Genomic DNA, 57,671 nt, shown 5'->3' with positions numbered 1-57,671 from the left:
CGTTGCCGTTCCAGCTCGACGATCAGCCCGGTGAGGAAGCACGCCTCAAATACCGCTACCTCGACTTGCGTCGTGAGGGCCCCGGCCATGCCATTCGACTGCGTTCGCACGTCAACGCCGCCGCCCGATCGGTTCTGGCGCACCACGAGTTCGTCGAGGTCGAGACCCCGACGCTGACGCGTTCCACCCCCGAAGGCGCACGGGACTTCCTCGTTCCCGCTCGTCTGCAGCCGGGTAGCTTCTACGCACTGCCGCAGAGCCCACAGCTGTTCAAGCAGCTGCTGATGGTCGGCGGTATCGAGCGGTACTACCAGATCGCTCGCTGCTATCGAGACGAAGACTTCCGTGCCGATCGTCAGCCCGAGTTCACCCAGCTCGACGTCGAGATGAGCTTCGTCACCCAGGACGACGTCATCCTGTTGGCCGAGGAAATTCTGGCGTCGCTGTGGAAGCTCGTCGGGCACCACTTCACGGCACCCATCCCGCGGATCACCTATGCCGAGGCCATGCGCCGGTACGGCTCCGACAAGCCCGATCTTCGATTCGACATCGAACTGGTCGAGTGCACGGACTTCTTCTCCGACACCACGTTCCGCGTCTTTCAGGCTCCGTACGTCGGTGCGGTCGTCATGCCCGGCGGTGCGTCGCAGCCCCGTAAGCAACTCGACCGTTGGCAGGAATTCGCCAAGCAGCGTGGCCACAAGGGCCTGGCCTACGTCCTGGTCGGTGAGGACGGCACCCTCGGCGGCCCGGTCGCGAAGAACCTGACCGACGCCGAACGGGACGGCCTCGCTGCGCACGTCGGCGCGAAGAACGGCGACGCGATCTTCTTCTCCGCCGGTCCGGTCAAGGCCTCCCGCGGACTGCTCGGTGCCGTGCGCGGCGAGATCGCACGCAAGCTGGATCTGATCGACCCCAAGGCGTGGGCGTTCGTGTGGGTCGTCGACGCGCCGCTGTTCGAGCCCACGTCCGACGCCACCGCCAGTGGCGACGTCGCCGTCGGGTCCGGGGCGTGGACGGCCGTGCACCATGCGTTCACGTCGCCGAAGCCGGAGTCGATGGACACATTCGACACCGATCCGGGATCTGCTCTGGCCTACGCCTACGACATCGTCTGCAACGGAAACGAGATCGGCGGCGGCAGTATTCGTATCCACCGCAAGGACATTCAGGAACGAGTGTTCGCGATCATGGGGATCGGCAAGGAAGAAGCCCAGGAGAAGTTCGGCTTCCTTCTCGATGCCTTCAGCTACGGCGCGCCGCCGCACGGCGGAATCGCGTTCGGTTGGGATCGCATCACCGCGCTGCTCGCCGGAGTCGATTCCATCCGTGAGGTCATCGCATTCCCCAAGTCCGGTGGCGGCATCGACCCGTTGACCGACGCGCCCGCACCGATCACCGCGCAGCAGCGCAAGGAATCGGGCGTCGACTTCAAGCCGGAGAAGAAGGAAGAAGCGCCGACAGAGGCCTAGCCTCCACCCGAGGTCCGCAAGAACGAATGTCCCCGTAACGCAGTGCGTTACGGGGACATTCGCGTCTGTCGTGGTGCGAGATCAGCGCGCGGGAGTCAGGGGCCCGCCGGTGAGTACGCGGTAGGCGTAGTTGGTGGCGATCACCGAGACCGGAAGGGTGACGAGCAGACCGAGGCCGCACAGCACAATGCCGATGAAGTTGATGGCGGCGAGGGCCAGCAACAGCAGCAGGACCGGGCCGAAGTTCTTGACCGTCAGGTCGATAGACGACTTGATCGACTCGATCGCCGACTGGTTTCGATCGATCAGGAAAGTCAGTGCGAAGTTCGCGAGGAAACCGATCACGATCAGCAGGACGGTGCCAAGGAACGGAACGAAGCTCAGCACGACGCTGGCCACCGTCCAGATCAAAGCCAGTACCGCAATCTGCGGAACGTTCGTGAGTTGGAAGAACCTGCCGAACGTCGGCTTCTGTGGCCCACCCGTTTCGTCCAACGCTCCCCGTACGTATGCCGCATTCACGAAGTAGGACACGAATGTCGCGATCGTGGTCACCACCAGGAATGCGCCCGACGTCGCCGCGACGGCAGTACTTTCACCTCGGTCGGCAGCAGCGACCGCGGCCGTCAGGGTCGACGCGAACGTGACGATGAACACGGCGACGCTGACCGCCCACACGATGGCCGTGATACCGAGCCACGGTCCGGTGTTGGCCTTGAACTTGTCGAAGCCGTAGCTCAGTGCAGCACCGACGTCGAGTCGACCGGGGTTGGGTCCGAGAGGTGTCTGTCCGTAGTTCTGATTTCCGTAGTTCCCGTAGTTCCCGGGCGGCGGTGGGTAATTGCCGGGCGGGGGTGGATAGCCACCGGGCGCACCCTGAGGTGGGTAGTTTCCGGGCGGCGGTGGGTAGTTTCCGGGAGGGGGAGGATAGCCGCCCTGAGGCGGGTAGTTGCCTTGGGGCGGGTAGTTGCCGGGCGGGGGAGGGTAGCTGCCCTGAGGCGGGTAGTTGCCGGGCGGTGGGTACCCGCTTCCCGGTGTCTGCGGCGTGTTCGGGTCCGGCTTGTCCGGGTTGGGTCCGCGACCGTATTGCGGTCCGTCGGGCGGGTTTTCACTCACGATTCACCCTTCATGTCTGGCGTGGTACGTCGACGATTCGTCCGCATTTTCGAAGCTGAGCGAACCGTAGACCGCTGAGTTGTGTCAAGGCGTTCGACACGTGGACGGTCGTGCGGGCCCGAATACCGTCGGGCATCGTCGATGGTTCGAATTCTTGCCGAGCGCACCGGGCCGGGGCCCACTAGGGTTGTTGTTTCTACCCATACCGGGACTATCACGAGGGGCTCGCCGTGGGCATCAAGGTTGCACTCGAACATCGCACCAGTTACCGATTCGACCGCACGGTCAAGATCTTTCCGCACGAGATCAGGCTGCGACCGGCACCGCATTCGCGCACTCCCATCGAGGCGTATTCGCTGAAGATCGAGCCGGCCGAGCATTTCGTCAACTGGCAGCAGGACGTCTTCGGCAACTTTCTCGCCCGCGTGGTGTTCCCCGAGCGAACCGACCATCTGTCCATCACGGTCGGACTCGTTGCGGACATGGCGTCGATCAATCCGTTGGATTTTTTCGTCGAGGAATGGGCGGAGCACTTCGGCTTCGCATACGAGGAACACGATCTGCCCGATCTCGAGCCCTATCTTCGCCCGGTGGACGAGGACAAGGCCGGTTCCGGGCCCGGACCGGTCGTGTCCGCGTGGGTGGAGAAGCTGCAGGCCGCCGTCGTCGAGCGCGGAGAATCGTTGCGCACCATCGACTTTCTCGTCATGGCCAATCAGGCCGTGATGGCGGACGTCGGCTACTCAGTGCGGATGGAGCCCGGAGTGCAGACCCCGGACCTGACGTTGACGTCCGCCGTGGGATCGTGCCGTGACTCCGCGTGGTTGCTGGTGTCGGTCCTTCGTCAGATGGGCCTGGCCGCGCGTTTCGTCTCGGGTTACCTCGTCCAATTGTCCTCGGACGTGAAATCGCTGGACGGTCCGTCCGGGCCGGTCGAGGACTTCACCGACCTGCACGCCTGGACCGAGGTGTATCTCCCCGGTGCCGGTTGGGTCGGAATGGACCCTACCTCGGGCCTGTTCGCCGGCGAGGGGCACATTCCACTGTCGGCCACGCCGCATCCGTCGACCGCGGCCGCAATTTCCGGCGCGACGAGCAAATGCACAGCCGAACTGGACTTCTCGAACACTGTGGTGCGTGTTCACGAGGATCCGCGTACAACGTTGCCATACACGGCCGAGCAGTGGGACGCGATCGAGGCCACGGCCGAGAAGATCGACCGGCGCATGCTCGATCAGGACATTCGATTGACCGTCGGTGGTGAGCCGACGTTCGTCGCCATCGAGAATCAGGAAGCGCCCGAGTGGAACACCACCGCAGACGGTCCGCACAAGCGCAAGCTGGCCAGCGTTCTCGCAGAACGACTTCGAACCATCTACGCGCCCGACGGCATGGTCCAGCGCAGCCAGGGCAAATGGTATCCCGGTGAGCCTCTCCCACGATGGCAGGTGGGTTTGTTCTGGCGCACCGACGGCCAGGCACTGTGGCACGACTCGGACCTCATAGCCGATCCGTGGTCGGCGCACGATCTGCGTCCTGATCCAGTCGACAATTCCGTATCGCAGAAGCTGATCGACCGACTGGTCGACGGATTGGGTCTGCCCGCCTCGCAAGCGCGTCCGGCCTACGAGGACCCGCTCGTCAAGCTGTTGGATCTGGTGCGTCAGCCCTACGGGGATCCTCCGGCCGACGCCGACGATCTCGAACCGGGGACAGATTCCGCAGCTGCGAGAAGGCTTCTCCTCGAACGGCTCGACGCCAGTACCGACGAACCGGCGGCATTCGTGCTGCCGATCTCGCGGACCGAGGACGGCACTGGCTGGCAGAGCGCAGACTGGAAGCTGCGACGTGGGCGAATCGTGTTGTTGGAGGGGGATTCTCCCGCCGGGCTCCGTCTGCCGCTACGAGCGATCTCGTGGGACGGGGGTCCGGTCGAGAACCCGGCCGATCCCACCGCACCGAAACCCGATCTGCCGACCCCGCAGCTGACGCAGCAACCACCCCGGGCCGTCGACCCGGCCGAGTCGCGCTACGCGCAGGCGGTGCGGGAGACGTCCGGAGTGGGTGGAACTGCGGTGACCGCACTGGTCGCCGAGGTACGCGACGGCGTACTGCACGTGTTCATGCCGCCGATGGATCGATTGGACGACTTCGTCGATCTGGTCTCTCGGGTGGAGCGCGCCGCATCCGCGATCGAGACACCGGTCGTCCTCGAGGGTTACGGCCCGCCTTCGGATCCCCGTATCCAAACCCTCACGGTCACTCCGGATCCCGGGGTCATCGAGGTGAACGTTCAGCCGACGTCGTCGTGGGCGGAGCAGAACGAGCTGATGGAGCGCTTGTATCTCGAGGCGCGTAAATCACGGTTGAGTACCGAGGGTTTCGACAACGACGGCACCACTCGCGGCACCGGCGGTGGCAACCACATCACTCTGGGTGGCGTCACACCGTCCGATTCGCCGGTGCTGCGCCGACCGGACCTGCTGGTGTCTCTGTTGACACACTGGCAACGTCACCCGTCGCTGTCGTACCTGTTCTCGGGTCGATTCATCGGTACCACCTCGCAGGCCCCCCGAGCCGACGAAGGTCGTGAGGAGTCGCTCTACGAGCTCGAGGTTGCGTTCAGCGAGATCAAGCGTCTGACCGGTGCCGACCGTTCGGCATCGCCGTGGGTCGTCGATCGGGCGCTGCGGCACCTGCTCACCGACATCACCGGGAACACGCACCGTGCCGAGTTCTGCATCGACAAGCTGTACAGCCCCGACTCCACCCGCGGCAGGCTCGGTCTGCTCGAACTTCGCGGATTCGAGATGCCGCCTCATCATCAGATGGCGATGGTGCAGTCCTTGCTCGTGCGCTCGATGGTCTCGCGATTCTGGGATACCCCGCTCGAAGCACCACTGATTCGACACGGTGCCAACCTGCACGGTCGATACATGTTGCCGCACTTCGTGATCGGTGATATCGGCCGGGTCGCCGAGGACCTCCGCGAGCACGGCATCGAATTCGATACCAGCTGGCTGGACCCGTTCACCGAGTTTCGTTTTCCGCGCATCGGTACCACCGTCGTCGGCGATGCCGAGATCGAACTGCGCGGTGCGATCGAGCCGTGGAACACGCTCGGGGAGGAGTCGACGTCCTCCGGCACGGCGCGTTACGTGGATTCCTCGGTCGAGCGCATCCAGGTTCGCGTTGCCGGTGCCGATGTGGGCCGCTACCTGTTGACGTGCAACGGGGTGCCGGTACCGATGTTGCGTACCGAGCGACAGGATGTTCAGGTCGCCGGAGTGCGCTATCGCGCCTGGCAGCCGCCGAGCGCGCTGCATCCCACGATCGAGGTGCAGAGTCCCTTGCGATTCGATCTGGTGGAGATGCAGACCGGGCGCGCAGTCGGTGGGTGTTCGTATCACGTGGTGCACCCCGGCGGCCGGTCCTACGACGGTCCACCGGTCAACTCGGTGGAGGCGGAAGCGCGACGCAACGGCCGGTTCGAGGAGGGCGGGTTCACGTCGGGCAAGGTGGACATAGCAAGATTGCTCGAGATGCACGCTCGCCAAGCGATCGACGTGACTGCGCCCGGCATGCTGGACCTGCGCCGGACCGGGGTTCACACGTCCTGAGGCGGGCAAGAGAAGAACGAGTCGACCGGTAGCGATTGCGGTCCGACGCGGAACGGGTGGATTCGGCAACGACCACGCCTCATCCGGCGACGGAGTGTGATCGACCGACGGAAGGAACAACGGCTCGATGGTGCCCGTGGATACCGCTCACAGTGAGGCGGGCCGCAACGAGACGGCGGCCGGTGCGCCCGACCCCGTGTCTCCCGACCTGGTGTCACCGTGGCTCGAATACCACGGTCGACGTGAGGCCGTGACGGGTCGCAGAGATCTGTTCGACGAGATGCTCGCTGCCGACGACAAGGTGCGTCCGCACTGGGCGGAGTTGGTCGACGGTATGCGCGACGCCGGCCCGGGTGCCATGCAGACGTTGCAGTCCCGGGTCAGCCGGCTGGTCGACGATCACGGAATCACGTACAACCCGATTCCGACGGGCGGCAACGAGCCCGGGCCCAGTTCCGTGCGGTGGGGATTGGACAGCGTCCCGTACGTCGTTGCAGCGGACGAATGGGATCGGCTCGAAGCGGGGCTGGTTCAACGTTCGCAACTGCTCGACGCCATCCTGACCGACATCTACGGTGCGCAGGAGACAGTCCGGCGCGGTCTGATTCCGCCCGAGCTGATCTTCGGCAACCCCGGCTATCTTCGACCGGCGCACGCCATCACCGTCCCGGGTCCGCATCAGTTGTTCATGCACGCAGCCGACATCGCGCGCGGGTCCGACGGCCGGTTCTCGGTCGTTGCGGATCGCACTCAGGCACCGTCCGGGGTGGGGTATGCGCTGGCCGATCGGCGAGTGATGTCGCGGGCGATGCCGGAGCTGTTCCAGGCGAGCAATCCGAGGCCGCTGTCGACGTTCGCTCGGGCGATGCGCTTGGCGCTGCGTGACGCTGCACCCGCGTCCGCCGAGGATCCTGTCGTGGTGGTGTTGACGCCGGGGTCGCATTCCGAGACGGCGTTCGATCAGGCTTATCTGGCAACGGTTCTGGGCTTCCCGCTCGTCGAGAACGCCGATCTGGTGGTGCGGGACGGCTGTTTGTGGATGCGTTCGCTCGGCACACTGCGACGGGTGGACGTGGTGTTACGACGCGTCGACGCCGAGTTCGTCGACCCGCTCGATCTGCGTCCGGATTCGCATCTGGGTGTGGTCGGTCTGGTCGAGGTCCTGCGGCGCGGTGCGGTGAGCGTGGTCAACACTCTCGGTAGCGGAGTCCTCGAGAATCCCGCACTGACACCGTTGCTGCCGGCTCTGAGCCGGGCTCTGCTGGATGAGGATCTGACTCTCGATTCGGTCCCCACCTATTGGGGCGGTGATCCGATCGCACTCTCGCACATGCGAACTCGCTTCCGATCGCTGGTATTGAGATCCACCGTGTCCCGACGCGCGGTCGTGGGTCACGATCTCACCGAGCAGGCGGCCCGGGCGCTGTGGGACGAGGTCGAGGCAGCTCCGTGGAAATGGACCGGTCAGGAAGTGCCGGAGTTCTCGCTGGCTCCGGTGGGTTCGTCGTGGGGCAGCGGGTCGGGGGAGCAGTTGGCGGTTGCTCCGGCCCAGGTCGGAATGCGCTTGTTCACCGTCGCGCAGCGGGTCGGCTACACCCCGATGCGAGGCGGTCTGGGTCAGGTCATGATCACGGCGCCGGTCACCGAACCACTGATCACCGTCGCGTCCAAGGACGTGTGGGTCAAGTCGGTGGAGAGGGTCACTCCGGCCGATTCGGCTCCGCACACCCCGCCTGCCACAGTGGAGGAGTTGCCGCAGTACGCCGCGTCCAACGTCGAGGTGGTCAGTTCCCCGCGTGTGCTGGGTGATCTCTTCTGGTTCGGGCGGTACAGCGAACGCGCGGAGGACATGACGCGTCTGCTCATCGCCGCCCGGGAGCGGGATCAGGACTATCGCTCGATGCCGTGGCTCGACGGCAGCGACAGCCTGCCGATTCTGCTGGAAGCGGTCACGAAGGTATCGCGCACGGGACCGGGATTCTTCGACGAGACGATCCGCGCCGATGCGATGGCCGAAATGCGCTCGCTGATGCTCTCGGTGGAGCGCCTCGGTTCACTGGCGCAGTCGGTCGACCGGATGCAACAGGCAGCTCGTGCGGTGCGCGATCAACTCTCGAACGACACTTGGGCAGTGCTCGCTCGCATCGACACCGCGCTCAAGGAGTTGGGCGAGTCGGCCGTCAACAACGGTGCCCAGTTGGCTGCATCGCAATCGAGCGTGCTGCGTGGTCTGCTCGCGCTGTCCGGACTGGCGTCGGAGTCGATGGTTCGGGACGCCGGTTGGTACCTGATGGACGCGGGCAAGCGAATCGAGCGGGGATTGCAACTGACAGCGTTGCTGTCAGCGACTCTGAGTCACGCCCTGACGCCGTCCACCGAACAGGCGGTCATCGATTCGGTGCTGTCTGCGGCAGAGTCCTCGGTGATCTATCGCCGACGCAACAGTGGTCGTGCACGGCCGGCTGCAGTTGCGCAGCTGCTGCTGTTCGACGCCGGCAACCCTCGCGCACTGGTGTACCAACTCGACCGCCTTCGTGACGATCTCGGGGCGCTACCGGATGCGTCCGGTAGCTCGCGGCCCGAACAACTCGTCGAGCAGATGCGGGTTCGGTTGCGGCGCGTCGACCCGGGTGATCTGGAGTCGGTCGACGCCACCGGGCGGCGGGTGGAACTTATCGAGCTCGTGGACGGTATTCACGATTCGCTCGAAGAACTGTCCCGAGTTGTTCTCGCGACGCACATGTCGCTGCCGGGCGGTACCCAGCCGCTGTGGGGCAGCGTCGGTGCGCGGATCGGAAGCGGGGCACGATGACGAGTCGTCGGTACCGAATCAAGCACATCACCCAGTACACCTACTCCGATCGCGTCACGTCGTCCTACGGGCGAGGATTTCTCGCGCCGCGGGACATGGATGGGCAGCACTGCGTCGAGAAGTCGGTCACGGTGGAGCCGCCACCCACCGATCAATCGTTCGGCGTCGATGTCTACGGCAACGAAGACGTGTACTTCCACGTGACCAACGATCACGAGAAGCTGGTCGTCACGGCGGATTCGCTCGTCGAGGTGTACCCGCGGCCGGTGGACGAGACCACGTCGTGGCCTGCGACTGCCCCGTGGGAATCGGCCCGGATGGCCATGTTCGACCCCACCAGGACCGATGCAGCGGACTCGGCACGTTCATCGGCGGTGGAGTTCGCCCTCGATCTGCCGACGCCGGAGATCACGGACGAGGTGAGAGCGTACGCCGCGCCCAGTTTCACGCCGGGGCGTCCGCTCGCGGACGTCATCGTCGATCTGATGCACCGGATCTTCACCGACTTTCGGTATCTGTCCGGGTCCACGACGGTATCGACCACCGTGGTCGACGTCCTCGCCGCACGTTCGGGGGTCTGTCAGGACTTCGCTCGGTTGGCCATCGCCTGTCTGCGGTCGCAGGGGTTGGCGGCACGGTACGTGTCGGGCTATCTCGCCACGGAACCGCCACCGGGCAAGGAACGCATGATCGGTGTCGATGCGACCCATGCGTGGGCCGCGGTGTGGATGCCCGACGACCGCTGGCTGGCCTTCGATCCGACCAATGATCAGCTGGTCGACGAGCGGTACGCGACGGTCGCCTGGGGCCGCGACTATGCCGACGTTCCGCCGTTGCGCGGGGTCATCTACACCGAGGCCGAGAAGAGCACGATCGCGGTGTCGGTCGACGTTGCACCGATGTAATTCGCGCTGCATACTTTGGTGGCTTCGGGGTAACCGGCCAGCTGGTCGGGTCTACGAACAGGATCTCGAAAGCCGCAAAACGGACAATCGTGTCTCTTTCGTAGCCGGCGACACGGCACAGTACGACGTAGCGAACAGGTAGCTTGGACAACGATGACCGCAACACTTGCAGACCCTGTATCCGAGGTAGTGGCAGCAGCCCAGCGACTACTGACCAAGCGCACCGGGGCACCGGTGACGCTGATCGATCCCGTCGACCTCGGGGGTAGTGGCCAAGCCATCGTGTTGCGAGTGAAGGTGTCCGAGAATCCTTTTCAGCTTCCGCGAACCCTTGTCGTCAAGCAGGTGCGCGATCTTCCCGGAGAATCGGAGCTGCATTCCGAGCTCACCGATGTCGCCGGGTCGAGTGCATTTCTGCGCGAGGCCGCCTCGTACCAGTTCGCGAATGCGCTGGCCACCGACAGCAGGCCGGGGCCGGAGCTGCACGCCTACGATCTCGATGCTCGGCTGTTGATTCTGAGCGACCTCGGTGACGCCAGTGCGATCCCCACGCTGCTGCGCAGTTCCGATGCATCGATGGTCACCAACTCGTTGATGGCCATGGCTCAGGCGCTCGGGCGCATGCATGCGGCAACCGTGGGCCGTGAGGACGATTTCGCAGCATTGCTTCGGCGGGTCGGCCAGCCCGACTCGGCTGACGGAATTTCCGCGCAGATACCCGACGCCCTCGCCGCGGTACCCGGCATGTTGACCGGATTGCTCGGAGTAGGGGCACCACCGGACGTCCTTCTCGAACGGGTCTCGCGCAGCGGACGGCTGTTCGCTCACGGGGCGTTCCGTGCCTTCAGCCCGTCGGATCTGTGTCCCGACAACATCATCGTCAACGACGAAGGCGTTCGATTCCTCGACTACGAGTGGGGCGGTTTTCGAGACGCCACTCTCGACATCACGTACGCGTTGGCGTCGTTCCCGGGGTGTCTGTGCAGTTTCGAGCTCTCGCACGATCGCGAGCAGGCCATGATCGACGCGTGGCGTTCGGAGGTCGTCGGCATCTGGCCTGCACTGGCGGACGACCACGTGCTGGCGACCAAGCTGCTCGACGCGAGGTTGATCTGGGTGTGGCTGACCACGTACTGGTTCCTACCCGACGATCACACTCGAATTGCCGCGGCGCGCGCACATCAGCTGTCGGTACCGCGGTCGCAGGCGCTGATTTCGCGTTGGTCGGTGCTCCAGGACAGCGCAGTGCGTTCGGGAGAGCCCGATATCGCCGACTACGCCGAGTCGGTCGTGTCCGCTCTGCGGGCGAAGCGGGACCGCTGAGCGCGAACGCGTTCGCCTTTCGTACCGTCGAATCGGTAGCGTTCGACCGGTGAGCGGCGGTTTCGGAAGTGACATCTCGGACGACGAGTCGGACGGCGACGGATTGTTCGATCCGCCCGCGGCACCGGATCCGATGATCGACGAGCCCCGTCCTACTTCCACGTACACGCGACCCGACGCACCGCTCGCGGTACGCATGCGACCGACGACGCTCGACGAGGTCGTCGGACAGTCTCATCTGCTGGCACCCGGCGCACCGTTGCGTCGTCTCGTCGAGGGATCCGGAGCGTCCTCGGTGATGCTGTACGGCCCGCCCGGAACAGGAAAAACCACGCTGGCGTCGTTGATCTCGGGGGCGACCGGTCGCAAGTTCGAGGCGTTGTCCGCCCTGTCGGCCGGGGTCAAGGAAGTGCGCAACGTCATCGAACTCGCGCGCCGCCGGCTGTTGTCCGGTGAGCAGACCGTGTTGTTCATCGACGAGGTCCACCGTTTCTCCAAGACGCAGCAGGACGCACTGCTCGCCGCCGTCGAGAACCGAATCGTGTTGCTCGTGGCCGCCACGACGGAGAATCCGTCCTTTTCGGTGGTGTCACCACTGCTGTCGAGATCCCTGGTGCTGCAATTGCAGCCGCTGGGATCCGAGGACATCGAACTGTTGCTGACCCGTGCGGCCAACGATCCCCGAGGCCTGGACGGTGCGGTGACCATCGCCGAGGACGCAATGGATCACCTGGTGCGGCTCGCGGCCGGTGACGCCCGCCGAGCGTTGACGGCCCTCGAGGCGGCAGCGGGTGCCGCAACCGACGGAACGCTGGACCTCGCGACGGTCGAGGCCAGTGTCGACAAGGCCGCGGTGCGCTACGACCGTGACGGCGACCAACACTACGACGTCATCAGCGCGTTCATCAAGTCGATCAGGGGATCCGACGTCGATGCCGCACTTCATTACCTCGCACGCATGATCACCGCGGGGGAGGACGCCCGTTTCATCGCGCGGCGGCTCGTCGTCCATGCGAGCGAGGACATCGGGATGGCCGATCCCACCGCACTGCAGACGGCCACCGCCGCGGCGAGTGCCGTGCAGATGATCGGGATGCCGGAGGCGCGACTGGCGCTGGCGCAGGCAACCATTCACCTGGCGACAGCGCCCAAGTCCGGTGCCGTGATCGGCGCACTCGGAGCGGCCATGGCCGACGTCGCCGCAGGCAAGTCCGGATCGGTGCCGCCGCATCTACGCGACGGCCACTACAAGGGTGCCCAGGGGTTGGGTAACGCCGTCGGATACAAATACCCGCACAGCAGTCCGGGTGGCGTGCTGGGGCAGCAGTATCCGCCCGACGAACTGGTCGGCGTGAACTACTACGAACCCACCGAACACGGTGCCGAGCGCGAAATCGCGACCAGGGTGGGGAAACTGCGGCGCATCATCCGAGGCCGATAGGCCCTCGGATCGACACAGGGTCTCGGACGCTAACCTGTATCAGTGCAGACCCATGAGATCCGCAGGCGTTTCCTCGACCATTTCGTGAAGGCGGGACACACCGAAGTACCCAGTGCGTCGTTGATCCTCGACGATCCGAACCTGCTGTTCGTCAACGCCGGCATGGTTCCCTTCGTGCCGTTCTTCCTCGGGCAGCAGACACCGCCGTACAAGACGGCGACGAGCGTCCAGAAGTGCGTGCGCACCCTCGACATCGAGAACGTCGGTATCACCACTCGGCACAACACGTTCTTCCAGATGGCCGGAAACTTCTCGTTCGGCGATTACTTCAAGCGCGACGCGATCAAGCATGCCTGGACCCTGCTGACCGACAGCGTCGAAGACGGCGGGTACGGGTTCGATCCCGAGCGGATCTGGGCCACGGCCTACCTCGACGACGACGAGGCGATCGAGCTGTGGAAGGAGATCGCCGGTCTGCCCGACGAACGCATCCAACGTCGTGGAATGGCCGACAACTACTGGTCCATGGGAATCCCCGGACCCTGTGGGCCCTGCTCGGAGATCTACTACGACCGAGGCCCCGAGTTCGGTGCCGAAGGCGGCCCCGAAGCCGACGAGGACCGGTACATCGAAATCTGGAACCTCGTGTTCATGCAGAACGAACGCGGCCAAGGCATCAGCAAGGACGACTTCGAGATCCTCGGCCCACTGCCGAAGAAGAACATCGACACCGGCATGGGCGTCGAGCGCGTCGCATTCCTGCTCCAAGGCGTCGACAACGTGTACGAGACCGATCTCGTGCGGCCGGTCATCGCCAAGGCAGAGGAGCTGTCGGGTCGGACCTACGGCAGTAACCACGACGACGACGTCCGCTTCCGCGTCATCGCCGACCACGCGCGCACCGCTGCATTGCTGATCTCCGATGGAGTCAATCCCGGCAACGACGGCCGCGGCTACGTGCTTCGGCGCCTGCTGCGTCGCATCGTCCGATCCGCGCGACTCCTCGGCGCACCCGACGAGACGATGGCGCAGTTCATCACCGTCGTCCGCGACACCATGGCCGAGTCGTACCCCAACCTGGTCACGGACTTCGATCGCATCCTCACCGTCGCAGTGGGGGAGGAGACCGCCTTCCTCAAGACCCTGACGTCGGGCTCGCGGCTGTTCGAGGGTGCCGCGGAGGCCGTCAAGGCGTCGGGCGCGAAAAAGATCGGCGGTGCCGAAGCCTTCGCGCTGCACGACACCTACGGGTTCCCGATCGACCTGACGCTCGAAATGGCCGCCGAGGCCGGACTGTCCGTGGACGAAGACGGATTCCGCTCGTTGATGGCCGAGCAACGCACTCGCGCCAAAGAGGACGCCCGCGCGCGCAAGCATGCACACGCCGACCTCACCGTCTACAAGGATTTCGTCGACGGTTCGCCGACCGAGTTCACCGGGTTCGACGAACTCGGTTCCGAGGCAACGGTTCTCGCGTTGATCTCCAACGGCGTTCGGGTTCCGACCGCGGTCGCCGGCGAGAGCGTGGAGATCATCCTCGACCGCAGCCCGCTGTACGCGGAATCCGGAGGTCAGATCGCCGACATCGGCACCATCACCGCACCCGGCCTGACCGTCAAGGTCAACGATGTGCAGAAGATCGCCAAGAAGGTATGGACCCACAAGTCCGTGGTCGATACCGGCCAGATCACCGAGGGCGACACGGTGCACGTCGACGTCGACCACGCCTGGCGCAAGGGCGCCACCCAAGGGCACTCGGGCACGCACATGGTCCACGCTGCACTGCGCCAGGTGCTCGGACCCAATGCGACGCAGGCAGGTTCGCTGAACAAGCCGGGGTACCTGCGATTCGACTTCTCCTGGCAGGGCTCGTTGTCCGAGGCGCAGCGCGACGACATCGAGAATGTCGCCAACGATGCGGTCGGCTCGGACTACGAGGTCAACACCCTCGTCACCGACCTCGACAGCGCCAAGAAGATGGGGGCAATGGCGCTGTTCGGCGAGAACTACGGCGACGAGGTCCGCGTGGTCGAGATCGGCGGGCCGTTCTCGATGGAACTGTGCGGTGGCACTCACGTCCAACACTCGTCGCAGATCGGTCCGGTCACCATCCTCGGCGAATCCTCGGTCGGCTCGGGAGTACGCCGCGTCGAAGCCTTCGTCGGCCTCGACTCGTACCGCTACCTGGCGAAGGAACGCGCGCTGTTGGCCGGCGTCGCGTCGTCGTTGAAGGTCCCGTCCGAGGAGGTGCCGGCGCGCATCGAGAACCTGGTGGAGCGTCTTCGGGTCGCCGAGAAGGAACTGGAGTCGGTCAAGGCCGCGGCCGTACTGGCCTCGGCGGGAGAGTACGTCGGTAAGGCCGAACGGTTCGGTGACGTGCGAGCAGTCGTCGCGCAGGCACCCGACGGCGTCGGCGGCAACGACCTGCGCACGCTGGCCACCGACATCCGCGGCCGACTCGGGACGGATCCGGCCGTGGTCGTGCTGTTCGGCACGGTCGGTGGCAAGGTCCCGTTCGTGGTCTCGGTGAACAAGGCCGCCCAGGAGACCGGAATCGCGGCCGGCGAGCTGGTCGCGTCGTTCGGCCCGAGCATCGGTGGCCGAGGTGGTGGCAAGCCCGAACTCGCCCAGGGATCGGGCTCGGATGTCGCGGGCATCGCCGCAGGGATCGACGCCGCTCGGGCGCGATTGACCGAACTCACCACCCACTGACGATCGTGCCGACTCAGGGGCGAGGCCCCGATCGACCCGGCGTCGACGATCCGGGCCGCGGCCGACGCATCGGCGTAGACGTCGGGAGCGTTCGCATCGGCATCGCGTCGTCCGACCCCGACGGCGTCCTCGCGACGCCCGTCGAAACGGTGCCGCGGTCCAAGGTCAAGGGACCCGATGCGCCGGACGTCGTCCGGGTGGCGGAGATCATTGCCGAGTACGAGGCCGTCGAGGTCGTCATCGGACTGCCTCGGACGTTGCGCGGTGAACGTGGAAGTGCAGTCGACGCGGCGGAGAGATTCGGCCGTTCTCTGCATAGGCGGTTGGGCGATGTGCCGATTCGCATGGCCGACGAGAGACTGACTACGGTGAGCGCGTCGCGTGCCTTACGGGAGAGTGGTGTGCGCGCGAAGGATCAGCGATCGGTCATCGACCAGGCCGCCGCGGTAGCGATACTGCAGGGTTGGCTCGACGAACGACGGGCCGCGGCGCACCGAGCAACGACGAATTCAGGATCGACGGAGGTCGACGAGTGAGCAACCATGGGTCCGATGATCGGGGTCGACGGCGGGTGGCCCCGGACGAGGCCCACACCGATCCGATCGGGTATCGCGTGGACGAGGGCAGTGAGTTCCACCGGAGTATGAATCGGTCCCGGCCGCCGCAACGCAGTGAACCGCATACGCAGGGCACCCGTCGTGCGGACCGCGAGGCCGGCGGCGGCCCGGTAGTCGACCCGGATGCCGGAGCGATGCCGCAGGCCGTGGGTCGGAGCCGCGCCGCCGGTCGCAGGGAACGCGCTGCGTCCAGCCGGAAGCGTCGTGGCCGAGTCGTCGCCCTGGTTCTCGGGCTGCTGTTGGTCGTCGCCGTGGCAGGAGGGGGGTACTTCGCAGTGAACAAGTTCGGGAATCGAACGACACCGAACGAGGACTTCGCGGCCGGTTCGTCCGGTGACGGAGTCGTGATTCAGGTCCATCCCAACGACACCGCCCAGCAAATCGGTACCGAGGCTGCGGACAAGGGCGTGGTGGCGAGTTCCGGAGCGTTCCTCGAAGCTGCGCTGCAGAACAATGCGATCACGTCGGTCCAGCCGGGCTTCTACCTGCTCACCAGCGGTGTTCCGGCTTCCCGCGCGGTCGAGGAGCTGGTGGATCCTGCCTCGCGGGTGGGAAACATGGTCATCTCGGAGGGGCGTCAACTGCACGACGCGAGAGACGTGAACACCGGTTCGGTCAAGAAGGGGATCTACACCCTGATCTCCGAGGCCAGCTGCGTGGATCGGACCGGCAGCGGCAGTCCGACGTGCATCAGCTACGACGATCTCAATGCAGCAGGAGCGGTCGACGATCCGGCGGCCCTGGGAGTGCCGCAGTGGGCAACCGACCGCGTGGAGGGCGTGCCGGACCGAGACCGGCAGCTCGAAGGTCTGATCTCCGCCGGAACGTGGGACTTCGATCCCAGCGCCGCTCCTGCGGACATCCTGAAGCAATTGGTGTCCGAGAGCGCCACCCGGTACGAGGACACCGGAATCCTCACCGCGGGCAGCAACTCCGGACTGACCCCGTACGACACACTCGTCGCGGCCTCGCTGGTGGAGCGTGAATCCCTGCCGCAGGACTTCAGCAAAGTGGCGCGGGTGATCCTCAACCGTCTCGCGGTGCCGCAGAAGCTCGAATTCGACTCGACGGTGAACTACTCGCTCGACACCACCGAGGTGGCCACCACCGACGCCGATCGCGCCACGGTGACGCCCTGGAACACCTATGCCAGCGAAGGGCTGCCCGCCACTCCGATCTCGTCCCCGAGCATCGGTGCGGTACAGGCCGTCGAGATGCCGGCCGACGGAGACTGGCTGTACTTCGTGACCATCAACCAGGCTGGGGAGACGCTGTTCACCCGCAGCTACGACGAGCACCTGGCCAACATCGGCAAGGTGGAAGCCGGATTCCTCGACAGCGGCCGCTGACATGCGTGCCGCCGTACTCGGCAGCCCGATCGAGCACTCGAAGTCACCGGTGCTCCATCGGGCGGCCTACCGCGCCCTCGGCCTCGACGAGTGGACCTACGACCGAATCGAGTGCACGGCCGAGCAACTTCCCGAACTGGTCGACGGTTTCGGGCCGGATTGGGTCGGCGTGTCGGTGACGATGCCCGGCAAAGTCGCCGCCCTGAGGTACGCGTCGGAACGTACCGAACGCGCCGTCCTGGCCGGGTCGGCCAACACTCTGCTGCGGACGACGTCGGGATGGCGGGCGGACTGCACGGACGTGGACGGCGTCGTCGGCGCACTGCGAGATGGTGGAATCGACGATCTGACCGGTGCCGCCGTGACGGTGGTGGGTGCAGGAGGTACGTCGAGACCCGCGATCGTGGCACTGGCAACACTGGGTGCCGCGTCGGTCACGGTGGTTGCTCGATCGGCCGATCGTGCGACGGCCACTCTCGAGTGCGCGGTGGCCGCCGGGCTCCGCGCCGACTTCGCACAGTTGAGCGATCCCGGGCTCGCCGACGTCGCAGCGGCGTCGGCCGTGCTGGTCAGCACCGTGCCCGCAGCCGGAGTTGCCCCCTTCGCGGCCGCTCTCGGCCGGGCACCCGTCGTACTCGATGCGATCTACGACCCCTGGCCGACCGCACTCGCCGCTGCGGTCGACGACGCCGGCGGAACCGTCATCAGCGGACTGTCGATGCTGCTCAACCAGGCCTACGGGCAGGTAGAGCAATTCACCGGTATGCCGGCACCACGATCGGCCATGCGAGAGGCGCTCGGCGTCGTTCGGTAGCCGCGTCTGTGGTCGACCGGCGAGCAACCTCGATCTGCGCCCGTCGGGTCATCGGCTGTGCACAAGACATCGGCTGTACACAGGGCGGCGGTTGTCCACAGGTCTTTTCGTGACCTGGACTGTGCGCGCAACTCGGTTCGTCTCGGTGCGACGCTTCGAGCCATGTGGAGTCTGGGTGTTGCCGTCACGGTCGGTGCGGTCGCCGGTGTGGTGCTGCGCGTCGTGTTGCGTCGATGGGAGCCGCGTCTTCTACCGGCGCTGTGTGTCCTCGGATCCGGGTGGGCGTGGTGGCGGTTCGGGGAGAGCCCGGATGCCGCGTCGTGGGGGCTGATCACCTGGTGCGTACTGACGTGGTGGTTCGCAGCGCTGATCGCCGTCGACCTGCGGTGTCGCCAGCTGCCGAACGTGTTGACCGTTCCCGGTGCGGTCGTGGTTCCGGCAGTGCTGGTGGCGACGGGTTCGGCTCAGGCTCTGCTGGGCGGCGGGCTGCTGTTCGGCATCTACCTCGTGGTTCATCTCGGTGCGCCGAGGGCGTTCGGCGCGGGTGACGTCAAGCTCGCCTGGTCGGTGGGTTCGATCGCTTGCCTGGGCGGTACAGCCGGGTGGACCGTCGCGGCGTTGGCGGCGCCGGTGGCCACAGCCGTGGTGGGGTCGATCGCGGCGGTCTGCGGATACCCCGGTGCGCGCATCGCGCACGGGCCGTCGATGTGCGCGGCCACCCTGCTGGCAGTTGCGGCGGCCACGACGTGAAAAGATGTTCGAGTGCTGCGCTGGATAACTGCCGGAGAATCCCACGGACCCGCTCTCGTCGCCATCCTCGAAGGAATGGTCGCGGGAGTCGAGGTGACCTCGGACGACATTGCTCGCCAACTCGCTCGCCGCCGCCTCGGTTACGGCCGCGGTGCTCGCATGAAGTTCGAAGCGGACAAGGTGACCCTCACGGGCGGCGTTCGTCACGGCCGGACCATGGGCGGGCCGGTGGCGATCGAGGTCGGTAATACCGAATGGCCGAAGTGGGAACAGGTGATGTCGGCCGACCCCGTCGACGAGGCCGTCCTCGCCGATCTGGCCCGCAACTCTCCACTGACTCGACCACGACCCGGGCATGCCGACTTCTCCGGGATGCTCAAGTACGGTTTCGACGACGCACGTCCGGTGCTCGAGCGTGCCAGTGCGCGTGAGACCGCGGCGCGGGTGGCGATCGGAACGGTCGCGCGGCTGTTCCTGAAGCAGGCGTTCGGCATCGACGTCGTCTCGCACGTGATCTCCATCGGTGCCTCGGATCCCTACGTCGGCCCGCCGCCCGCGGGCGCGGACATCGATGCCATCGACGAGTCTCCGGTGCGGGCCTTCGACAAGGCCGCCGAGGAGTCCATGATCGCCGAGATCGAAGCCGCCAAGAAAGACGGCGACACCCTCGGCGGCATCGTCGAGGTCGTCGTGCACGGACTGCCGGTCGGCCTCGGCTCGTTCGTCTCGGGTGAACGCAAGCTCGACGCCAGACTGGCGGCTGCGCTGATGGGCATCCAGGCGATCAAGGGTGTCGAGGTGGGCGACGGTTTCGAGACCGCGCGCCGACGCGGCAGTGTCGCACACGACGAGATCAAGCCGGGGCCAGACGGAGTTCTCCGCTCGACGAACCGTGCGGGCGGGATCGAAGGCGGAATGACCAACGGTGAGGCTCTGCGGGTGCGTGCCGCGATGAAGCCCATCTCCACGGTTCCCCGCGCCCTGTCGACGGTGGACATGTCGACCGGCGACGAAGCGGTCGACATCCACCAGCGCTCGGACGTATGCGCTGTTCCGGCCGCCGGGGTCGTGGCAGAGACGATGGTTGCCCTCGTGCTCGCGCAGGCAGCGTTGGAGAAGTTCGGTGGGGATTCGCTGGCGGAGACGACGAGCAACGTCGACCACTACGTGAAGGGCACCGCCGCCCGACCTCCGCGATGAGCCCGTACGCGGTCCTCGTCGGACCGCCGGGTGCAGGAAAATCGACCATCGGACGGCGACTGGCCCAGGCGTTGAATCTGGATCTGTTCGATACCGACGTGGCCATCGAACGAAAAACCGGGCGAACCATTGCGGATATCTTCTCGCACGACGGTGAGCCTGCATTTCGCGAGATCGAAGAGCGGATCGTCGCCGATGCCCTGGCCTCGCACGACGGCATTCTTTCCCTCGGCGGCGGAGCCGTGTTGTCGGCTGCAACCCGGAAGCTGCTTGCTGCGCACACTGTGGTCTATCTGGAAATCAGTGTGTCGGAGGGGCTTCGGCGAACGGGAGCCAACACGTCTCGGCCACTGCTCGCGGGCCCGGACCCGCGCGCCAAGTACCAGGAATTGATGCGTCACCGCCGCCCCCTCTATCGCTCGGTTGCCACCGTGCGAGTGCGGACGGACAGTCGTAGTCCGGCCCGAGTCGTGAATCAGTTGGTGGCCAAGCTCACTGCTCTCGCACCGGTGCCCGTTCGCGAAGTGAACGACGAAACCCCCAGTAGATGAAGGTGATTCGATGACAGAGCCCGTACGCGTCCAGGTCGAGAGTGCCAACCCGTACCCGGTGATCATCGGCCGAGGCCTGTTGACGGACCTCGTCGACGAGCTCGCCGGAACCGCGACGGTCGCGATCTTCCATCAGCCACCCCTGGCCGAGACGGCCGAAGCAGTGCGAGCAGCATTGGCGGACAAGGGGATCGATGCACACCGCATCGAAATTCCGGACGCCGAGGACGGCAAGGACCTCGCGGTCGCCGGATTCTGCTGGGAGGTGCTGGGACGCATCGGCCTGACCAGAAGTGACGCCATCGTCTCGCTCGGCGGCGGCGCGGCCACCGATCTCGCCGGTTTCGTTGCGGCGACGTGGATGCGCGGCGTTCGAATCGTCCACGTTCCGACGACTCTGCTGGCCATGGTCGATGCCGCCGTCGGTGGAAAGACCGGAATCAACACCGATGCCGGCAAGAACCTGGTCGGCTCGTTCCACGAACCGGCCGCGGTGCTGGTCGACCTCGCGACACTCGAGACAGTGCCGAAGAACGAGATCGTGTCGGGCCTGGCCGAGGTGATCAAGACCGGCTTCATCGCCGACCCGGTGATTCTGGACATCATCGAATCAGACCCCGCTGCGGCGCTCGATCCGACCGGCGACGTACTGCCGGAGCTCATCAGACGGTCCGTGGAAGTCAAGGCCAGGGTCGTGGCCGCCGATCTGCGGGAATCGAATCTACGGGAGATCCTGAACTACGGGCACACCCTCGCCCACGCCATCGAGCGACGCGAGCAGTATCGCTGGCGGCACGGAGCCGCGGTGTCGGTCGGGCTCGTGTTCGCCGCCGAGCTCGGTCGTCTGGCGGGCCGCCTCGACGACGCGACCGCGGACCGCCATCGGGCGATTCTCGAATCGATCGGTCTGCCGGTGACCTACGACGAGCACGCATTCGCGGATCTGCTCAAGGGAATGCAGACGGACAAGAAGAACCGCGCAGGCCTGCTTCGATTCGTCGTCCTCGACGGATTGGCCAAGCCCGGTCGACTCGAGGGCCCGGACCCGGCTCTGCTCGTCGCGGCTTTCTCGGCTGTGGGGCGCGAGGCTCCGGCGGCCGGTGGTTCCGCCATCATGTTGTAGATCCAGGTGTTGTACGCCTGCGACACGCTTTGAACACACAACGGGCGGTGGTCGATGCATCGGTGCATCGACCACCGCCCGTTGGACGTGTGCCGCGTGGATCAGGAGCCGTCGGCGCTCCCGTGACGGTTGCCGCGCTTGTCCATCCGGGGCTTGCCGTCGGCGTCGACAGCCGAGAACACCTCGGTGTCGGCCTCGCCGTGCTCGGGTGCCCATTGCGGTTCGGCCTGCGACCGTGTGCCCGCCTGGTCCGCCCGCTCGGCCGAGCCCGCGTTCACCAGCTGGCGCTCGTGTGCTCGCTCGGCGTCGGAGGTGGCCAACTTCTTCTTCGCCTCGCGGTTGACGATCTGCCTGCCGACGAACATCGCGATGCTCGCGACGACGAACACCGTCAGGATCGTGAACGCTGCGCCCGAGGTCAGCTCGAAGATCAGTCCGTTCTGGCCCAGGCTGAAGTCGACGAAGAAATCGATGATCCAACTGATCAATCCGGCAAGCAGGCCGCCGACCACAGCAGCCTTCAGCCAGACCATCGTCAGGTCCTCGCCCTTGTCCGGGTCGGGGTTCCTGCGTCGGTCGCGGATCCCGTCGATGCCGGCCCAGACGGCGATGACGAGCACGACGAGGGCATACGCCACCCATCGCAGCGCCGAACCGCTCAGAGGCCACATCGACACCGCTGCCCCCAGCAGCAGTCGAGCGACGACGTTGATCAAAGCCATACCTATGCCACGCACTGCCCACCCAGTCATGCGGCACAGCATATCCGCACGTGGCCGATTGTGTGTCGGGGCCCACAGGTTCGCCGTGGGGGCGGCGCAGTCGAGGCTCCCGATCCGTTGACGGCCGACCAGTAATGTCGGGAACATGTCTGCTGATTTCGGCGCCCGCCGCGGTGCCTTGCGAGAGCTGTTGACCCAGGACGGCCTCGACTCGATTCTGATCACCGACCTGCTCAATGTGCGCTACCTGACCGGCTTCACCGGCTCGAATGCCGCGCTGCTCGTGTCGACCGGAGGTGACGAGCGAACAGTGATCTGCACCGACGGCCGCTACGTCACCCAGGTCGCCGAGCAGGTTCCCGATTTGCGCGCAGAGATCGACCGCGCGTCGGCGCTGCACCTGCTCGGTGCCGGTATTTCCGGTCGCGGCACCCGTGTCGGCTTCGAGAGTCATGTGGTCACGGTCGACGCCCATCGTGCGTGGGCTCAGCTCGACGGCGGCCTCGAACTGGTGCGTGCGCCGGGAGTCGTGGAATCGCTGCGCATGGTCAAGGACGAGTACGAGGTGGGTGTGCTTCGAGACGCGTGCCGCGCCGCCGACGACGCGCTCGCCGAGCTTCTGAGCGGCGGCGGGATTCGCGCGGGCCGGACCGAGCGTGAGGTGGCTCGCGAGCTCGAATCGCTGATGCTCGATCACGGTGCCGACGCCGTCTCGTTCGAGACCATCGTCGCCGCCGGAGTGAACTCCGCGGTGCCGCATCACCGCCCGACTGACGCCGTCCTGGCCGAGGGAGACTTCGTGAAGCTGGACTTCGGTGCGCTGGTGGCCGGGTACCACTCGGACATGACGCGGACCTTCGTCATCGGTGCGCCGGCGCAGTGGCAGCGCGAACTGTACGAACTGGTGCAGCGGTCGCAGGCCGCAGGCCGAGAGGCGCTGGCACCCGGTATCGAGACCGCTTCGGTCGACGCCGCATCGCGGTCGGTCATCGAGGAGGCAGGGTACGGCGAGTACTTCCTGCACGGGCTCGGTCACGGAGTCGGCCTCGAAATTCACGAAGCGCCGGGAATCGCGAAGTCGAGCACCGGTACACTGCTGAGCGGTGCAGCGGTCACCGTCGAACCGGGTGTCTACTTCTCCGGCCGCGGCGGCGTTCGGATCGAGGACACACTCGTCGTTCGCGACGAGGGTCCGGAACTGCTCACCCTGACAAGCAAGGAACTCACGTCCGTCTAGCGCGCGGGCGGGAGCGAATCCCGCACGTGACCGACGGCGCGTCACGCGCACAAACGATTGAGGAGACGCGAAGCAAGTGGCTTCCACCAGCGATTTCAAGAACGGACTGGTTCTCAACCTGGAGAACCAGCTGTGGTCGATCATCGAATTTCAGCACGTCAAGCCCGGTAAGGGGCCTGCGTTCGTGCGAACCAAGCTCAAGAACGTGCTGTCGGGCAAGGTCGTCGACAAGACGTTCAACGCCGGTGTGAAGGTCGAGACCGCAACGGTCGACCGACGCGACATGACGTACCTCTACCACGACGGTAGCGACTACGTGTTCATGGATGCCGACACCTACGACCAGCTCTCCATCGGTGAGGCGACCGTCGGCGACGGCGCGCGATTCCTGCTCGAGAACCTTCGCGTCCAGGTCGCGATGCACGAGGGCGTCCCGCTGTACGTCGAGCTTCCCGTCACCGTCGAGCTCGAGGTCAAGCACACCGACCCCGGCCTGCAGGGAGACCGCTCGACCGGTGGCACCAAGCCGGCCACGCTCGAGACCGGAGCCGAGATCTCGGTGCCGTTGTTCATCAACACCGGCGACAAGCTCAAGGTCGATTCCCGTGACGGCAACTACCTCGGGCGTGTGAACTCCTAACGTGTCATCGAAGAAGTCGACATCCTCCGGTTCGCAGAACGGCGTCCCCGGCGCGAAGAAGCTGGGTGCGCGCCACAAGGCCCGCAAGCGTGCCGTGGATTTCCTGTTCGAGGCAGAAGCGCGCAACGTCGACCCGGTGAATCTGACCAGCGAACGGATCGAACTCGCGCGCGGCGACGACACGATCGCACCGGTCAGTGAGTACACCTCCACGCTGGTCGAGGGGGTGGCAGAGAACCTGGACCGACTGGACGGCGTGATCGCCGATCATCTCAAGGATTGGACGATCGGTCGCCTGCCCGCAGTCGATCGGGCGATCTTGCGGGTCGCGGTGTGGGAGCTCTTCCACGCCACCGACGTCCCACCGGTCGTTGCTGTCGACGAGGCCGTCGAGCTGGCCAAGCAGCTGTCCACCGACGATTCGCCGGGCTTCGTCAACGGTGTACTCGGCCAGATCGTGCTCGTGGCACCGCAGGTTCGCGCCGCTGCGGCTGCTGTGTCGTCGCGTCCCCAGGCCGCAGGCCCGGACGATGCGACGGTCGACTCCGATCTGTGACACACCCGTCCACGGCAGTGTGACCGAACGCTCTGCGAGCCTGGTGGGTTCGGTTCGCAGAGCGTTGCTAGGCTTTACGCAGTTCTAGTGCCAGACATCCTTTAACGATCCGTCCAGAGAGGCGGAGAAGGAGGTCGTAGTTTGCCTGCGCCCGAAAGTTCATCCGCCGATTCTGCCGTCCGTGAGCTGCTGTCCGCAGCCGATGTAGGTCGGACCATCTCTCGCATGGCTCACCAGATCATCGAGAAGACCGCGCTCGACGCTCCCGACTCGCCGCGTGTCGTGCTACTGGGCATTCCCACTCGCGGTACCACCCTGGCCGAGCGTCTCGCCGAACGTATCGAGGCGTTCTCCGGCGTGCGGCCCCCGCTCGGCTCGCTCGACATCACCCTGTACCGCGACGATCTGCGCAACAAACCGCACCGTCCACTCGAACGCACCTCGGTGCCGACCGGCGGAGTCGACGATGCTTTGGTCGTTCTGGTCGACGACGTGCTGTTCTCCGGCCGTACCGTCCGCTCGGCGCTCGACGCGCTGCGCGATCTCGGACGCCCTCGCGCCGTCCAACTCGCGGTCCTGATCGATCGCGGCCACCGCGAACTTCCCCTCCGGGCGGATTACGTGGGCAAGAACGTGCCCACGGCCCGCTCCGAGGACGTCTCGGTGCTGCTCTCCGAGCACGACGGGCGGGATGGCGTCAGCTTGTCCGAGGGAGGATCGACGCGATGAAACACCTGCTGTCGGTCGCCGACCTCACTGCGGAATCCGCCACCGAACTGCTCGACGAGGCCGAGCGTTTCGAGCAGGCACTGCTCGGTCGCGAGGTCAAGAAGCTGCCGACGTTGCGCGGCCGGACGATCATGACCGTCTTCTTCGAGAACTCCACCCGAACTCGGGTGTCGTTCGAGGTCGCGGGCAAATGGATGAGCGCCGATGTGATCAACGTCAGTGCCAGTAGTTCGTCGGTATCCAAGGGGGAGTCCCTCCGCGACACTGCGATGACCCTGCGCGCGGCCGGTGCCGACGCACTCATCGTCCGCCACCCGGCGTCGGGTGCCGCGCACCAGATCGCTCGGTGGACCGCCGACCAAGGCGCTGGTCTCGATGGTCGTTCCGCCGGTGGCGGTCCTGCGGTCATCAATGCGGGCGACGGTACCCACGAACACCCCACACAGGCGTTACTCGACGCCCTGACGGTTCGGCAACGCCTCGGCGATATCGCCGGTCGCCGGATCGCGATCGTCGGCGATGTTCTGCACAGCCGGGTAGCGCGATCGAATGCGATTCTCCTGTCCACCCTCGGAGCCGACGTCGTGCTGGTAGCGCCGCCGACTCTGCTGCCGGTCGGTGTCGAGGGCTGGCCGGTTCGGGTCTCGCACGACATCGATGCCGAGCTACCCGGGTTGGACGCGGTGTTGATGCTTCGGGTGCAGGCCGAGCGGATGAACGGCGGGTTCTTTCCGTCGGCGCGGGAGTACTCGATCACGTACGGGCTTTCGCAGCGCCGACTCGACTTGCTGCCCGAGCACGCCGTGGTGCTGCATCCGGGGCCGATGCTGCGCGGTATGGAGATCGCGTCCTCGGTGGCCGACTCGCCCAAAACTGCAGTTTTGCAACAGGTTACGAATGGAGTTCACGTGCGGATGGCAGTCCTGTTCCGATTGCTGGTCGGTTCGGACGGGGGAGCATCATGACCGCTCCAGCACCGTCTGTACTGCTGCGTGGAGTCCTGCTGTACGGCGAGGGCCCCGAAACGAACGTCCTGATCACGGGCGAGGAGATCGTCGAGATCGGGCCCGACGTCGACGCCGACGGTGCCGACGTGGTCGAGGCGCGCGGCCAGGTTCTGCTGCCCGGCTTCGTCGACATGCACACCCATCTGCGGGAGCCCGGTCGGGAAGACACCGAGACCATCGAATCCGGCTCCGCCGCAGCCGCTCTGGGCGGGTACACCGCCGTGTTCGCCATGGCCAACACCTCGCCGGTCGCGGATTCGGTCGTCGTGACCGACCATGTGTGGCGCCGCGGACAGGAAGTCGGACTCGTCGATGTCCACCCCGTCGGAGCCGTCACCGTGGGGCTGAAAGGCAAGCAGTTGGCCGAAATGGCCACGATGGCAGCCGGGGTCGGTCGGGTCAAGATGTTCTCCGACGACGGCCACTGCGTCGACGACCCACTGATCATGCGTCGCGCACTGGAGTACTCGAGTTCGCTCGGAGTGTTGATCGCCCAGCATGCGGAAGAGCCACGATTGACCGTCGGTTCGGTCGCTCACGAGGGTCCGAACGCCGCCCGGCTCGGTCTCACCGGATGGCCCCGTGCCGCCGAGGAATCGATCGTTGCGCGTGATGCCCTGCTCGCTCGGGATGCGAATGCGCGCGTACACATCTGCCATGCTTCCACTGCCGGCACCGTCGAGCTGCTGGAATGGGCTCGGGGGCAGGGTATTTCGATCACCGCCGAGGTGACGCCCCATCACCTGCTCCTCGACGACTCGCGTCTGGAGACGTACGACGCCGTCAACAAGGTGAACCCGCCGTTGCGCGAGAAGTCCGACGTGGACGCGTTGCGCAAGGGACTGGCCGACGGTGTGATCGATTGCGTGGCAACCGATCACGCACCGCATGCCGAGCAGGACAAATGCTGTGAGTTCTCCATCGCCCGGCCCGGGATGCTCGGACTGGAGACCGCGCTGTCGATCGTCGTCGACACGATGGTGAACCCGGGTCTGCTGGACTGGCGCGGTGTGGCGAGGGTCATGAGCGAACGTCCGGCCGAGATCGTCGGCCTGGCCGATCAGGGCCGTCCGATCGAGGTGGGCGAGATCGCCAACCTGACGCTGGTCGATCCGAAGGCCGACTGGACGGTGTCGGGCAAGAAGCTCGCCAGCGTCGCACACAACACACCGTTCGAGGACATGAGCTTCTCGTCCAAGGTGACCACGACCGTCTTCCGTGGACGTATCACCGTCCGCGACGGAGTCGTGGCGAACAGGGCAGGGGAGTAGAGCCGTGGACAGAGTTCTCATCGTCATCGGCTTCATCCTGTTCTGGGCGCTGATGATCGCGCTGATCTTCTGGGGTTGGCGCGGGCGTCAGAAGCGTCAGGAAGGACGCATCGGCGAGTTCCCGGCCGTGCCGGACGACCTGGGTGCCAACCGAATCCAGCCGGCCACCGGGCTCTACGTCGGCAGCACCATTGCGCCGAGTTGGCAGGACCGGATCGCCGTGGGCGACATCGGCCACCGCGCCACCGGCGAGCTGTCACGACACGAGAAGGGAATCCTCCTCGATCGGGACGGCGAGTCACCCATCTGGATTCCGAACGAATCGATCCGGGCGATCCGTACCGAGCGCGGACTCGCAGGCAAGGTCATGACCAAGGACGGTCTCCTGGTGATCCGATGGGAGTTGCCGACGGGGACCGAGATAGACACCGGCTTCAGGGCCGACGACAAGCAGATCTACCCGGTGTGGACAGAGGGTTTCACCGGAGAAACCAAGGAGGAAACCGCGTGAGCAGCGCAGTTCTTGTTCTGGAGGACGGCCGGACGTTCCGCGGCACCACGTTCGGGGCCCAGGGGCGCACGCTCGGCGAAGCCGTCTTCTGCACCGGTATGACCGGATACCAGGAGACGCTGACCGATCCGAGCTACCACCGCCAGATCGTGGTGGCCACGGCTCCGCAGATCGGCAACACCGGCTGGAACCAGGAGGACGGCGAGGCGGCCAGTGCCCAGGATCCCAACAAGATCTGGGTCGCCGGTTACGTCGTTCGAGATCCAGCGCGCCGGACGTCGAGCTGGCGCTCGACCGGAACGCTGCAAGACCAGCTCGAGGCGCAGAACGTCGTCGGCATCGCCGGAATCGACACGCGTGCCCTGGTTCGGCACCTGCGTACGCGCGGTTCGATGCGGGCGGGAGTGTTCTCGGGCGACGCCCTCGGCACCTCTGAAGAGATGCTCGAGCAGGTGACCGGTCAGCAGTCCATGCTCGGCGCGGATCTCGCCGGCGAGGTGACCACCGGTGCCGGGTACACCATCGAACCGACCGGCGACGCTCGATTCACCGTCGTGGCAGTCGATCTCGGCATCAAGACCAACACTCCGCGAATGTTCGCCGAGCGCGGTATCCGCGTGCACGTGGTGCCGTCGAACACCAGCATCGAGCAGGTTCTCGAACTGAACCCGGACGGTGTGTTCCTGTCCAACGGCCCGGGAGACCCGGCCACGGCAGACACGAGTGTCGCGCTGACAAGGCAGGTACTCGAACGAGAGCTGCCGCTGTTCGGCATCTGCTTCGGCAACCAGATCTTCGGGCGGGCACTGGGTCGCGGCACGTACAAGATGAAGTTCGGCCACCGCGGCATGAACATCCCGGTCATCGAGCACACCACCGGTCGCATCGCGATTACCGCGCAGAATCACGGGTTCGCACTCGAAGGTGAAGCCGGCGAGGAATTCGACACCGACTTCGGTCGAGCACGAATCAGCCACACCTGCGCCAACGACGGCACCGTCGAGGGCGTCGAGCTGATCGGCGGCAGCGCCTTCTCGGTGCAGTACCACCCCGAGGCCGCGGCCGGCCCGCACGACGCCGCCTACCTCTTCGACCGTTTCACCAGCGTCCTTCAGGAGAAGAAGTAATGCCACGCCGCACAGACCTGAACCACGTCCTGGTCATCGGATCCGGCCCGATCGTCATCGGCCAGGCCTGCGAGTTCGACTACTCCGGTACCCAGGCGTGTCGAGTGCTTCGTGAGGAAGGCCTGCGGGTCAGCCTCGTCAACTCGAACCCGGCCACGATCATGACCGACCCGGAGTTCGCCGACGCGACGTACGTCGAGCCGATCACCGCGGAGTTCATCGAGAAGATCTTCGCTCGCGAGGCCGAGCAGGGCCACCCCATCCAGGCCGTGCTCGCGACCCTGGGCGGACAGACGGCTCTCAATGCAGCTGTCGCTCTGCACGATCAGGGCATTCTCACCAAGTACGGCGTCGAACTGATCGGTGCCGACTTCGACGCGATCCAGCGCGGCGAGGATCGACAGAAGTTCAAGGACATCGTCGCCAAGGTCGGTGGAGAATCCGCCAAGTCGGCCGTCTGCTACACGATGGACGAGGTACGCGAGACCGTCGCCGAGCTCGGTTTCCCGGTCGTCGTCCGGCCGTCGTTCACGATGGGTGGGCTCGGTTCGGGATTGGCCTACAACGACGAGGATCTGACCCGGATCGCCGGCGGCGGCCTGGCGGCCTCCCCGACGGCCAACGTGCTGATCGAGGAGTCCATCCTCGGCTGGAAGGAATACGAGCTCGAGCTCATGCGTGACGGCCGCGACAACGTGGTCATCGTCTGTTCCATCGAGAACGTCGACCCGGTCGGCGTGCACACCGGTGACTCGGTCACCGTTGCGCCCGCGATGACGCTGACCGACCGCGAGTACCAGAAGATGCGCGACCTCTCCATCGACATCCTGCGCGAGGTGGGCGTCGACACCGGTGGCTGCAACATCCAGTTCGCCATGGATCCGGCCGACGGCCGACTGGTCGTCATCGAGATGAACCCGCGCGTGTCACGCTCGTCGGCTCTGGCGTCCAAGGCCACGGGCTACCCGATCGCCAAGATGGCCGCCAAGCTGGCCATCGGGTACACCCTCGACGAGATCGTCAACGACATCACCAAGGAGACGCCGGCCTGCTTCGAGCCGACGCTGGACTACGTGGTGGTCAAGGCACCGCGATTCGCGTTCGAGAAGTTCCCCGGTGCCGACGGCACGCTGACCACGACGATGAAGTCCGTCGGCGAGGCGATGTCCATCGGCCGCAACTTCACCGAGGCCTTCGGCAAGGTGATGCGCTCGCTCGAAACCAAGCGCGCGGGCTACTGGACCGGCCCCGAGGTCGAGGCAAAAAGTCTGGACGCATTGCTGAAGGACCTGTCAGTTCCGCAGGACGGTCGGATGTACGGGATCGAGAAGGCCTTCGCTCTCGGTGCCACCCTCGAGCAGCTGTTCGAGGCGACCAAGATCGACCCGTGGTTTCTCGACCAGTTCCAGCAGATCCACGAACTCGGCGTCCAGGTTCGCGAGGCGGCCGAATTCGACGAGGCGCTGCTGCGTCAGGCCAAGTACCACGGTCTGTCCGATCGTCAGATCGCCGCTCTGCGCCCCGAACTCGACGGTGAGGACGGTGTGCGGGCGCTGCGCGACGAGCTCGGTGTGCACCCGGTCTACAAGACTGTCGACACCTGTGCGGCGGAGTTCGAGGCCAAGACCCCGTACCACTACGGCACCTACGAGCTCGACCCCGAAGCCGAGACCGAGGTTGCCCCGCAGCCGGACCGGCCCAAGGTCCTGATCCTCGGATCCGGTCCCAACCGGATCGGTCAGGGCATCGAATTCGACTACAGCTGTGTGCATGCGGCGCTGACGCTGTCCGAGGCCGGCTACGAGACGGTCATGGTCAACTGCAACCCCGAGACCGTCTCCACCGACTACGACACCGCCGACCGCCTGTACTTCGAGCCGCTGACGTTCGAGGACGTGCTCGAGGTCTACCGAGCAGAGGCGGCGTCGGGCACGGTTCGTGGAGTCATCGTGCAGCTGGGCGGACAGACCCCGCTCGGTCTGGCGAAGCGACTGAAAGCCGCAGGCGTACCCATCGTCGGAACCTCGCCCGAGGCCATCGACCTCGCCGAGGACCGCGGAGAGTTCGGCAAGGTACTGGACGCGGCAGGACTGCCGGCAGCCAAGTACGGCACCGCGACGACGTTCGACGGGGCCCGTGAGATCGCCGCAGGAATCGGTTACCCGGTGCTGGTGCGCCCGTCGTACGTGCTGGGCGGACGCGGTATGGAGATCGTCTACGACGAGGCATCCCTGGCGACCTACATCTCCAACGCGACGGAGATCTCGGACGACCGACCGGTGCTGGTCGACCGGTTCCTGGAAGATGCCGTGGAGATCGACGTCGACGCGCTGTGCGACGGCACCGAGGTGTACATCGGCGGCATCATGGAGCACATCGAGGAGGCCGGCATCCACTCCGGCGACTCCGCATGTGCGCTGCCGCCGATCACGCTCGGCAAGACCGACCTGGAGAACGTGCGTCGATCGACCGAAGCCCTCGCGAAGGGAATCGGTGTTCAAGGCCTGCTGAACGTGCAGTACGCCCTCAAGGACGACATCCTGTACGTCCTTGAGGCCAACCCTCGGGCCAGCCGGACGGTGCCGTTCGTGTCCAAGGCGACGGCCGTGCAGCTGGCGAAGGCCTGCGCCCGAGTGATGTTGGGGGAGAGCATCGCCGAACTTCGGACGGCGGGAATCCTGCCGGAGACCGGAGACGGTGGCACCGTCCCGGCCGGAGCTCCTATCGCCGTCAAGGAAGCGGTGTTGCCGTTCAACAGGTTCCGCCGCGCAGACGGAACCGGCGTCGACACACTGCTCAGCCCCGAGATGAAGTCCACCGGCGAGGTCATGGGAATCGACTTCGATTTCGGTACCGCTTTCGCCAAGAGCCAGACCGCCGCATACGGATCGTTGCCCGCCGGTGGCGCGGTGTTCGTATCCGTGGCGAACAAGGACAAGCGCTCGTTGATCTTCCCGGTGAAACGACTCGCCGATCTCGGGTTCGACATCCTGGCCACCGAAGGAACCGCAGATGTGTTGCGGCGCAACGGAATCAAGTGCGAGCAGGTGTACAAGCAGTCGGGCGAGGATGTCCCGGAGGGTGAGCAGACGATCGTCGACCGCATTCTGGCCGGCGACATCGCGATGGTCATCAATACCCCGTACGGTAACTCCGGTCCCCGCGTCGACGGTTACGAAATCCGTAGTGCCGCTGTGGCGCAGAACATTCCGTGCATCACCACGGTGCAGGGTGCGTCGGCCGCAGTGCAGGGCATCGAGGCCGCCATCGCCGGTGGAATCGGTGTTCGTTCCCTGCAGGATCTGCATGCGGGTCTGAAGGAAGGCCTGGTTCTGCCGTGAGTCATCACCACAGTTGGTCGGACCGGCTCCGGGCAGCGGTCGCCGCGCGCGGTCGGCTGTGCGTCGGCATCGATCCGCATCCGGCTCTGCTCGAGGCGTGGGACCTGCCGCGCTCGGCGGACGGTCTCGAGGTCTTCGCCGAGCTGTGTGTGGAGGCGTTCGTCGGTGAGGTGGCTGTCGTCAAGCCTCAGGTGGCGTTCTTCGAGTCGTACGGTTCGGCCGGCTATGCGGTTCTCGAGCGCACTGTCGGGGTGTTGCGGGACGCAGGCACGTTGGTGATCGCCGATGCCAAGCGCGGCGATATCGGAACGACGATGGATGCGTACGCGCAGGCGTGGCTGGAGCCGGGTTCTCCGTTGTCGTCCGATGCCGTCACGGTGTCGCCGTACCTGGGGTTCGACTCGTTGGGTGCGGCAATCGACCGAGCTGTCGCTCACGACCGCGGCGTGTTCGTCCTTGCCCGGACGTCGAATCCGGAGGGCTCCGCGCTGCAACACGCGTCGATGTCGACGGGTGGGTCCGTTGCGCAGTCGATCGTCGACGCGGCGGCTGCGCGCAACCGTGTCGATGCAGACACGGTGGGCCTGGTGGTCGGGGCCACCCGTGATCACGGCCTCGATCTGTCGGGCTATCGCGGGCCGGTGCTCGCGCCCGGCCTGGGTGCCCAGGGTGCCACGGTGAACGATCTGGCAGAGATCTTCCGTGATTGCCGAGAGCTGCTGTTGCCGAACTCTTCTCGGAGTGTGCTGGCGGCGGGTCCGTCGGTGACGGCGTTGCGTGCGGCGGCGACCCAGTTGCGTGACGAGATCGAAGCGGGTCTCGCATAGTCCATGGTCGCGTCGGCGAGCGTGTGGGGGTGGGTTAGCGGTGAGCGCCCGTCGTCGGTACGGTCGCTAACGCTGCCGACGACAATGCGAATCGACCGGGAATCCCTGCACGGATGGTCCTCGGCAGGCACCTACCGATGAGCGGCGTACCGATCCTGATCGGACCGGTCGCTCGCCCCGAAACGAGAAGACGGAGGAACCGACAGTGGCCCTTCCCCAGTTGACCCCCGAGCAGCGCGCTGCTGCCCTCGAAAAGGCAGCTATCGCCCGCAAGGCTCGCGCCGAGCTCAAGGAACGCCTCAAGCGCGGCGGCACCGACCTCAAGCAGGTTCTCAAGGACGCCGAGACGGACGAGATTCTCGGCAAGATGAAGGTATCCGCATTGCTCGAGGCGTTGCCGAAGGTGGGCAAGGTCAAGGCCGCGGAGCTGATGACGGAGTTGGAGATCGCGCCCACTCGTCGACTGCGCGGACTCGGGGATCGGCAGCGCAAAGCGCTGTTGACGAAGTTCGATTTCGAGGCCTGACGACGGTGAGTGACACTGCGGCGACGTCCGTGCCGGAGAAGAAGCGGGGCCGGTTGGTGGTGCTGTCCGGCCCTTCCGGCGTCGGCAAGTCCAGTGTCGTTCGGCTCGTGCGCGCGGCGCTACCGGAGCTGGTCTTCAGCGTGTCGGTCACGACGCGATCGCCGCGCCCTGGCGAGGTGGACGGTCAGGACTACCACTTCGTCTCGTCCGAGGAGTTCGACCGGATGATCGCCGACGGCGAGTTGTTGGAGTGGGCGAGTATCCACGGCGGCCTGCAGCGGTCGGGAACTCCTGCTGCCGCAGTGGATGCCGCATTGGAGGCCGGCAGTCCGGTGCTGCTCGAGCTCGACCTGGCCGGGGCACGGGCCGTTCGGGTGTCCAAGCCGGAAGCTCTGCTGGTGTTCATGGCACCGCCGACGTGGGAAGACCTGGTCTCTCGACTGGTCGGCCGAGCGACGGAGGAGAGCGCCGCCACCGAGCGCCGGTTGGAAACGGCAAGGGTGGAATTGGCGGCACAGGACGAGTTCGACACGGTCGTTGTCAATACCGATGTCGACCATTCGTGCGAACAGTTGGTATCCTTGTTGGTCGGTAGGTCGTCGGTCGGTAACAGCTGACCATTTTCACGGCGCACGAGGCCCCGACCAGCTAGTTCGTAGCACCAACGATGCAATTTCAGGAGATCATCAGTGAGCAGCACTTCAGCGGCCGTTTCCGACTTCGACGGACGCAGCGCTCTGCCGGCCTACGACACGCCGCTCGGCATCACCAATCCACCCATCGACGAATTGCTCGCGCGCACCTCGTCGAAGTACGCCCTCGTCATCTACGCGGCCAAGCGTGCACGCCAGATCAACGACTACTACAACCAGCTCGGTGACGGCATCCTCGAATACGTAGGACCGCTGGTCGAGCCCGGTCTGCAGGAAAAGCCGCTGTCCATCGCGCTTCGCGAGATTCACGCAGACCTCCTCGAGCACACCGAAGGCGAATAAGAACCCGACAGGGGACACCTGACGTGCATGTGGTCGTCGGAGTAGGCGGCGGTATTGCCGCCTACAAGAGTTGTGCGCTCATTCGAAAATTCACCGAGAACGGCCATCAGATTCGAGTGATTCCGACTGCGTCGGCGCTCGAATTCGTGGGCCGCGCAACATTCGAGGCATTGTCCGGCCAGCCGGTGCACACCGGCGTGTTCGCCGATGTGCCCGAAGTGCCGCACGTCCGGCTGGGGCAGGAAGCGGATCTCGTCGTCGTCGCGCCGGCCACCGCGGACCTGATGGCTCGAATCGCGGGCGGGCGGGCGGACGATCTGCTCACCGCGACGTTGCTGACCGCTCGGTGCCCCGTCGTGTTGGCCCCGGCCATGCACACGGAGATGTGGGAACACCCGGCCACCGTCGCGAACGTCACCACGCTCCGATCGCGCGGTACCCAGGTGATCGAGCCTGCGTCCGGCCGGTTGACCGGACGCGACACCGGTTCGGGCCGACTGCCCGAGCCCGAGGAGATCTTCGCTCTCGCCATGCTGCTGACCGAACGTGCGGACGCGATGCCGCGCGATCTCGAGGGACGGCGAATTCTGATCTCGGCCGGTGGTACGCGGGAACCCCTCGATCCCGTTCGTTTTCTGGGGAATCGGAGTTCCGGCAAGCAGGGGTACGCGTTGGCTCGCGTCGCAGCCCAGCGCGGTGCCCACGTGACCTTGATCGCCGGGTACACCAGCGACCTCGAGGCGCCCGCGGCGGTCGATGTGGTCCACGTGAAGACCGCGTCCGATATGCAGGACGCGGTGCGCTCGCATGCGACCGACGTCGACGCAGTGGTGATGGCGGCTGCGGTCGCCGACTTCAGACCCGAGTCCATCGCGAGCAGCAAGATCAAGAAGGGCTCGAACGAACCGTCGTCGATCCCTCTGGTCCGCAACGACGACATCCTCGCCGGTCTCGTGTCGGCTCGGCACAGCGGAGACGTCCGATCGTCGACGGTGATCGTCGGATTCGCCGCCGAGACGGGCGACGCCGACGGTGACGTGCTCACCTACGCGCGAGCCAAGCTCGAACGCAAAGGCTGCGATCTGCTCGTCGTCAATGCGGTGGGTGACGGCAAGGCATTCGAGGTCGACCACAACGACGGCTGGTTGTTGGGGTCCGACGGCTCCGAGGCCGCGCTGGGGGAGGGCTCGAAAGCTCTGCTCGCCAGCAGGGTGTTGGATTCGGTCGCCCAGATGCTTCGCTCCCGCGATACGCGGCCCACTTCGGATACCCGCTGATGTCGAGGGTGCACGATCGATGTCGTAGCAGCTAGCGTTCTGGGTACCAGGGCGACAGCGCCGTAAAGGTTTGCGTGGCTCCCACAGGGGCGATAACACCGAGGGAACATCAATTTTCGTGGAGTGCTCGGCCGGCATCAGCCGTCGGGTCGGGCAAGAACATGCGTCGAGAGGAAGTCCGTGAGCAAGTCCGGTAGTCGGCTTTTCACCAGCGAGTCCGTTACAGAAGGTCACCCAGACAAGATCTGTGACGCCATCAGCGATTCCATCCTCGACGCTCTTCTCACCGAGGATCCGCGAGCCCGAGTGGCGGTGGAGACGCTCGTCACCACGGGCCAGGTCCACGTCGCAGGTGAGGTGAACACCACCGCCTACGCGGACATCCCGAAGATCGTGCGCGAGAAGGTGCTCGAAATCGGGTACGACTCGTCCGCCAAGGGATTCGACGGAAACTCCTGTGGTGTGAACGTCGCCATCGGCGCGCAGTCACCCGAGATCGCGCAGGGCGTCGACCATTCGCACGAGGCCCGCGTCGAGGGATTGTCCGACGACGAGATCGACCGTCAGGGTGCCGGCGACCAAGGATTGATGTTCGGCTACGCCAACACCGATACACCCGAGTTCATGCCGCTGCCGATTGCGTTGGCACACAGGCTGTCTCGGAGACTGACCGAGGTTCGCAAGAGCGGTGTGCTGCCGTATCTGCGTCCGGACGGCAAGACTCAGGTCACCATCGAGTACGACGGGGACGACGCTGTTCGTCTCGATACCGTCGTGATCTCGACCCAGCATGCAGCAGACATCGACCTCGACAACCTGCTCACTCCCGACATCCGCGAGAAGGTCCTGGGCTCGGTACTCGCAGAGCTGGACGTACCGACTCTCGACACCTCGAACGTCCGGTTGCTGGTCAATCCCACCGGAAAGTTCGTGCTCGGTGGTCCGATGGGAGACGCCGGTCTGACCGGCCGAAAGATCATCGTCGACACGTACGGCGGCATGGCTCGGCACGGCGGCGGAGCATTCTCGGGCAAGGACCCGTCGAAGGTCGACCGCAGCGCCGCATACGCGATGAGGTGGGTCGCCAAGAATGCGGTCGCAGCCGGTCTGGCCGACCGCATCGAGGTGCAGGTGGCCTATGCGATCGGCAAGGCAGCACCGGTCGGTCTGTTCGTCGAGACGTTCGGCACCGAGAAGACCGATCCCGCGCGTATTCAGGCGGCGATCAGCGAGGTCTTCGACCTCCGTCCCGGTGCGATCATCCGCGACCTCGACCTGCTGCGCCCGATCTACGCGCAGACGGCCGCGTACGGTCACTTCGGACGTACCGACATCGATCTTCCGTGGGAATCCACCGATCGCGCCGACAAGCTCCGGGACGCGGCAGGCCTGTAGGTCCCTCCACTCCGGCAGCGATGCTGCCGCACGTACCCTGTTCGCACCGGCTCGGTGCTCCCACGACGAGTGTGGGGTGACGATCGAGAAGGAGGTGCGGTGGCTGGTGTGACGCCGGCGGCGGCAGCCGATCTGCCGATCGCGCGCATTCTTCCGATGCTTCCGCTGCCGCACCTCGACCGCGAGTTCGATTACCTCGTTCCCGAGGACGCCAGCGACGATGCCCAGCCCGGTGTGCGGGTACGCGTTCGTTTTGCCGGCCGGCTCGTCGACGGGTTCGTACTCGCCAGGCTGGCCGAGACCGACCATCCCGGTCGTCTCGGCTGGCTCGACCGGGTCGTGTCCGCCGAGCGCGTACTGACTCCCGAGATCGCCGAGTTGGTGTCGGCGGTGGCCGATCGCTACGCAGGAACGCGAGCGGATGTGCTGCGTCTGGCGGTTCCGGCTCGCCACGCGCGGGTCGAGGCAGAGCCCCCTCCGGTCGTCGACGAGGCAGCAGAGCCGGTCGTCGATCGCACGGGCTGGGCGGCGTATACCCATGGCTCCAATTTCCTCGATGCCCTTGGCGAGCACCGTGTTCCGCGTGCGGTGTGGCAGGCCCTACCCGGCGAGGTGTGGCCCGCTCGATTGGCCGAATTGGCTGCCGTCACAGTGGGGAGCGGACGGTCCGCAGTGGTCGTGGTGCCCGACCAACGGGATCTCGATCGTCTGGAGGGCGCGTGCGCTGCGGCAGTCGGGGCCGACCGTGTGGTGGCGCTGTCGGCCGGTTTGGGACCGGCCAAGCGGTACCGGCAATGGTTGCGCTGTCTGAGGTCGGGCCCCGTTGTCGTGGTGGGCACACGCAGTGCGGTGTTCGCGCCCGTGTCGAACCTCGGCCTGATCGCGATCTGGGACGACGGCGACGACAGTTTCGCCGAACCACGCTCACCGTATCCGCATGCACGTGAGGTGGCGTTGCTCCGCGCGCACGTGTCGGGAGCCGCGGTCGTCGTCGGCGGACATTCCCGGACGGCCGAGGCCGAGGCTCTCGTCGATTCCGGCTGGGCCCACGACCTGGTCGCCCCACGTGAGCTGGTGCGTGAACGGCAACCTCACGTGGTCGCGCTGGCCGACTCGGACCACGCGCTCGCTCGGGATCCGGCAGCCCGGGTCGCGCGGCTACCGGCGATCGCTTTCGAGGCCGCACGTGCGGCGCTGAAAGCGGATACCCCTGTGCTGGTTCAGGTTCCACGCGCCGGTTATGTTCCGTCGCTGGCGTGTGCGAAGTGCCGCCATCCGGCTCGGTGTCGACGCTGCAACGGTCCGCTCGCCCTGCCCTCGGCTCCGGGCAGCGACGGCGCGGGCAGCCCGACGTGTTCCTGGTGCGGAATCGCCGATGCCGCACACCGCTGCACGGTCTGCGGGTCTCGCAACCTGCGCGCCGTGGTGATCGGAGCGGGACGCACGGCCGAGGAGCTCGGCCGCGCCTTCCCTGGCGTGCCGATACACAACTCCGGTGGGGCCACCGTCCTCGATACCGTGCGCCCCGGTGGTTCGCTCGTGGTGTCGACCGTCGGTGCCGAGCCGACCGTGGACGGCGGATACGGCGCCGCGCTGCTGCTCGACGGTTGGGCGCTGCTGGGCCGGGCGGATCTGCGTGCGGCAGAAGAGACACTGCGCCGCTGGATGACGGCTGCGGCGATGGTTCGGCCCGGGGCGGCTGGGGGACGTGTGGTCGTGGTGGCCGAGTCCGAAATTCCCACCGTCCAGGCCCTGGTGCGCTGGGATCCGCTGTGGCACGCGCGCAGTCAGCTGGACGAACGAGTCGAGGTGCGGTTTCCACCGGCCGTTCACGTGGCGGCGATCGACGGGACCACCGACGCGATCACAGCGTTGGTCGACAGTGCAGATCTACCCGAGACGGTGGAGGTACTGGGTCCCGTCGATCTCCCGGACGGTCAACGCGCACCGGCAGGGAGCAGCGAGGACGGGTTGTCCGGAGACGTGCAGCGGCTGCTGATCCGGGTTCCGCGAAGCACCGGAGCAGCGCTGGCGCGAGCGCTGTCGACTGCGCAGGCGTCCCGAAGCGCCAAGAAGCTCGGCGCGGGCGTACGGATTCAGATCGATCCCATTCGGATCGGGTGATGGGCTTTCTCTGTCCTGTCGCGTTCCCTACGTCCAGATAGAGAGGCAACCTCAGGGCCTTGTCAAAGTTCTATTGCCGATATATCGTCGACTTGTTCAATCGATACGAAGGAGAACGAGATGAACTACGCATTCGATGGCTTTGCACACGAATTCGGACGCCGCGGAGGTCCCCGGATGGGACTCGCAGGCAATCGGCACGGAGACCCGCGCCGACGTGGCGCGCCGTTCCAGATGTGGGTTGCGCAGGACGACGAGCACGGCCCGGCAGAAGACGGAGAACCAGAAGGCGGAGAACGACACGAGAGAGGTCGGGGAAGGAGAGGTCACGGAGAACACGGCAGACGTCGGGGAGGTCCTGTCGGGCGGGGGCGTGACGGTATGTGGCCCGGTGGTGTCGGGGCCGGTGGCTTCGGGGCCGGCGGTTTCGGGCCGAATGCCGACTTCGGTCGTGGTCGGGGCCGAGGCGGTCGGGGCCGACGTGGCGATGTCCGCGCAGCGATCCTCCTGCTGCTCGAGGACCGGCCGATGCACGGTTACGAACTCATCCAGCAGATCGCCGAGAAGAGCAACGGAACCTGGAAGCCGAGCCCGGGATCGATCTACCCGGCTCTGTCGCAGCTCGAAGACGAGGGCTTGGTGCTGATCGACAAGGTGGCCGGCAGGAAGACGGCAGCACTGACGGCCGAGGGCAGGCGTCATGTCGACGACCATCGAGCAGATCTCGGCAGTCCTTGGGACGACGTAGCCGATTCCGTCGGCATCGATGCGCGTGATCTTCGGGCACTGATCGGACAATTGATGGGAGCGGCCGGTCAGGTGGCCGGAGTCGGAACCGTGCGTCAGGTCGACCAGGCAGCCGAGGTGCTCATCGAGGCACGCCGATCGCTGTATCGCATCCTCGCGGAGGACGCTTCCGGCAGTTCCGACAGCACCGACGCGACGTGATCGTCGGTGCGGAATCGTCGCACGCTGCCGTGACTCCCTAGGATGGACAACCGACATCGTTTCGTCCATCCCAGGGAGTTGCCTTCAGTGCGCGTCGTCTTCGCCGGAACACCGGAACCCGCGGTCCCGTCACTCGCGCGACTGTTGGAGTCCGAACGGCACGAGGTGATCGCCGTGGTCACCCGGCCCGATGCCGCAGCCGGCCGTGGACGCAAGACCGTGCGCTCGCCCGTCGGAGTGTTGGCGGACGAGCACGGCATCCCGGTGCTCACTCCCGCGAGGCCGTCGGACCCGGAGTTCGTGGCGGCGCTGACCGACCTCGCCCCCGACGTGTGCCCGGTCGTTGCGTACGGCGCGCTGTTGCCGCAACAGGTACTCGACATACCTCGGTACGGCTGGATCAATCTGCACTTCTCACTGTTGCCCGCGTGGCGTGGCGCGGCACCGGTACAGGCCGCGATCGCCGCGGGCGACGACGTCACAGGAGCATCGACGTTCCTTCTCGACGTCGGGATGGACACCGGTCCGGTACTCGGTGTCACCACCGAACGGATTCGGGATTCCGACACCACGGGTGATCTGCTCGGGCGTCTGGCGTCGAGCGGAGCCCACTTGCTCGCCGCGACGTTGGACGCGATCGAGGACGGAACGGCGGCAGCGCTACCGCAATCCGAGGACGGTGTGTCCTACGCGAGCAAAGTGACAGTCGATGCCGCGCGCATCGACTGGACGAGATCCGCGGAATTCGTCGACCGACACATCAGATCCGTCACACCGGCCCCGGGCGCGTGGACGACCATCGGGGATCTCCGCGTCAAGATCGCTCCTGTTCAGCTGTCGCCGGACACGTTGGAGCCGGGAACGATCGACGTACGCAAGACCGGTGTACATATCGGAACCGGAACCGGCGCAGTCGTTCTCGGTGATATTCAACCTCAGGGCAAGAAGGTCATGAGGGCACTCGACTGGGCGCGCGGCGCTCGGCTGGACGATACGGCGGTGGCACGATGACAGAGCCCGACAGGCCTCGTAAGCGCGAGTCGAGTCAGCCCCGCAAGTACGTCAAGAAGTCACCGGGGGCACGTGGGCCCAAAGGGAACCGGCCGCCGCAGGGCACCGGACCCCGTGCGGTCGACGCGATCGATCCGGCACGGCGTGCGGCCAGAGACGTGCTCAAAGCGGTGCGGGAGCGCGATGCATACGCGAACCTGGTGCTGCCCGGGTTGCTCCGCGAGCGCAAGTTGGATTCTCGCGATGCCGCGCTGGCCACCGAACTCGCCTACGGCGCATCACGCGCTCGGGGTGTGCTCGACGCCGTGATCGCACACGCGGCCGGGCGGCCTGCCGCAGAGATCGACGGACCACTGCTCGACATCCTTCGGCTCGGGGCTTATCAGCTGCTGCGCACCCGGGTTGCCCCGCACGCAGCCGTCGCCACGTCGGTAGATCTCGCCCGCTCCGAATTCGGTTCCGGCAAGGCAGGTTTCGTCAACGCCGTGCTGCGACGAGTGTCCGAGCGAACCGCAGCGCAGTGGGTCGACGAGCTGGCACCGGCGACGACGGCGGATCCGGTCGGTCACCTGGCATTCGAATACGCCCATCCCAAGTGGATTGCGCAGGCCTTCGCCGATGCGCTCGGAGCCGATGCCGGCGAACTCGCCGCGGTCCTCGAGGCGGACGACGCGCGTCCCTCGGTCCACCTCGTCGCGCGACCGGGAGAGATTTCCGCCGAAGAATTGGCGCTGATCACCGGGGGAGAGGAAGGTCCCTATTCGCCGTACGCGGTGCACCTCGACGGCGGCGACCCCGGCAAGCTCGATGCTGTCCGGGACGGACTGGCCGGAGTCCAGGACGAGGGCAGTCAGCTCGTCGGCCGCGCGCTGACGTTGGCACCGTTGCTCGGCGACGACGGTGGCCGATGGTTGGACCTGTGCGCCGGTCCGGGCGGCAAGGCCGCCCTGCTCGGTGCCGTGGCGGAGATCGACGGCGCACGGGTCGACGCCGTCGAACCGACCCCGCACCGCGCCGACCTCGTGTCCAAGACCACCAAGGACCTACCGGTGACGGTGCACATCGTCGACGGCCGCGAGTCCGGACTCGACGCGGGTTACGACCGCGTGCTCGTCGACGCGCCGTGCACCGGTCTCGGAGCGCTGCGTCGTCGCCCCGAAGCGCGGTGGCGTCGCCAACCGTCCGACGTGGCGGCATTGGTCACCCTGCAGAAGGAACTCCTGGCGGCAGCGATCGATCTGGTCCGGCCCGGCGGGGTGGTGCTCTACTCGACGTGCTCGCCGCATCTGTCCGAAACAGCGGCCGTCGTTGCAGACGCCGTACGCCGATACGGCGTCGAACAGCTCGACACCCGCGCGCTCGTGCCGGGAGTACCGCAACTGGGTGACGGCCCGTCGGTGCAATTGTGGCCGCATCGGCACGGTACCGACGCGATGTTCATGGCGGCGCTGCGCAAGCCGGTCTGATCACCCTCCGGCCAGGAACGCCTCGGCCACGTCTGCGGGTGCGTACACCAGCCACCCGTCGACGAGGAGTTCGCGCAGTTCGTCGTACTCGGCGTTGTCGATGTCGATCAGAACGGCAGAGAACCCGTCGAAGTGCGGGATCGTGAAGCACGAGCGCGGATGTGCGGCGAGGATGGCTTCCTTCTCGTGCAGGTCGGCAGTCCTGACGGCCAGGATCAGTCCGGTGGGCGGGGTCTCGTCGCCGAATCGTTTCAGGTCGGCCTTGCTGAACGGTCGTACCCACGCGAACACGTGCTTGCCTATGCCCCAGGCGGGATTCCCGTACCGAACGCTTTCGGTGACTTCGGGCAATTCGGCAAGGACGGCGCTCGCGGAGTCCATGGTGGCCATGTCGGCACGATACCGGCTCGACTAGGCTCACCAGTCGTGGTTTCCCCGATGATCGCTCCCTCGATTCTGTCCGCCGATTTCGCGCGCCTCGCCGCCGAAGCCGATGCCGTCGCGGGGGCCGATTGGCTCCACGTCGACGTCATGGACGCACACTTCGTCCCCAACCTCACCCTCGGGCTACCGGTGGTCGAGAGTCTGCTCAAAGCAACGAGCATTCCCCTCGATTGCCACTTGATGATCGAGGATCCGGCGCGCTGGGCCCCGCCGTACGCCGAGGCCGGGGCATACAACGTCACGTTCCACGCCGAAGCAACGGATGACCCCAGCGCCGTGGCGCGCGACATCAGGGCCGCCGGTGCGAAAGCCGGCCTGTCGGTGAAGCCGGGTACCCCGATCGAGCCCTACCTCGAGATTCTGCGCGACTTCGACACTCTGCTGGTGATGAGTGTGGAGCCCGGTTTCGGCGGCCAGTCGTTCATGCCCGAAGTACTGTCCAAAGCCAAAGCTGTTCGGGCACTTGTCGATTCCGGAGATCTACGCTTGGTGGTCGAGATCGACGGCGGCATCAACTCCGACACCATCGAGCAGGCCGCCGAGGCCGGCATCGATTGCTTCGTGGCCGGTTCGGCCGTGTACAACACCGCCGATCCCGCCGCCGCAGTGCGTGATCTCCGCGGCCGGGCCGCCCGCGCGTCGCACCACCTGTCGTGACCGACGCCCCGGGTTCGGCCGTGTCGGTCGTCGAGGCCATGGCTCTGGCCGTCGACGCGTCCGAGGCCGCTCGGGGCATCAGCAGCCCCAACCCCGCGGTCGGTGCCGTGATCCTCGACGCCCGCGGCGTCGTCGTGGGCACCGGCTCCACCCGTCCACCCGGCGGCCCGCACGCCGAGATCGTCGCACTCACCGAAGCCGGCGACCGTGCGCGCGGCGGCACCGCGGTGGTGACACTCGAGCCGTGCAACCACACGGGCCGCACCGGACCGTGCTCGCAGGCCCTCGTCGCAGCCGGGGTCGCGTCGGTCGTCTTCGCGGTAGCGGATCCGAACCCACTCGCGTCCGGCGGGGCACACGCACTGCGGAACGCCGGGATTCGCGTCGAACAGGGCGTGGGGACGCGCGAGGTACAGCAGGGGCCACTGCGGGCCTGGCTGCACAAACAACGCACCGGCCGGCCGCACGTCACCTGGAAGTACGCCGCGACGCTCGACGGACGCAGCGCGGCTGCCGACGGAACGAGCCAGTGGATCACGGGTCCGCAGGCACGGGCGCACGTGCACGCCGAACGGACCAGGCTCGACGCCATCGTCGTCGGAACCGGGACCGTACTGGCCGACGATCCACGGCTGACTGCTCGTCGCCCCGACGGCACCCTGGCATCGCATCAGCCGGTTCGAGTCGTCGTCGGATCGAGGCCCGTACCGGCGACCGCCGCGATCCGGGGTCCGGAGGCACCGACGGTGTTTCTGGACACACACGACCCGGCTGCGGTGATCGACGCGCTGAGCGAGTACACCGACATCCAGATAGAAGGTGGTCCGACTCTGGCCGGCGCGTTCCTCGCCGCCGGTCTCGTGGACCGCGTTGTCGCCTACATCGCACCTGCGGTGTTGGGGGCCGGCCCGGCTGCGGTGGAGAATGCGGGGACCGGAACAATTGCCGACGCAATTCGGTTCCGCACGGAGACAGTCACCATGATCGGCAACGACGTTCTTCTGAGTGTCGTGCCCGAAGGAGCGAAGTAGATGTTCACCGGAATCGTCGAAGAGCTGGGCGAGATCGTGGCCAAGGACGAACTGCCCGACGCCGCTCGCTTCACCGTCCGGGGCCCGGTGGTGACCTCCGATGCCGGCCACGGGGATTCCATCGCGGTGAACGGAGTGTGTCTGACCGTCGTCGACGTACTTCCCGACGGCGGATTCACCGCCGACGTCATGCAGGAGACGTTGAACCGATCGAGCCTCGGCGCTCTGGATGTCGGCAGTCGCGTCAACCTCGAACGCGCAGCGGCACTCGGTAGCAGGCTCGGCGGGCACCTCGTCCAAGGACACGTCGACGGAACCGGCACGGTAGCCGGACGCAGCCCGTCCGAGAACTGGACCGTCGTGCGCATCACGATGCCCACGTCGGTAGCGCGCTACGTCGTCGAGAAAGGATCCATCACGGTCGACGGTGTCTCGCTCACCGTGTCCGGGCTCGGAGTCGACGACGGCGGGCACTGGTTCGAGATCTCGCTGATCCCCACCACCCTCGACCTGACCACACTCGGCACGGCCGAGGTGGGTTCACCGGTCAACCTCGAAGTCGACGTCATCGCCAAGTACGTGGAGCGGCTGCAGGCGATCGACGCACAGTAAGTACTGTTGAAGTGCACGCAGGTAACGGTGCATCGGAGACATTTCCAGGGCGCTGAGCCAGGCCCGAGACCTATGGAGCGCACTTTCGTGACCAGGTTCGACAGTATCGAGCGCGCAGTTGCGGACATCGCTGCGGGCAAAGCAGTGGTGGTCGTCGACGACGAGGACCGCGAGAACGAAGGCGACCTCATCTTCGCCGCCGAGAAGGCCACCCCGGAACTGGTTGCCTTCATGGTCCGCTATACCTCGGGCTACCTCTGTGTCCCGTTGTCCGGTGAGGATTGCGACCGACTCGGCCTGCCGCCGATGTTCGCCACCAACCAGGACAAACACGGAACGGCGTACACCGTCACCGTCGACGCGCGAGAAGGTATCGGAACGGGTATCTCCGCCTCCGACCGAGCAGCCACGATGCGCCTGCTCGCGGACCCCGACACCGGTGCGAACGACTTCACCCGCCCCGGCCATGTCGTCCCGTTGCGCGCCAAGGAAGGCGGCGTACTGCGTCGCCCCGGGCACACCGAGGCGGCCGTGGACCTCGCCCGCATGGCCGACCTCCGCCCCGCCGGAGTCATCTGCGAGATCGTCAGCCAGAAGGACGAGGGAGCGATGGCGCAGACCGACGAGCTGCGGGTGTTCGCCGACGAACACGACCTCGCACTGATTTCGATCGCCGACCTGATCGCGTGGCGTCGTAAGCACGAGAAGCACGTCGTCCGCGTCGCCGACGCGCGAATCCCCACCAGCCACGGCACCTTCCGGGCCGTCGGTTACCAGAGCATCTACGACGAGGTCGAACACGTCGCGCTGGTGCGCGGCGACATCTCCGGCCCCGACGCCGACGGCAGCGACGTGCTGGTCCGGGTGCACTCCGAATGCCTCACCGGCGACGTCTTCGGATCGCTGCGCTGCGACTGCGGCCCACAGCTCGACGCCGCCCTCGAAATGGTGGCGGCCGAGGACCGGGGAATCGTGCTGTACATGCGAGGACACGAAGGACGCGGAATCGGCCTGCTGCACAAACTCCAGGCCTACCAACTCCAGGACGCAGGCTCGGACACCGTCGACGCCAACCTGCAGCTCGGTCTGCCCGCAGACTCCCGCGACTACGGAATCGGCGCCCAGATCCTCGTCGACCTCGGGGTCTCGTCCATGCGCCTGCTCACCAACAATCCGGCCAAACGAGTCGGGCTCGACGGCTACGGCCTCCACGTCACCGAACGGGTGCCGATGCCGTTGCGCGCCAACGCCGAGAACCTGACCTACCTGCGCACCAAACGCGACCGCATGGGCCACGACCTGGTCGGCCTGGACGACTTCGAGCAAAATGACCCCGCACACCCCGCAGGCTCCACTCCTGGTGACAACGGTCATTCCGCAGGCTCCACTCCTGTCCGCGAGAACGGGGTCAACCCATGAGCGGCGACGGCGAACCCACCCTGCAGCTCGCAGGCGCGAGTGATCTGAAGTTGGCTGTCGTGGCCGGTCAATGGCATCGGACGATCTCCGAGGCGCTGCTCGCCGGTGCGCTCCGCAAAGCCGAGTCCGCTGGGGTACGCGACGTCACGGTCATTCGCGTCGCCGGAGCCATCGAACTACCCGTCGTCGCCCAGGCCCTGGCTCGCACCCACGATGCCGTCGTCGCTCTCGGCGTGGTCATCCGCGGCGGCACACCGCACTTCGAGTACGTCTGCGATGCCGTCACAGCAGGCCTGACACGGGTATCGCTCGACGAGGGCACTCCGGTCACCAACGGGGTGCTCACCACCAACGACGAGCAGCAGGCGCTCGATCGCGCCGGTCTGCCCGACTCGTTCGAGGACAAGGGTGGGCAGGCCACCGCGGCCGCCATCGACACGGCCCTGACCCTCAAGCACCTCCGGCAGCCGTGGACCAATCAGGACTTCCAATGACGCGCGACGAATCCCCGTCCGAATGGGACATGGAAGTGAAGTCCCGTAAGTCGGCCCGGTACGCGATCGCTGCCGCGGTGTTGCTCGTCGTCGCTCACTCGACTGTCGCGGTGCTGCTTCGGGTGTCGCCGACCGGGGTCTACTTCAGGACCGCCGATCAGCTGGCGATGGCGGGAATAGGCGTGCTGCTGGCGGGCCTGGCCCTGCTGCTCACCCGCCCGCGCATTCGCGTCGGTCCGGCAGGTGTGGCGGTCCGAAACGTGTTCTCGGAGCGGATGATCGAGTGGGATCTCGTGCGCGGTCTGTCATTTCCCGACGGGGCGATGTGGGCCAGGGTCGACATCCCCGACGACGAGTTCATCAATGTGATGGCCATCCAGTCCAACGATCGTGAGCACGCCGTCGCGGCCGTCCGAAAGTTCCGTGCGCTCGAGCGCGAGTACGCGCCCGCTCGCGTCGATCAGGACTGACTCTCTGCCGCACGCTCTCGTGCACCGCTGCTGAGCTGGAGATGCGGAGAACGTCGGACCCGACCGCTAACGTGGAAGGCGTGTCCGACCCCGCTACCTATCGTCCGGCCACCGGAACCATCCCGGTGGAACCGGGCGTGTACAAATTCCGCGATCCGCACGGTCGCGTCGTCTACGTAGGCAAGGCCAAGAGCCTGCGCAGTCGCCTCAATTCCTACTTCGCCGACGTGGCCTCGCTGCATCCGAGGACCCGGCAGATGGTCACCACCGCGGCGTCCGTGGAGTGGACGGTGGTCACCACCGAAGTCGAGGCACTGCAGCTCGAGTACAACTGGATCAAGGAATTCGATCCACGGTTCAATGTCCGCTACCGCGACGACAAGAGCTACCCGATGCTCGCGGTGACGATGAACGAGGAATTCCCACGCCTGTTCGTGTATCGCGGACCCCGCCGTAAGGGCGTGCGCTACTTCGGTCCCTACGCTCATGCGTGGGCCATTCGCGAGACGCTCGACCTGCTGCTGCGCGTGTTCCCGGCACGAACGTGCTCGACCGGAGTCTTCAAGCGGCACAACCAGATCGGTCGCCCCTGCCTGCTCGGGTACATCGACAAGTGCTCGGCGCCGTGCGTGGGACGCGTCAGTGCCGAAGAACACCGCAGTACCGTCGAGGACTTCTGCGACTTCCTGGCCGGCAAGACCGACAAACTCGTGCGGCAGCTCGAGAAGAAGATGCAGGCGGCCTCGGAGGATCTCGACTTCGAGACCGCGGCACGGTTACGTGACGACGTGGGCGCGCTGCGTCGGGCGTTGGAGAAGCAGGCCGTGGTGCTCGGTGACGGTACCGACGCAGATCTGGTCGCATTCGCCACCGACGCCCTCGAAGCCGCCGTTCAGGTCTTCCACGTCCGCGGTGGCCGCGTACGGGGACAGCGCGGGTGGGTGGTCGAGAAGGCGGGTGAGGTGATCGAACGGCAGGACGAGGCCGACCTCCCCGCCCTGGTCGAACAGTTCCTCACCCAGTTCTACGGCGAACAGGCTGCGTTGTCCGCGCAGACCCCGGGCGGCGATGACGGCGGGTCCAACGCGGTTCCGCGTGAGGTACTGGTGCCGGTGTTACCGGACAACGCCGACGAAGTGCAGGTGTGGCTCAGCGAGTTGCGTGGATCCAATGTCACGTTGCGGGTTCCGCAGCGCGGCGACAAGAAGGCACTGGCCGAGACCGTCGAACGCAACGCCAAAGAGGCTCTGCAGCAGCACAAGCTGAAGCGTGCGGGTGATTTCACATCGAGATCTGCTGCGCTGCAAGGCATTCAGGAGGCGCTCGATCTGGATTCGGCACCGCTGAGAATCGAATGCATCGATATCTCGCACGTGCAGGGCACCGATGTGGTCGCGTCACTGGTCGTGTTCGAGGACGGATTGCCGCGCAAGAGCGACTACCGCCACTACGCGATCAAGGAAGCGGCAGGCGACGGGCATTCCGACGACGTCGCCAGCATCGCCGAGGTGACCCGGCGTCGTTTCCTTCGTCATTCTGCAGACGGAGCCAACGCTGTCGGCAGCGGCGGCGATCTGGCTCCCGAAGCCGCGCTCGATCCCCAAACCGGGAGGCCACGCAGGTTCGCTTATCCGCCCAACCTGTTCGTCGTCGACGGCGGTGCGCCACAGGTCGCAGCGGCCGCAGCAGTGCTGGACGAACTCGGTGTCACCGACGTCGCCGTCGTCGGGCTCGCCAAACGACTGGAAGAAGTGTGGGTACCGGGGGAGGAGGATCCGGTGATCCTGCCGCGCACGAGTGAATCTCTGTATCTCCTGCAGCGAGTGCGCGACGAGGCGCACCGATTTGCCATCACCTTCCATCGAAGCAAGCGATCGCGCCGTATGACTGCGTCGGCTCTCGACTCGGTGCGCGGTCTCGGCGAGTCGAGGAGAACCGCGCTGGTGGCGCATTTCGGATCGGTGGCCAATCTCAAGAAGGCAACGGTCGAAGAGATCGTCGAGGTCCCTGGAATCGGCGCGACCACCGCCAAGTCGGTGCTGGCCGCGTTGGGTTCCGACCCGAGCGGGGCCGATGTAGGCGATGATGGCAGCGCAACGGCAACGACACCGGGCGAGAACACGGCCGACCATGCGATCGAACCGCGTGTGGAATCGGCGGGACAGGCTTCGTAGTGAGCGAACACCAGACACAGGCACACCCACCGTCCGAGCCGCACCCCGGAAACCCCGAAGAGCGGGCAGATTCGCCGCACGACGGCATCGAAGTGGCGTTGGTCACGGGCGTGTCCGGCGCCGGGTTGCGCACGGCCGCCAAGATTCTCGAAGATCTGGGTTGGTACGTGGCCGACAACCTGCCGCCCGAGCTCATTTCCAAGATGGTCGATCTCGGGCTGGAGTCGCAGCCCCGTATCGAGCGTCTCGCCTTGGTGATGGACGTGCGCAGCCGCCTGTTCACCGGCGATCTGGGCTGGGTGGTCAAGGAACTCGACTCCAAGGGTGTGCGCAATCGCGTGCTGTTCCTGGATGCGTCCGACGCCGTGCTGGTCCAGCGGTTCGAATCGAATCGGCGCAGTCACCCGTTGCAGAACGACGGCCAGGACGGAACTCTGACCGAGGGGATCACCGCCGAGCGTCTACGGCTCGCCCAGGTCAAGGCGGCCGCCGACCTGACTGTCGACACGACCTCGTTGTCGGTGCACCAGCTTCGGCGCAAGATCGAAACGGTCTTCGGGGCCTCCGACACTGTCGGCGTCGGCGTGACGGTCCAATCTTTCGGCTTCAAGTACGGCTTACCGATGGATGCCGACCTGGTCTGCGACGTGCGTTTTCTGCCCAATCCGCACTGGGTGCCCGAACTGCGCGAACACACCGGTCAGGATGCGGATGTGCGCGACTACGTCCTCGGACAGAACGGGGCGCACGACTACCTGCAGACGTACACGCACCTGTTGAATCTGACCATCGAGGGATACGTGCGGGAAGGCAAGCGATACATGACGGTGGCCGTGGGCTGCACCGGAGGAAAACACCGAAGCGTCGCGATGACGGAGGCCCTGGCCGGTATTCTCGCCGAACAGGGGGACGTATCGGTCCGCGTCCTGCACCGTGATCTGGGCCGCGAATGAGCGATACTCCGCACCGTCCGGTATCGGGATCGGGTCCCAAGATCGTCGCTCTGGGCGGCGGCCATGGTTTGTACGCGACGCTGTCGGCAGCTCGGCTGCTCAGCAGCGATGTCACTGCGGTCGTGACGGTCGCCGACGACGGCGGGTCCTCGGGTCGTCTGCGGGCAGAACTCGGCGTCATCCCGCCCGGAGATCTGCGGATGGCGCTGGCTGCCCTGGCCCGCTCGGATGCCAGAACCCAGCTGTGGACCGACGTCATTCAGCACCGATTCGGGGGCACCGGCGCCTTGGCCGGCCACTCGGTGGGAAATCTGGTTCTCGCCGGGCTCACCGAAGTACTCGGCGACCCGATAGCTGCCCTCGACGAGATGGTGCACATGCTCGGTATCGACGGACGAGTGCTGCCGATGTCACCGATTGCGCTCGACATCGAAGCCGATGTATCCGGCCTCGAGGACGACCCACGCGTGAGTCGCGTCATTCGCGGTCAGGTCGCCGTCGCCACGACGCCCGGCAAGGTCCGGCGCGTGCGGCTGTTGCCACCGGATCCGCCTGCGACGCCGGAGGCGCTGGCCGCCATCGCGGCGGCGGACCTGGTCGTGCTCGGTCCCGGATCGTGGTTCTCGAGTGTCATTCCCCACGTTCTGGTGCCGGATCAGCTCGCCGCACTGGCGCACACGAGCGCGCCCAAGGTGCTCGTACTCAACCTGGCACCGGAGCTGGGGGAGACCACCGGATTCTCCGCCGAGCGCCATGTCCACGTACTCTCCCAACACGCACCTGATTTGGGAATCGACCACGTGTTGGTCGATTCCGCCTCGGTCCCGGAGGGCAGCAACCGCGAGCACGTGGCGCGCGCCGCTGCCCGGCTCGGCGCTGGGGTCGTCTACGTCGACGTTGCCGAAACCGGCACTCACGCACATCATTACGGAAAGCTGGCTGCTGCTCTCGGAGCCATCGTGTCGTCCACCGACGGCTCGGCACCGACAGCGGCGCGCAGAGAGGGGATCACTTCGTGGCCATGACAGCGGAGGTCAAGGACGAGCTGAGCAGGCTCACCGTCAGTCAGGTGAGCTGCCGCAAGGCCGAGGTGTCCGCCCTGCTGCGTTTCGCCGGCGGGTTGCACATCGTCGCGGGTCGAGTGGTGGTGGAGGCCGAGGTGGATCTCGGCTCCATCGCACGGCGGCTGCGACGCGAGATCTTCGAGCTGTACGGCTACTCCTCGGATGTCCACATGCTCAGTGCCGGAGGCCTGCGCAAGACGTCTCGGTACGTGGTGCGCGTGGCCAAGGACGGTGAGGCTCTGGCCCGCCAGACCGGGCTGCTCGACCTCCGTGGACGTCCCGTGCGTGGCCTGCCCGCTCAGGTCGTGGGCGGCACGGTCGGCGACTCCGAGGCCGCGTGGCGCGGCGCGTTTCTCGCCCACGGCTCGCTCACCGAGCCGGGCCGGTCGTCCGCGCTCGAGATCAGCTGCCCCGGGCCCGAAGCAGCGCTCGCCCTCGTCGGTGCCGCTCGGCGCCTCGGCGTGGCAGCCAAGGCACGTGAGGTGCGCGGCACCGATCGAGTCGTCGTACGAGACGGCGAAGCAATCGGAGCGTTGCTCACGCGCATGGGCGCTCAGGACACCCGGTTGGTGTGGGAGGAGCGCCGGATGCGCCGCGAGGTGCGGGCCACCGCCAACCGTCTGGCCAACTTCGACGACGCCAACCTGCGCCGGTCCGCTCGGGCCGCGGTTGCGGCCGCCGCTCGCGTCGAGCGGGCTCTGCACATTCTCGGCGACGACGTACCCGATCATCTCGCTGCGGCAGGTTCGCTTCGGGTTCAGCACCGCCAGGCCTCACTGGAGGAACTCGGTCAGTTGGCCGATCCTCCGATGACCAAGGATGCGGTGGCCGGTCGGATCCGGCGCCTGCTCTCCATGGCCGATCGGAAGGCGAAGGAGACCGGGATACCCGACACCGAGTCGGCGGTCACCGCGGAGCTGCTCGACGAGGCGTAGAGCGCCTCGATCGAGTGATGCGCGCGCTCCGCCGGAGCGCACACTAGGGTAGGAACCGCGTGTGGCACCCCGCATGCAGGCACGACCAGACATCTGTTTTCACAACTTTTAGGAGCGAACAGTGACGATCCGGGTAGGCGTCAACGGCTTCGGCCGCATCGGGCGTAACTTCTTCAGGGCTGTCGACGCGCAGAAGGCGCTCGGTACCACCGACATCGAAATCGTTGCTGTCAACGACCTGACCGACAACGCATCGCTCGCACACCTGCTCAAGTACGACTCGATCCTGGGCCGCTTGCCGCACGACGTCTCGCTCGAAGGCGAAGACACCATCGTCGTCGGCGGCCAGAAGATCAAGGCTCTGTCGCTGCGTGAGGGACCGTCCGCACTTCCGTGGGGTGACCTGGGTGTCGACGTCGTCGTCGAGTCCACCGGCATCTTCACCGACGCTGCGAAGGCTCAGGGTCACATCGACGCCGGTGCCAAGAAGGTCATCATCTCCGCGCCCGCCAAGGGCGAGGACATCACCATCGTCATGGGTGTCAACGACGACAAGTACGACGGCAGCCAGAACATCATCTCCAACGCGTCGTGCACCACCAACTGCCTCGGCCCCATCGCCAAGGTTCTCGACGACGAGTTCGGCATCGTCTCGGGTCTCATGACGACCATTCACGCGTACACGCAGGATCAGAACCTGCAGGACGGCCCGCACAGCGATCTGCGTCGTGCACGTGCCGCAGCGCTGAACGTCGTCCCCACCGGTACCGGTGCAGCCAAGGCCATCGGCCTGGTTCTCCCGCAGCTGCTCGGCAAGCTCGACGGCTACGCACTTCGGGTGCCGATCCCCACCGGCTCGGTCACCGACCTGACCGCTCTGCTGAAGAAAAAGGCCAGCGCCGAGGACATCAACGCCGCGATGAAGGCTGCCGCGGAGGGCCCGCTGAAGGGCATCCTGAAGTACAACACCGATCCCATCGTGTCCTCGGACATCGTCACCGATCCGCACTCGTCGATCTTCGACGCGCCGCTGACCAAGGTCATCGACGACCAGGTGAAGATCGTCTCCTGGTACGACAACGAGTGGGGCTACTCCAACCGCCTCGCCGACCTCATCGGTCTCGTCGGCAAGTCCCTCTGACACCGATGGCTGTCAAGACACTGCAGGATCTGCTCGATGCCGGTGTCGAAGGACGTGGCGTCCTCGTGCGATCGGACTTCAACGTCCCGCTCGAGGACGGCACGATCACCGACCCCGGCCGCATCCAGGCGTCGATTCCGACCCTTCGTGCACTGGTCGAAGCCGGTGCGAAGGTCATCGTCACCGCTCACCTCGGTCGCCCCGACGGCAAGCCCGATGCGAAGTACAGTCTGGCTCCGGTCGCTGCCAAGCTCGGCGAACTGCTCGGCCGGCACGTCCAGCTCGCGGGAGACGTTGTGGGTCAGGACGCCGAGGCACGCGCCGAGGGCCTGACCGACGGCGACGTACTGCTGCTCGAGAACATCCGCTTCGATCCGCGTGAGACCAGCAAGGACGAGTCCGAGCGAGCCGCTCTGGCTCGTGAGCTCGTTGCTCTGGCCGGCGACGATGCGGCATTCGTCTCCGACGGATTCGGCGTCGTGCACCGCAAGCAGGCGTCGGTCTACGACGTGGCGCAGCTGCTTCCGCATTACGCGGGCACACTCGTCGCGGCCGAGGTCGAGGTGTTGGCCAAGCTGACCGAGGATGCGGCTCGTCCGTACGCGGTGGTGCTCGGCGGCTCCAAGGTCTCGGACAAGCTCGGCGTCATCGAGGCGTTGGCTCCCAAGGTCGACACCCTCGTCATCGGCGGCGGCATGGCGTTCACTTTCCTTGCCGCCCAGGGTTATTCGGTCGGTAACTCGCTGTTGCAGGAGGATCAGATCGGGGTCTGCAAGGACCTGCTCGAGCGCTTCGGCGACGTGATCCATCTTCCGGTCGACATCGTCGTCGGAGACAAGTTCGCGGCGGACGCCGAGTCCAAGACCGTCAAGGCATCCGAAATTCCGGACGGCTGGATGGGTCTGGACATCGGACCGGATTCGGTCAGTCGTTTCGCCGTCGTGCTGTCCAATGCGAAGACGATCTTCTGGAACGGACCTGCAGGCGTCTTCGAGTTCGACAAGTTCTCGGCCGGTACCAAGGGCATCGCAGAGGCGATCATCGGAGCCACCGAGAAGGGCGCGTTCAGCGTGGTCGGTGGTGGTGATTCCGCGGCTGCGGTACGCACCCTCGGGCTGCCCGACGACGGCTTCTCGCACATCTCCACCGGTGGCGGTGCATCCCTCGAATACCTCGAGGGCAAGCAGCTGCCCGGTCTATCCGTCCTGGAGGCGTAACGCATGGCACGTAAGCCGCTCATCGCGGGCAACTGGAAGATGAACCTCAACCACCTCGAGGCCATCTCGCTGGTGCAGAAGATCGCCTTCTCGCTGCCCGAGAAGTACTTCGACAAGGTGGACGTCACGGTCATTCCGCCGTTCACCGACATCCGCAGCGTCCAGACGCTGATCGAAGGCGACAAGCTCCTGCTCACCTACGGTGCGCAGGACGTCTCCGCCGAGGACAGCGGCGCATTCACGGGCGAGATCAGCGGGTCGATGCTGGCCAAGCTGGGATGCACCTTCGTCGTGGTCGGCCACTCCGAGCGACGCACGTTGCACAGCGAGGACGATGCCGTCGTTCTGGCGAAGACGAAGGCTGCCTTGAAGAACGGGCTCACACCGATCGTGTGCATCGGCGAGGGTCTGAACATTCGTGAGGCCGGTGAGCACGTGGCCTACAACGTGGCTCAGCTCCGCGGTTCGCTCGACGGCCTCTCGGCCGATGACATCGCCAAGGTCGTCATCGCCTACGAGCCGGTATGGGCCATCGGCACGGGACGCGTGGCCTCGGCGTCGGACGCTCAGGAAGTGTGCGGTGCCATTCGGGAAGAATTGAAGGAATTGGCGTCGGCCGAGGTCGCCGCGGGCGTCCGCGTGCTGTACGGCGGTTCGGTCAACGCCAAGAACGTCGGCGAGATCGTCGGTCAGCCCGACGTCGACGGCGCGCTGGTCGGTGGCGCTTCGCTCAAGGCGGACGAGTTCGCCACATTGTCGGCGATTGCCGCAGGCGGACCGTTGCCCTGATCGGCCATCGTCACCGCTGCACAGAACTGGTTTCGGACACCTCGCTTCGGCGGGGTGTCCGAAGTCGTTCGCGGGGCCAGGTAGGCTGCTGAGGGCATCGAATCGAGTTTGAGGTGGACATGGATCTGTTTCTGGATATTCTGCTGGTCATCACCAGCCTGGCGCTGATCTTGCTGATCCTGCTGCATCGCGGCAAGGGTGGCGGTCTGTCCAGCTTGTTCGGTGGTGGCGTGCAGTCCAGCCTGTCCGGCTCCACGGTCGTCGAGAAGAACCTCGACCGCCTCACTGTCTTCACCGGCCTCATCTGGCTCATCGCGATCCTCGGGATCGGTCTCGAGATCAAGTACACCTGATCCGTCCCGGCTCCGAGTGCGAGTTGACGGCCGAGCGACGATACTGGGGGGATGAGCGAATCCTCTTACGAGTCAGTCGGTTCCCCGGCATTCGTCACACCGACAGCTCGCGGGCGAGAGTTGACCGAGCCGCTGCGGGAGGACATCCGCTATCTCGGCGGCATCCTCGGTGAGATCATTCGCGAACACGAGGGCGACGAGGTCTTCGAGCTCATCGAGTCCGCGCGAGTGGAATCCTTCGCAGTGCGCCGCTCGGAGATCGAACGCGACGACTCTGTCGGCCGGTACACTGATGTCGAAGTGGCGCAAGCTGTTCCGTTGATCCGCGCGTTCAGCCACTTCTCGTTGCTCGCGAACCTGGCCGAGGATCTCCACCGCGAGCGTCGACGTGCCATTCATCTGG

52 protein-coding genes (2 of these 52 only partly in view) are annotated in these 57,671 nt (G+C 66.0%); 48 read left to right on the top strand and 4 right to left on the bottom strand.

The window, feature by feature from the left end:
* Positions 1-1,472, top strand: the 3' portion of a protein-coding gene (aspS, locus tag CH268_RS17530) for an aspartate--tRNA ligase (RefSeq protein ID WP_032372494.1). The gene continues 316 nt to the left of window position 1, outside the view; only the last 1,472 of its 1,788 coding nucleotides appear in the window; its start codon lies off the left edge, out of view; it ends in the stop codon at positions 1,470-1,472.
* A gap of 81 nt (positions 1,473-1,553) precedes the next feature.
* On the opposite strand, the gene CH268_RS17525 is transcribed toward aspS, so the two are convergent.
* Entirely contained in the window at positions 1,554-2,588 is a 1,035-nt protein-coding gene (locus tag CH268_RS17525; RefSeq protein WP_032400788.1) for a hypothetical protein, read from the bottom strand.
* A 230-nt stretch (positions 2,589-2,818) separates the two neighbouring features.
* Here CH268_RS17525 and CH268_RS17520 point away from each other — a divergent pair, with 230 nt between their 5' ends.
* The 13 genes from CH268_RS17520 to aroB all read left to right on the top strand — a co-directional run bounded on the left by CH268_RS17520 (position 2,819) and on the right by aroB (position 21,805).
* Positions 2,819-6,208: a transglutaminase family protein gene (locus CH268_RS17520; protein WP_032387320.1), complete on the top strand. Its 3,390-nt coding sequence runs from the start codon at positions 2,819-2,821 to the stop codon at positions 6,206-6,208.
* A gap of 127 nt (positions 6,209-6,335) precedes the next feature.
* Positions 6,336-9,020, top strand: a complete 2,685-nt coding sequence (locus CH268_RS17515) for a circularly permuted type 2 ATP-grasp protein (RefSeq protein ID WP_094665273.1) — start codon at positions 6,336-6,338, stop codon at positions 9,018-9,020.
* The gene (locus CH268_RS17510; protein ID WP_094665271.1) at positions 9,017-9,925 is read left to right on the top strand and encodes a transglutaminase family protein; all 909 of its coding nucleotides are present in this window, start codon (positions 9,017-9,019) and stop codon (positions 9,923-9,925) included. The genes CH268_RS17515 and CH268_RS17510 overlap by 4 nt, the downstream gene beginning before the upstream one ends.
* A 153-nt stretch (positions 9,926-10,078) precedes the next feature.
* The gene (locus CH268_RS17505) at positions 10,079-11,248 is read left to right on the top strand and encodes a kinase (protein WP_032372489.1); all 1,170 of its coding nucleotides are present in this window, start codon (positions 10,079-10,081) and stop codon (positions 11,246-11,248) included.
* 133 nt (positions 11,249-11,381) lie between these two features.
* On the top strand, positions 11,382-12,689 hold the full coding sequence (locus tag CH268_RS17500) for a replication-associated recombination protein A (RefSeq protein ID WP_239536259.1): 1,308 nt from the start codon (positions 11,382-11,384) through the stop codon (positions 12,687-12,689).
* 42 nt (positions 12,690-12,731) lie between these two features.
* Positions 12,732-15,401 (top strand): alanine--tRNA ligase, encoded by a 2,670-nt coding sequence (gene alaS, locus CH268_RS17495; RefSeq protein WP_027496968.1) that lies wholly within the window; start codon positions 12,732-12,734, stop codon positions 15,399-15,401.
* 2 nt (positions 15,402-15,403) lie between these two features.
* Positions 15,404-15,937, top strand: coding sequence for a Holliday junction resolvase RuvX (gene ruvX, locus CH268_RS17490; RefSeq protein ID WP_048318410.1), 534 nt, complete (start codon positions 15,404-15,406; stop codon positions 15,935-15,937).
* Complete coding sequence (locus tag CH268_RS17485; protein ID WP_027496970.1) at positions 15,934-17,367, top strand: endolytic transglycosylase MltG; 1,434 nt, start codon at positions 15,934-15,936, stop codon at positions 17,365-17,367. The genes ruvX and CH268_RS17485 overlap by 4 nt, the downstream gene beginning before the upstream one ends.
* Before the next feature lies 1 nt (position 17,368).
* Positions 17,369-18,181, top strand: coding sequence for a shikimate dehydrogenase (locus CH268_RS17480; RefSeq protein ID WP_094665269.1), 813 nt, complete (start codon positions 17,369-17,371; stop codon positions 18,179-18,181).
* A gap of 162 nt (positions 18,182-18,343) precedes the next feature.
* Positions 18,344-18,931 (top strand): prepilin peptidase, encoded by a 588-nt coding sequence (locus tag CH268_RS17475; RefSeq protein ID WP_094665267.1) that lies wholly within the window; start codon positions 18,344-18,346, stop codon positions 18,929-18,931.
* 12 nt (positions 18,932-18,943) lie between these two features.
* Positions 18,944-20,131, top strand: coding sequence for a chorismate synthase (aroC, locus tag CH268_RS17470; RefSeq protein ID WP_094665265.1), 1,188 nt, complete (start codon positions 18,944-18,946; stop codon positions 20,129-20,131).
* Positions 20,128-20,682 carry a shikimate kinase gene (locus tag CH268_RS17465; protein WP_027496974.1) on the top strand — a complete coding sequence of 185 codons (555 nt, stop codon included), beginning with the start codon at positions 20,128-20,130 and terminating at the stop codon, positions 20,680-20,682. Before aroC ends, CH268_RS17465 begins: the two co-directional genes overlap by 4 nt.
* 10 nt (positions 20,683-20,692) lie before the next feature.
* Complete coding sequence (gene aroB / locus CH268_RS17460) at positions 20,693-21,805, top strand: 3-dehydroquinate synthase (protein ID WP_094665263.1); 1,113 nt, start codon at positions 20,693-20,695, stop codon at positions 21,803-21,805.
* Between the two features lie 101 nt (positions 21,806-21,906).
* Here the strand turns inward: aroB and CH268_RS17455 are convergent, their stop codons facing one another.
* A complete protein-coding gene (locus CH268_RS17455) occupies positions 21,907-22,557 on the bottom strand; it encodes a B-4DMT family transporter (RefSeq protein ID WP_027496976.1) in 651 nt (216 codons plus the stop codon).
* 115 nt (positions 22,558-22,672) lie between these two features.
* On the opposite strand from CH268_RS17455, the gene CH268_RS17450 reads away from it, so the two are divergent.
* The 16 genes from CH268_RS17450 to CH268_RS17375 all read left to right on the top strand — a co-directional run bounded on the left by CH268_RS17450 (position 22,673) and on the right by CH268_RS17375 (position 40,090).
* Positions 22,673-23,764 (top strand): M24 family metallopeptidase, encoded by a 1,092-nt coding sequence (locus CH268_RS17450; protein WP_094665261.1) that lies wholly within the window; start codon positions 22,673-22,675, stop codon positions 23,762-23,764.
* Positions 23,765-23,840: 76 nt separating this feature from the next.
* A complete protein-coding gene (gene efp / locus CH268_RS17445; RefSeq protein WP_027496978.1) occupies positions 23,841-24,404 on the top strand; it encodes an elongation factor P in 564 nt (187 codons plus the stop codon).
* Position 24,405: 1 nt separating this feature from the next.
* Entirely contained in the window at positions 24,406-24,960 is a 555-nt protein-coding gene (nusB, locus tag CH268_RS17440) for a transcription antitermination factor NusB (protein ID WP_032365740.1), read from the top strand.
* A gap of 141 nt (positions 24,961-25,101) precedes the next feature.
* Positions 25,102-25,689: a bifunctional pyr operon transcriptional regulator/uracil phosphoribosyltransferase PyrR gene (pyrR, locus tag CH268_RS17435; protein ID WP_027496980.1), complete on the top strand. Its 588-nt coding sequence runs from the start codon at positions 25,102-25,104 to the stop codon at positions 25,687-25,689.
* Positions 25,686-26,654 carry an aspartate carbamoyltransferase catalytic subunit gene (locus CH268_RS17430; protein WP_094665259.1) on the top strand — a complete coding sequence of 323 codons (969 nt, stop codon included), beginning with the start codon at positions 25,686-25,688 and terminating at the stop codon, positions 26,652-26,654. The genes pyrR and CH268_RS17430 overlap by 4 nt, the downstream gene beginning before the upstream one ends.
* Positions 26,651-27,967, top strand: coding sequence for a dihydroorotase (locus CH268_RS17425; RefSeq protein WP_094665257.1), 1,317 nt, complete (start codon positions 26,651-26,653; stop codon positions 27,965-27,967). Before CH268_RS17430 ends, CH268_RS17425 begins: the two co-directional genes overlap by 4 nt.
* A 4-nt stretch (positions 27,968-27,971) precedes the next feature.
* On the top strand, positions 27,972-28,478 hold the full coding sequence (locus tag CH268_RS17420; protein WP_027496983.1) for a PH-like domain-containing protein: 507 nt from the start codon (positions 27,972-27,974) through the stop codon (positions 28,476-28,478).
* Positions 28,364-29,605 carry a glutamine-hydrolyzing carbamoyl-phosphate synthase small subunit gene (gene carA, locus CH268_RS17415; RefSeq protein ID WP_371828006.1) on the top strand — a complete coding sequence of 414 codons (1,242 nt, stop codon included), beginning with the start codon at positions 28,364-28,366 and terminating at the stop codon, positions 29,603-29,605. The genes CH268_RS17420 and carA overlap by 115 nt, the downstream gene beginning before the upstream one ends.
* Positions 29,605-32,946: a carbamoyl-phosphate synthase large subunit gene (carB, locus tag CH268_RS17410; protein WP_094665255.1), complete on the top strand. Its 3,342-nt coding sequence runs from the start codon at positions 29,605-29,607 to the stop codon at positions 32,944-32,946. Before carA ends, carB begins: the two co-directional genes overlap by 1 nt.
* Complete coding sequence (pyrF, locus tag CH268_RS17405) at positions 32,943-33,773, top strand: orotidine-5'-phosphate decarboxylase (RefSeq protein ID WP_032382081.1); 831 nt, start codon at positions 32,943-32,945, stop codon at positions 33,771-33,773. The genes carB and pyrF overlap by 4 nt, the downstream gene beginning before the upstream one ends.
* A gap of 205 nt (positions 33,774-33,978) precedes the next feature.
* Positions 33,979-34,299, top strand: a complete 321-nt coding sequence (mihF, locus tag CH268_RS17400; protein WP_027496987.1) for an integration host factor, actinobacterial type — start codon at positions 33,979-33,981, stop codon at positions 34,297-34,299.
* A 5-nt stretch (positions 34,300-34,304) separates the two neighbouring features.
* Entirely contained in the window at positions 34,305-34,916 is a 612-nt protein-coding gene (gmk, locus tag CH268_RS17395; RefSeq protein ID WP_032391446.1) for a guanylate kinase, read from the top strand.
* A 72-nt stretch (positions 34,917-34,988) separates the two neighbouring features.
* Entirely contained in the window at positions 34,989-35,294 is a 306-nt protein-coding gene (gene rpoZ, locus CH268_RS17390; RefSeq protein ID WP_008716576.1) for a DNA-directed RNA polymerase subunit omega, read from the top strand.
* A 23-nt stretch (positions 35,295-35,317) separates the two neighbouring features.
* Positions 35,318-36,571 (top strand): bifunctional phosphopantothenoylcysteine decarboxylase/phosphopantothenate--cysteine ligase CoaBC, encoded by a 1,254-nt coding sequence (coaBC, locus tag CH268_RS17385; protein WP_094665253.1) that lies wholly within the window; start codon positions 35,318-35,320, stop codon positions 36,569-36,571.
* Between the two features lie 180 nt (positions 36,572-36,751).
* Positions 36,752-37,966, top strand: a complete 1,215-nt coding sequence (metK, locus tag CH268_RS17380) for a methionine adenosyltransferase (RefSeq protein ID WP_032365746.1) — start codon at positions 36,752-36,754, stop codon at positions 37,964-37,966.
* A 156-nt stretch (positions 37,967-38,122) separates the two neighbouring features.
* Positions 38,123-40,090, top strand: coding sequence for a primosomal protein N' (locus tag CH268_RS17375; RefSeq protein ID WP_176457978.1), 1,968 nt, complete (start codon positions 38,123-38,125; stop codon positions 40,088-40,090).
* 96 nt (positions 40,091-40,186) lie between these two features.
* Here CH268_RS17375 and CH268_RS28555 read toward each other — a convergent pair whose 3' ends face one another.
* Entirely contained in the window at positions 40,187-40,624 is a 438-nt protein-coding gene (locus CH268_RS28555) for a hypothetical protein (RefSeq protein WP_441346979.1), read from the bottom strand.
* Here CH268_RS28555 and CH268_RS28550 point away from each other — a divergent pair.
* From CH268_RS28550 to CH268_RS17355, 3 genes are all read left to right on the top strand, one after another.
* Positions 40,619-41,038: a PadR family transcriptional regulator gene (locus CH268_RS28550; protein ID WP_373557326.1), complete on the top strand. Its 420-nt coding sequence runs from the start codon at positions 40,619-40,621 to the stop codon at positions 41,036-41,038. The genes CH268_RS28555 and CH268_RS28550 overlap by 6 nt on opposite strands.
* 87 nt (positions 41,039-41,125) lie before the next feature.
* Entirely contained in the window at positions 41,126-42,049 is a 924-nt protein-coding gene (gene fmt / locus CH268_RS17360) for a methionyl-tRNA formyltransferase (protein ID WP_094665247.1), read from the top strand.
* A complete protein-coding gene (locus CH268_RS17355) occupies positions 42,046-43,515 on the top strand; it encodes an RsmB/NOP family class I SAM-dependent RNA methyltransferase (RefSeq protein WP_094665245.1) in 1,470 nt (489 codons plus the stop codon). The genes fmt and CH268_RS17355 overlap by 4 nt, the downstream gene beginning before the upstream one ends.
* Here the strand turns inward: CH268_RS17355 and CH268_RS17350 are convergent, their stop codons facing one another.
* On the bottom strand, positions 43,516-43,905 hold the full coding sequence (locus tag CH268_RS17350; RefSeq protein WP_094665243.1) for an MmcQ/YjbR family DNA-binding protein: 390 nt from the start codon (positions 43,903-43,905) through the stop codon (positions 43,516-43,518). It lies immediately after the preceding gene.
* A 36-nt stretch (positions 43,906-43,941) separates the two neighbouring features.
* Here CH268_RS17350 and rpe point away from each other — a divergent pair, with 36 nt between their 5' ends.
* The 15 genes from rpe to ppc all read left to right on the top strand — a co-directional run.
* A complete protein-coding gene (rpe, locus tag CH268_RS17345) occupies positions 43,942-44,616 on the top strand; it encodes a ribulose-phosphate 3-epimerase (protein ID WP_032365752.1) in 675 nt (224 codons plus the stop codon).
* A gap of 38 nt (positions 44,617-44,654) precedes the next feature.
* Positions 44,655-45,647, top strand: coding sequence for a bifunctional diaminohydroxyphosphoribosylaminopyrimidine deaminase/5-amino-6-(5-phosphoribosylamino)uracil reductase RibD (gene ribD, locus CH268_RS17340; protein ID WP_094665380.1), 993 nt, complete (start codon positions 44,655-44,657; stop codon positions 45,645-45,647).
* A complete protein-coding gene (locus CH268_RS17335; protein ID WP_094665241.1) occupies positions 45,648-46,259 on the top strand; it encodes a riboflavin synthase in 612 nt (203 codons plus the stop codon).
* An 87-nt stretch (positions 46,260-46,346) separates the two neighbouring features.
* Positions 46,347-47,678 (top strand): bifunctional 3,4-dihydroxy-2-butanone-4-phosphate synthase/GTP cyclohydrolase II, encoded by a 1,332-nt coding sequence (locus CH268_RS17330; protein ID WP_255182425.1) that lies wholly within the window; start codon positions 46,347-46,349, stop codon positions 47,676-47,678.
* Entirely contained in the window at positions 47,675-48,172 is a 498-nt protein-coding gene (gene ribH / locus CH268_RS17325; protein WP_032382074.1) for a 6,7-dimethyl-8-ribityllumazine synthase, read from the top strand. The genes CH268_RS17330 and ribH overlap by 4 nt, the downstream gene beginning before the upstream one ends.
* Positions 48,169-48,642, top strand: a complete 474-nt coding sequence (locus tag CH268_RS17320; protein ID WP_027497001.1) for a PH domain-containing protein — start codon at positions 48,169-48,171, stop codon at positions 48,640-48,642. Before ribH ends, CH268_RS17320 begins: the two co-directional genes overlap by 4 nt.
* An 80-nt stretch (positions 48,643-48,722) precedes the next feature.
* Positions 48,723-50,816, top strand: a complete 2,094-nt coding sequence (uvrC, locus tag CH268_RS17315; RefSeq protein ID WP_048318514.1) for an excinuclease ABC subunit UvrC — start codon at positions 48,723-48,725, stop codon at positions 50,814-50,816.
* A gap of 86 nt (positions 50,817-50,902) precedes the next feature.
* A complete protein-coding gene (rapZ, locus tag CH268_RS17310; protein WP_032365838.1) occupies positions 50,903-51,769 on the top strand; it encodes an RNase adapter RapZ in 867 nt (288 codons plus the stop codon).
* Complete coding sequence (locus tag CH268_RS17305; protein ID WP_094665237.1) at positions 51,766-52,794, top strand: gluconeogenesis factor YvcK family protein; 1,029 nt, start codon at positions 51,766-51,768, stop codon at positions 52,792-52,794. The genes rapZ and CH268_RS17305 overlap by 4 nt, the downstream gene beginning before the upstream one ends.
* Positions 52,785-53,768: a DNA-binding protein WhiA gene (whiA, locus tag CH268_RS17300; RefSeq protein WP_027497005.1), complete on the top strand. Its 984-nt coding sequence runs from the start codon at positions 52,785-52,787 to the stop codon at positions 53,766-53,768. The genes CH268_RS17305 and whiA overlap by 10 nt, the downstream gene beginning before the upstream one ends.
* A gap of 121 nt (positions 53,769-53,889) precedes the next feature.
* Positions 53,890-54,909, top strand: a complete 1,020-nt coding sequence (gene gap / locus CH268_RS17295; RefSeq protein WP_008716538.1) for a type I glyceraldehyde-3-phosphate dehydrogenase — start codon at positions 53,890-53,892, stop codon at positions 54,907-54,909.
* A gap of 5 nt (positions 54,910-54,914) precedes the next feature.
* On the top strand, positions 54,915-56,126 hold the full coding sequence (locus CH268_RS17290; RefSeq protein WP_027497006.1) for a phosphoglycerate kinase: 1,212 nt from the start codon (positions 54,915-54,917) through the stop codon (positions 56,124-56,126).
* 3 nt (positions 56,127-56,129) lie between these two features.
* On the top strand, positions 56,130-56,915 hold the full coding sequence (gene tpiA / locus CH268_RS17285; RefSeq protein ID WP_027497007.1) for a triose-phosphate isomerase: 786 nt from the start codon (positions 56,130-56,132) through the stop codon (positions 56,913-56,915).
* A 119-nt stretch (positions 56,916-57,034) separates the two neighbouring features.
* Entirely contained in the window at positions 57,035-57,268 is a 234-nt protein-coding gene (gene secG, locus CH268_RS17280) for a preprotein translocase subunit SecG (protein WP_027497008.1), read from the top strand.
* A gap of 51 nt (positions 57,269-57,319) precedes the next feature.
* Positions 57,320-57,671, top strand: partial view of a phosphoenolpyruvate carboxylase gene (gene ppc, locus CH268_RS17275; RefSeq protein ID WP_094665235.1) — the start only. It continues 2,480 nt past the right edge of the window; 352 of the gene's 2,832 nt are visible here — the first part of the coding sequence; the start codon lies at positions 57,320-57,322; its stop codon lies beyond the right edge, outside the window.

Origin of the sequence: Rhodococcus sp. 06-1460-1B (genome assembly GCF_002258475.1) — a bacterium.
GTDB classification, from domain to species: domain Bacteria; phylum Actinomycetota; class Actinomycetes; order Mycobacteriales; family Mycobacteriaceae; genus Rhodococcoides; species Rhodococcoides fascians.
This window is presented reverse-complemented; position numbering and strand designations above follow the sequence as displayed.

What these genes read in the sequence shown, in the direction of transcription:
- CH268_RS17515 (WP_094665273.1), top strand. Translation starts at nt 6,336, where the DNA reads ATGGTGCCCGTGGATACCGCTCACAGTGAGGCGGGCCGCAACGAGACG.
- CH268_RS17510 (WP_094665271.1), top strand. Translation starts at nt 9,017, where the DNA reads ATGACGAGTCGTCGGTACCGAATCAAGCACATCACCCAGTACACCTAC.
- CH268_RS17505 (WP_032372489.1), top strand. Translation starts at nt 10,079, where the DNA reads ATGACCGCAACACTTGCAGACCCTGTATCCGAGGTAGTGGCAGCAGCC.
- CH268_RS17500 (WP_239536259.1), top strand. Translation starts at nt 11,382, where the DNA reads ATGATCGACGAGCCCCGTCCTACTTCCACGTACACGCGACCCGACGCA.
- CH268_RS17480 (WP_094665269.1), top strand. Translation starts at nt 17,369, where the DNA reads ATGCGTGCCGCCGTACTCGGCAGCCCGATCGAGCACTCGAAGTCACCG.
- CH268_RS17475 (WP_094665267.1), top strand. Translation starts at nt 18,344, where the DNA reads ATGTGGAGTCTGGGTGTTGCCGTCACGGTCGGTGCGGTCGCCGGTGTG.
- CH268_RS17465 (WP_027496974.1), top strand. Translation starts at nt 20,128, where the DNA reads ATGAGCCCGTACGCGGTCCTCGTCGGACCGCCGGGTGCAGGAAAATCG.
- aroB (WP_094665263.1), top strand. Translation starts at nt 20,693, where the DNA reads ATGACAGAGCCCGTACGCGTCCAGGTCGAGAGTGCCAACCCGTACCCG.
- CH268_RS17455 (WP_027496976.1), bottom strand. Translation starts at nt 22,557, where the DNA reads ATGACTGGGTGGGCAGTGCGTGGCATAGGTATGGCTTTGATCAACGTC.
- CH268_RS17450 (WP_094665261.1), top strand. Translation starts at nt 22,673, where the DNA reads ATGTCTGCTGATTTCGGCGCCCGCCGCGGTGCCTTGCGAGAGCTGTTG.
- CH268_RS17430 (WP_094665259.1), top strand. Translation starts at nt 25,686, where the DNA reads ATGAAACACCTGCTGTCGGTCGCCGACCTCACTGCGGAATCCGCCACC.
- CH268_RS17425 (WP_094665257.1), top strand. Translation starts at nt 26,651, where the DNA reads ATGACCGCTCCAGCACCGTCTGTACTGCTGCGTGGAGTCCTGCTGTAC.
- carA (WP_371828006.1), top strand. Translation starts at nt 28,364, where the DNA reads ATGGGAGTTGCCGACGGGGACCGAGATAGACACCGGCTTCAGGGCCGA.
- carB (WP_094665255.1), top strand. Translation starts at nt 29,605, where the DNA reads ATGCCACGCCGCACAGACCTGAACCACGTCCTGGTCATCGGATCCGGC.
- CH268_RS17375 (WP_176457978.1), top strand. Translation starts at nt 38,123, where the DNA reads ATGCTTCCGCTGCCGCACCTCGACCGCGAGTTCGATTACCTCGTTCCC.
- CH268_RS28550 (WP_373557326.1), top strand. Translation starts at nt 40,619, where the DNA reads ATGCACGGTTACGAACTCATCCAGCAGATCGCCGAGAAGAGCAACGGA.
- CH268_RS17355 (WP_094665245.1), top strand. Translation starts at nt 42,046, where the DNA reads ATGACAGAGCCCGACAGGCCTCGTAAGCGCGAGTCGAGTCAGCCCCGC.
- CH268_RS17350 (WP_094665243.1), bottom strand. Translation starts at nt 43,905, where the DNA reads ATGGCCACCATGGACTCCGCGAGCGCCGTCCTTGCCGAATTGCCCGAA.
- ribD (WP_094665380.1), top strand. Translation starts at nt 44,655, where the DNA reads ATGGCTCTGGCCGTCGACGCGTCCGAGGCCGCTCGGGGCATCAGCAGC.
- CH268_RS17335 (WP_094665241.1), top strand. Translation starts at nt 45,648, where the DNA reads ATGTTCACCGGAATCGTCGAAGAGCTGGGCGAGATCGTGGCCAAGGAC.
- ribH (WP_032382074.1), top strand. Translation starts at nt 47,675, where the DNA reads ATGAGCGGCGACGGCGAACCCACCCTGCAGCTCGCAGGCGCGAGTGAT.
- CH268_RS17320 (WP_027497001.1), top strand. Translation starts at nt 48,169, where the DNA reads ATGACGCGCGACGAATCCCCGTCCGAATGGGACATGGAAGTGAAGTCC.
- CH268_RS17305 (WP_094665237.1), top strand. Translation starts at nt 51,766, where the DNA reads ATGAGCGATACTCCGCACCGTCCGGTATCGGGATCGGGTCCCAAGATC.
- CH268_RS17290 (WP_027497006.1), top strand. Translation starts at nt 54,915, where the DNA reads ATGGCTGTCAAGACACTGCAGGATCTGCTCGATGCCGGTGTCGAAGGA.
- tpiA (WP_027497007.1), top strand. Translation starts at nt 56,130, where the DNA reads ATGGCACGTAAGCCGCTCATCGCGGGCAACTGGAAGATGAACCTCAAC.
- secG (WP_027497008.1), top strand. Translation starts at nt 57,035, where the DNA reads ATGGATCTGTTTCTGGATATTCTGCTGGTCATCACCAGCCTGGCGCTG.